Source organism: Acinetobacter sp. AYS6 (assembly GCF_025630795.1).
Classification (GTDB): Bacteria; Pseudomonadota; Gammaproteobacteria; order Pseudomonadales; family Moraxellaceae; genus Acinetobacter.
Map to the genome: position 1 here is coordinate 1 of NZ_JAOTNV010000007.1, position 56,323 is coordinate 56,323.

Sequence of the window (56,323 nt, forward strand, 5' to 3'; positions counted from 1 at the left end):
CGCCGATGGATGTGCATTATAGACCATCCCAATCCCTTTGCAACCCCTTTTTTAATATTACTGCAACAACAGTTCGTTTTTTAATCAAAAATGATAAAAATAGTCATTTTTTATATAAACATGGCTGTAAAAGCATCAATTTATCTAAAATTTTCTCGTCTTGATTCTTTTCCTGCCATCTAAGTGGGCGACAATCAATATATTCACAATATCCACCCTCACCTTGCAGACATTGTTCATTCCAACTTAATTGGTATTGGAAGCTTCCTACATATCCAGCAGCCAAACCAAACTTGTAGTCGCCACGGCTTTGTGCATAAAGTTCAAAAATAATTTTTCCATTTTTCTTACACTGCCAAGAAAATTCTCTAGGCAAATACATCTCTTTACCATTTGGTGTTCTAACTTTTGGATAAACGCGATGGATATGTAAATTTACATCTTCAGTAAAGCTTTCAACTGGCTTACCAAATTCTTGAATATCTAATCTTGAACATAAGATGATATTCCACTGATTTCTTATTTGTGAAAATGTAAGCTGAGTTGTTTCATTTAAATTAATAATTTGGCATGTATAGAAACATAAAGATAAAAACGGTAAATGTAGAGCTCTTGCATGTTTAAACCGTCCTAATCCTTCGACTTGATATTTTTGTCCTTTATAAAAAACTTCGCCTTCACAAAAACATAGCGTTGACCAATAGTCAGAGACGCCCCATTGCAATGCAGAGGTATTAGAAATATTTTCGGGAATCTGAATAGTAAGATTACAACCCATTTCTAAATCTAATCGCTGAAGGCGGATCTTTGGAATTTGCCACTCAATCAGATCTGTTTTATCAAATTGATATTGTTTTGAGTCGAACTGGCACTGTCGCCGAATAGAATAAGTTTTTAAATGGCCTACACTATGTTGGCTATTACTTACAAGTACAGTTGCAGTATCGATTGCTGAAGTCGTAATTGTGTGAGCGTTATAGCAAAGAGGAATACGCGGCTGTCCCACCAAACTAATGTAATTAAAATAGCGAAGTGGAGCCGGTAGATTTGGAAGGATTAAGCCTTGATAAACAATTTTAAAAAAGCCACGAGAAGGTTGATATACAACCCCCTCTTTAGCATTCAGGCCCAGCTGCTGTAATTGATTAATTTGACTCATCAACATAGGCATACTGAACCTCTTTCTATTTTATGTTTTTATTGTTTCGTTACTCTTGCGTGCAAATAATGTCGTAACAAAACCAGAGAGAGCATAAAGAATTGAAACAGTCAAAATGCCCATTGGAATATTATAAGTGATTGCTGCAAAAATCAGTACTACCGGCAACATAACTACAAAGGGAACGCGTTTACGGTCCATCTGTTTGAAAGAGTAATATTTAATATTGGAGATCATGAGTAATCCCACAACAACCATTAGTACAGCATTAATGGTTTTAATCGCAATATCACGTAAATCAAAAATGAAAGGATAATCGCGAGCAACCCACACGAGTGAAATAATGATAATGGCAGCGAGTGGACTTGCAATGCCGATAAAATAGCGCTTATCAACGACACCAATTTGAACATTAAAACGCGCTAAACGGAAAGCTGCACATGCTGTATAAACAAAACAACATGCTAAACCAATACGACCCAAATCATGCAGACTCCAGCTATACATTAACATGGCCGGAGCTACGCCAAAGGCTAATAAGTCAGAGAGAGAATCATATTGCTCACCAAAAGCACTTTGTGCGCCAATCGCTCGAGCAACCCGACCATCTAGACCATCAAGCAGCGCTGCAATAAAAATGGCATAAATAGCTTGGGTAAAATCCCCATTCATACTAGCAATGATGGAATAGAAACCAGACAACAAAGCGGCTGTCGTAATTAAGTTAGGCCAAAGATAAATTCCTCGGCGCTTTACTTTTTGTCCTTCCGGATTATCCTCTTCTTCAACCACTTCGAATGTAATCCCATCAAATGAATGTTCATTATGAGTTAAATCTTGCTCTGGTTTAGGCGCATTTGTCATTATTTTCTATTCCAAACATGTGCATTGATTTAAGTTAACTGTTACTCACCTACTAACCAGCGAACAGCAGCGTGACCACCAGTTTCTTGCATGCGTAGATGAGGGAATAACCACTGTAGAGCTTGGTCGGCTTGTTCAGAGAACTGCCATGGTGGGTTAATCACTAATAGACCACAACCATTCAAGCCTATAGGTGTATCGTCTGGCCATACACAAATTTCACAGACTAACTGACGACGAATTCCCGTTTTAAACATTTTCTTTTCAAAACGCTCAATCATCGCTCGGTCTTTAATTGGATACCAAACTGCAAAAACACCTGTTGGCCATTTCTTATGAGCTTGTTGTAACAGTTCAACTAATTGCGGAAAATCTTTACGTTCTAATTCGTAAGGTGGGTCAATCATGACCAAACCACGTTTTTCTTTTGGCGGGATAACACCAAGCAAGCCTTCGTAGGCATCACGTTCATGTAAACCTGCACGTTTATCATAAATATTGTGTCGCAATTGTTGAAAGACATCGCGTTGCATTTCAAAAATTGTTGCTTTATCAATTTCGCGCATGCCTTGCAAAGCAAACCATGGTGAACCTGGATAACTTCCTTTGCCTTCTTCAGAACGCAGTTGTTCTACCAACTTCAAATATTGCTGGATTGCTTCAGGTGCCTGACGCTTTTCCATTTCAGATATTTGAACTAGACGATGAATGCCTGTAAGAAACTCTCCAGACTTTTGTGCAGGCGCCAGAGATAAATCATATTTTCCTGCACCTCCATGCGTATCGATATAACGATAAGGTTTATCTTTAGCATTTAAACGATTCAGAAGCTGTAGCAAAAGCACATGCTTCATAACATCTGCAAAGTTGCCCGCATGGAAATGGTGACGGTAATTCATGTTGACTTTAATTCCTCAATTCAACAAATAGTTTAACATGAAAAAAATATTCTTTCGTAAGGTTGTGATCATCTAAAATAGGGCCGCTTGATATTTTTACGATCTACTCGAGGTTATATGCTCTCTCACCCGCTTCCAGACTCATGGGATCTGGATCAAATTCTAGATGATTTAAATACGCATGGCTTTGCGATTATTACTCACGCCTATTCAGATCAATATCGCGCTCAAGTCGCCAAAGAGTGCAGCCATCATATTGATGAATTTAGAGAAGCTGGTATTCAAAACGGCGTGGTGAGCAATATTCGAAGTGACCATATTCTCTGGATTAATGATCAACTTCCTATTGCTCAACAGCATATTGAAACATTAACTTCTTTTTCACAAAATCTAAATCAAGCATTCTATTTAGGAATTAAAGAGGTAGAGGCTCATTTTGCCCGTTATAACTTGGGTGAATTTTATGCTTTACACCGAGACAATCCTCAACAAAAAAATGATCGTATTATCTCAACCGTTTATTATTTACATCCAGAATGGCAAGAAGATTGGGGTGGTCAATTACGACTGCAAGATAAAAATGAGAAGTGGCATATCGTTAATCCAGAGCCAAATCGACTTGTAATATTTCAAAGCAATTTATTACATGAAGTATTAACTTCAAAACAACAAAGACTCTCTATCACAGCTTGGCTTCGTAGCGGAAATTCGATTTGGGTTTAATGTTTACTCTTTAAATTTGGTAAATGAACCCGATATAAAAGCTATTGATTAAAGAAGGTAATGGCGTATGTCTATTGAAAGTAAAACAATTGTGAGCCGAATTGGTGAAACAGACCAACTTTATTTGACTGAAAATACGCCTGAACTTGCTTTGGAGCGTGCTGAGTTACGCATGCAACTGGTCGTATTAAGTCGTGTTCGCCAAGAACAACTTCATTTTTTACAAGAAGCTATTGTTTTGCTTGAACAAGCTCGTATGGAATATGAAGAAATGCCATTGAGCTTATACCTTAATTTATCTTTACATTTGGCTAAAGCGTATATGCTTTATTTTGAATTAAATAAAGAAAAACGTTTTGCTTTAATTACACAACAAATTTTAAAGCCATTAGCACACCATGAACATGCAGATATATATTTCTTCTTAGCTTATGCGTCAGCCGCTCGAGCAGAGTCAGCATTAACACGACATTGGTTAACTAAATATTTATCAACAAGCACATGTGATCTTGAGTTACTTCATGCTCAACCTGTATTTGACCTTGTCCGTCATGAGCCTTGGTATAAAGATCAATTAAAAACAAAGACACATTAACTCTTAATGTAATAAGGCCTGTTTTATACATTGGATGTAAAACAGGCCTTAGATTTATTTCTTTACACTGTCTTCATGTAGTTGTTCATTCAGCTCATCAATAACTACAATCCATTCATCATCTTTTTCCCAATGACTTTTTAAAAAATCACTTTGTCCCTTTGACCAAAAAGAAGCTTCATGTAATTTTTGTTCGGCTGGCAATTGATGTGTCTTGATAAAGTTTTCAATACTTGCTTCATCAGAATCTAAACCCAGCTGATCAAATAAAAGCTCTAATGTAGGTTGCTGCTCAAACATTGTTATTCTCCTATAACTTCTTTTAAATCATCTATTAACTAATCTAACAATAAAATGTTTTTACTTGCATGATAGTGTCTATATTTTCTTGTTGCTTTTTGTGTTCCCTTTTTAAGGATTCAATAAAAAAGCACCCTAAAAGAGTGCTTTTTTTAACTTATCAGAAAGATAAATTATTTCAACATGTCAGCAATTGCTGCACGTTCTTCTTCAAGCTCATTTAACGTAAAGTTAATACGTTCACGGCTGAATTCATCAATTTCTAAACCTTGAACGATTTTGTATTCACCATTCTCAGTTGTTACAGGGAAACCGAACATAACGCCTTCTGGAATACCATAAGAACCATCAGATGGAATACCCATAGTTACCCATTTGCCGTTTGTGCCAAGTGCCCAATCGCGCATATGGTCAATTGCAGCGTTAGCAGCAGAAGCAGCAGAAGACAAACCACGTGCTTCGATAATCGCAGCACCACGTTTACCAACAGTTGGAAGGAACACATCTTTGTTCCATGCTGCATCATTGATTTTGTCTTTTAAGCTTTCGCCATTTGCAGTTGCAAAACGGTAGTCAGCATACATTGTTGGAGAGTGGTTACCCCACACTGTTAAGTGTTCGATATCAGCAACTGCAACACCAGCTTTTTGAGCAACTTGAGTCAACGCACGGTTGTGATCAAGACGCAACATAGCTGTGAAGTTTTTCGCAGGAAGATCTGGAGCAGAGTTCATAGCGATGTAAGCATTTGTATTTGCAGGGTTACCTACAACTAATACTTTAACATCACGACTAGCAACTTCGTTTAATGCTTGGCCTTGACCGATGAAAATTTCACCGTTAACTTTTAACAAGTCAGCACGTTCCATACCAGGACCACGTGGACGAGAACCTACCAATAAAGCGTAGTCAGCATCTTTAAATGCAACTTTCGGATCATCAGTCCCGATCATGCCAGCCAATAAAGGGAAAGCACAGTCATCAAGTTCCATCATTACGCCTTTAAGCGCTTGTTGAGCTTTTTCAACTGGAACTTCAAGCAATTGTAAAATAACAGGTTGATCTTTACCTAACATTTCACCGCTTGCGATACGGAATAATAAGCTGTAACCAATTTGACCTGCAGCGCCAGTCACGGCAACACGAACGGGTTGCTTCATGTAATTGTCTCCAATGAGTGTCCTTAATTGGGCTAAATAGGAATTCCATCTAACCAAATCATCATAAACGGCAAAGATTGTACTCTAAAGATGTAGCAGATGCATGTAAAAGCGACTCATCTTCACCAAAAGTCTGATAGAAAATACAAATTAATATTTACAAAAAGATTCAATGCATGATCAACATTTTTTTAAGAAATGATCGTCATCTTTAGTAACTACCTTTAATCGTGATCTCACCTGGGCAATTCGATACCACATGATTTGCACATTGTTTATATTGGCCTTTTACCGTGTAACACACCTTCACTTCTGTTAAGACCACATCTGAACGCGATAACTGACAAGTCAAACGAATACCATTTTGAGGCAAGCTCGGATTAAGACGAGTAAATTGCTGTTTTAAGGCTGACTGTTGAATTTCAACATTCGTCGAACTTGTAAGGCTAGCAGGAATTTTTAAACGTTCAGCAAAGTTAATGACAGTCCGGAAATATTGACTTGCATTCATAGGAACGCACCCCCCTACACTTTTCCAAAGCTGTACACGCGCGTTATTGTCAGGCATGACCCGAGCTACGACTTTAGATTGCAATGGAGACAGAGAGGCTGAACTTTCTGTTGAACAATCAGTTTGATTTGTTTCTGGCATAAGGCCGGTAATTGTCAATGAATATCCTTCAAGACATTTACGCTGTTTTTGTTTAGAGGGATCTAGTGCACATGCGGCCGGTGTCATTTGTACATGCATAACATACCCCTGTAAATTAACAGGTTCGGCATGTAAAACGGAACTCATCAACCCTACTCCTGCACAGATGAGCCACCATGCAAGTTGCAAAATTGAACGAAGTTCCAAATATCTATATTTCATTTAATTAAAACTTGAATATGCCAATTAAAAGAAGATCCATCATCAACTACCCTAAACTTAAGGCGATGTACGCATTGGAATGACTTTCATACGTTGTGATAATGATTGAGCCCCTTGGCCCAATATCACCCCATAATGTGTTGCATTAGTCATAACATGCTTGACATAGTCTCTAGTTTCTAACAATGGAATTGTTTCTGTATATTGGTCAGCCGAAATTGATTGATAGTCCGGTTGCCAACGTCTTGCCCGATTAGGCCCAGCATTATAACCTGCCGTTGCCAAAACTGGATTATTGCTTAATTGTCCCTGAATCATCGACAAATAAAATGTTCCATATCGAATATTGGTATTCATTTCATTTAATGCCGCTGGATTATAGGTTTCACCCATTTGACGCGCAATCAACTTCGCTGTATCAGGCATAATTTGCATAAGACCGCCTGCTCCAACATGAGACCGCGCGGAGGTAACAAACCGGCTTTCTTGTCGCATTAAACCATAAGCCCACGCTGGATCAATTCCAGCATTGTAACTATGACTTACGACATTAGTCTTATGTGGCGTTACATAGCGATACGTATCATTATGTTTATTTGTTGTTCGATCTGCTGCATAAATTGCTCGATCATACCACCCCATATCATGCGCCCGCTTTGCCGCGGCCAAAAGTAAACCGTCATCATGCTGAAGATAAGCTTGGCGGACTGCCCAATTCCACTCACGGTTGGTGTAAGTCGGATTTGCATTAATACGTCTTAAAGTAAAAGCACGATTAAAGTGAATATTCTGGTCTAGACGTCTTAAATCACTTGCTGTTGGCTGGTCATCATAAGGTTGGTGGTTATAACGTTCACCCAAACGATCTTTTGCTAAAAGGTTATGGTAGTCATCACCAGCCTGAGCCAGTTTTCTATAAATTTGTTGTGCTGTTGCTTTAGAGGCACTATCACCACGCTGCTCTGATGCACGAGCAAGCCAATATTGCCAGCGGTCTTCTTGTTTTTGTGTCACGGTCATACTATTAATAGCACGAATTAAACTTTCCCATGCACCAAATCGAATTGCCTGACGCGCATAAATTTCAGCCTCTTCTGGACTTAGAGGATAACCGTAACTTGCATCAAAATATTGTAGAACTTCACGATTGAAATTATTTTTCATGACCGTGGTGCCACCAATATAAGCCACCGTTCGATATAAATACTTTTGTATATTCTCTGGTGTACCTTGAGCAACACGTTGTACATTCGAAAAAGCATTACTTAAATCATTATTAGCCAAACGGCCTAATGCAAAAATCAAATAAGCATAGTCTGTATCATTCGTTTTAGGCGCGCTCCACAAATAATTAAGAGGATTCGCCTGAATCTGGTTAAGCTGAGCCAAAGATAAATTCATACCCAAAGTCTGTGCTGTTGCCAGAGCTTGCCCTGTTAAACCAGAACGTAATTGCACCCAAAGACGCTGTTGTTTATCCTGTGCGCTCATTAATGGGCTAGATAACATTAAGCGTCCTAAGCCAATACAAGATTCTGGTTGCGATTCGGTTGCTAACCATACATCTTTATATTCAGCAAAAACTAATGCATCACCGGTTTTCGCTCTCACCTGTGCCAATGCACAATTTTCGGCCTGATCCGGATTAGTTACATAAGATAGTAAAGGTTGTGCAGATGCGAAGTCAGCTTGTTTAACTTTTTCTTCAACATAGTCGGCTGCTAATTTCTCAGCCATTGCTGATTGAGGATAACGTTGAGCAAAACTTACAATCGAAGCTGAAGGTTGAAAGCCAAGATTCGTATTAAGTTTCCAATATTCCGGATAGTACCCCAATACATCATTTTGCATGGCAAGCTGATATTGGTCTAATAATGCTGTATTACCACTATTTGCAGCGTTTAATGCATCATTAAACTGCTCTTCGGCAGCATAGGTAAATGAACAACCAAGTAAACACATAGCTCCTAACCAGCTACGATGCATATATTTATTTTTCATTACACGACTATCGATTGATGAGCTCTTTCTACTTGGTCTCATAAATGTGTTAAACCCTGACTATTCACCTTCAAAGCATAGTTTAATTAGTCTTCATGCTTTCTTTTGTTGTGTTATGTAACTCTCTGATTCAACATCATTAAAATTCACATAATTTACTTCCAAAAAACCATCTCATGTTCTGAAGGTTTACTGTTATGGGTTCGGTCCAAATACTGCTATAATGAATGGTTTGACCCATTTTGGGCAAATTTATTCTTTTTTAGATCGATCTGTTAGGAGCCTGCATGACGGTTCAAACCTTCATTCCCAATGGTGCCAAAGCTGCCTCAGAAAACACTGTTACCCAGCCAACGCACACCACTGATGTTTCAATAAAAAAACTTTATATTGAAACTCAAGGGTGTCAGATGAATGAGTATGACAGTCACCGTATGGCAGACCTTTTAGGGGACTCTCACGGTTACATTTTAACAAGCAACCCTAATGAAGCAGATATCCTGCTCATGAATACGTGTTCTATTCGTGAAAAAGCACAGGAAAAAGTATTTAGTGAATTAGGACGCTGGCGTAAATTAAAAGACAAAAATCCAGATCTTGTGATTGGTGTGGGTGGTTGTGTTGCCTCTCAAGAAGGTGACAATATTCAAAAACGTGCGCCTTACGTGGACATGATTTTTGGCCCTCAAACATTACACCGCTTACCTCAAATGCTTGATCAACATAATGCTCAAGTAGAAAAACCCAAAAAAGATAAAATTAAACTGGTTGATATTTCTTTCCCAGATATTGAAAAGTTCGACTTTTTGCCAGAACCACGTGTAGAAGGCTTTAAAGCATTTGTTTCTATTATGGAAGGCTGTTCTAAATACTGTTCTTTCTGTGTAGTTCCATATACACGCGGTGAAGAAGTTTCTCGACCTTTAGATGATGTACTTGCAGAAATTGCAGGTCTTGCTGAAAAAGGTGTCCGTGAAATTTCACTTCTTGGTCAGAATGTAAATGGTTACCGTGGTGAAACCTTCGAAGGTGGCATCTGTACTTTCCCTGAATTGTTACGACTCGTTGCAGAAATTCCGGGTATTGGACGTTTACGTTATACGACTTCGCACCCACTTGAGTTCTCTGATGAGCTTATTCAGTGTTATGAAGATTTACCTCAAATGGTTTCACATCTACACTTGCCAGTTCAAAGTGGCTCGAATGATGTTTTAAAAGCCATGAAGCGAAATCACACGATTGATGTTTATATCGATAAAATTGCGAAGCTACGCAAAATTCGTCCAGATATGCATTTATCAAGTGACTTTATTATTGGCTTCCCTGGTGAAACTGATGAAAACTTCGCAGAAACATTGCAATTTATCAAAGATTTAGACTTCGACCACTCATATAGTTTTGTTTATTCAAAACGTCCCGGCACACCTGCATCAGACTTGCCAGACACCACACCTGAACAAGTTAAAAAAGAACGTTTAGCTCAAGTTCAAAAAGTAATTAAGCAGTCTAGTATTGAAAAAACTGATGCCATGTTAGGTAAAATTGAACGCGTACTTATTGAAAAAGTATCTGATCAAGACCCTAATATTTTAATTGGTACTGCTGACAATACACGTCTGGTCACTTTCGTTGGTGATGCGAGTTGGGTTGGCCGTTTTGCAGAAATCGAGATTACTGAAATTAAAACTTTAAATTTTGTTTACGGTGAGCTCTTGAATCTTGAACCTGACGTGGCGTAATGTAGAGGTATTCTAAAGTCTACTGAAAGGTTTTCTCTTGACTGCAGCGATTCGACGTACCGTAACATTTCCTGAAATTTCAATGGAACGTTTAAAGAGCATTCTAGGTGCCTATAATGGGCACCTGAAGCAAATTGAACAGCGTTTAGATGTCAAAATTACTCATCGTGGAGATGTTTTTCACATAGATGGTGAAATAGATGCTGTTGGGAGAGCCGAAGCATTATTGCAACGACTCTACGAAGAGTCCGAGGTATCCCAGCAAATCAGTGCTGATCTATTACACCTTCTCATTCAATCTTCACAAACTGAACGCAATTTCGAGTTGGTTGGTGAAGAAATGGATGAGCATGATGCGCCCTTAGATGTCTATTTCCAGACCCGAAAAGGCCGCATTAATCCTCGTGGTGCCAATCAAAAACGTTATGTACAACGTATTTTACAAAGCGATATTTCTTTTGGTGTAGGCCCTGCTGGTACAGGTAAAACCTATTTAGCAGTTGCTGCCGCCGTAGACATGCTAGAACGTAACGAAATCCAGCGGATTTTACTTGTACGTCCTGCTGTAGAAGCTGGAGAAAAGCTGGGCTTCTTACCTGGGGATTTAACCCAGAAAATTGACCCATATTTACGACCTCTTTACGATGCCCTTTACGAAATGCTTGGCTTTGAAAAAGTCGCCAAGTTAATCGAGCGTCAAGTGATTGAGGTTGCGCCTCTTGCATATATGCGTGGTCGTACACTTAACCATTCATTTGTCATTTTGGATGAAGCTCAAAACACCACACCAGAACAAATGAAAATGTTCCTGACCCGTTTAGGTTTTGGCTCTCGTGCAGTAATTACAGGTGACATTACTCAAGTAGATTTACCTCGAGGTCAACAATCTGGTTTGGCACACGCACTCCGCGTACTCGAAAATATTACAGAAATTCATATTACCCGTTTCCATTCCCGCGATGTTGTACGTCATCAATTGGTTCAAAAAATCGTTGAAGCGTATGAAGGTTGGGATGGTGAACAACAGCGTCTTAATGCTGAAGCACGTGCTGAACGCAAAGCACGTCAAGAAGCATTAATCGCTGAGAACGATACAGCAGCAGACTTGCAACATCAGGATGCTTAAGGATTCATTTTGAAAATCAGTTTAAGTTTACAACAAGACTTTCAATCATCTGAGTTAGAGCTCAAACGAGCTCAACTCAAAAAAATTATTGAGACAACTTTACGACACGTTGGTTATAAAGAAGATTGCGAAATTGGGGTTGCTTGTGTCGATTTAGCAGAAAGCCAACAACTTAATCTGCAATATCGAGAGAAAGATAAACCAACCAATGTTTTATCCTTTCCGAGTGATATCCCTGAAGAAGTTTTACCAATGCTAGATGCCTTACCTCTAGGTGATTTAGTTATTTGTATTCCAGTGGTATTACAAGAAGCATTAGAACAGAAAAAAACTGCCCAAAATCATTTTGCACATCTATTAGTACATGGTGTTTTACATTTGCTGGGTTATGACCATGAAACCAGTGATGAAGATGCAGAAGAAATGGAAGGGATTGAAGTCGAAATTCTAACAAAGCTGAATATCGACAATCCTTACCAAGAACAGATTTAATCATTATTGATTAGAAGAAAAACATAATCTGTCTTTAGATAGGATTTTTTCTAATTAATTATAATCAATGTGGATAAGCTCAAACTTATCCACATTTTTTTATTAATGTACTTCAAATTCGGCTTGAGCAGGATCGAAACGCCACGTACGTACAATGCGTAATTCAGAAATATCTTTCATATTGGCATCGAAATGCCCAAACGGTGCGCCGCGACGTACTGAAGACTTAGCTGCTTCATCTAATATTGAATGCCCTGAGCTTTCAAGTAATCGAATTGCACGAATTCCGCCTTGAGCATTCAAAATCACCATTAAACGGACTTCACCTCTTAGCTGTTGTTGTTTGGCCTCTTCCGGATAATAGCGATTACCATACAACTCTACTTTTTCACGGAACTTATCTAAATAAGCAGCCGAAGCATCTTTCTTCGCTTGAATTCCATCTACTGTTTTTATTTTTTGTTGCCGACTGAAATCTTGTCTACGTTGTAAATATTGTGCTTCAAGGCTCGCAACCATCGCAGCTTTAGCCTGAAATTGACTTTGTAATTGTTCTAGTTCTTTTTTCCTTTGACTCGCATCAGCTTGTTTTTGCCAACTCAAAACAGTCATTAAGACTTTTTCTTCAAATTTAAGCTCTCTTTGCTGCTGAACCTTTTGCAAACTTTCTAACTCTGCATTTCCAGTTGAAGCATCATTAAGCATCGGATTTGGAGTATCACTAGAGGTACGGTGAGCTTCACGAAATGCGCCCGAACCTTGCTGGTCTGCTTGTGCCAAAAAGTCTGCCTGCTGAACTGGCTCATTACTTGATCGAATTGAAATTGCAATTTCTTTAGTCGACTGCTCTGATGGGCTAGGCATCGCAAAATGAATGAGCAACACAAAAACATGCAGTAAGATTGCCAATACTGTTGCAGCAATAAAGACTCGGTCTTGCCACCAATGGTAAAAAGGCACTATGGATAGACTTCTATTGTTCAACATAATTTTAAAAGCATATAAATGCCTTTTCCCCACGGTTTAATACCGAATAAAATATAAACTGATATTCAAATCTGGATAAAAGTGTGATTCACTTCAAATATAGAGTTTTATCCATTTTCATTTCGTCAAAATGTATCAATTAAATTTGTTACACTGCAATATCAAAACTCGTTTTTTATCATAATAAAGATTGTGTTGGTTCTTAAGTAAATTATCTTCTGGAAGTTCTTTTATGCAAACGCTATTTTCCTCATTAGTCAGACGCCTTAAAAAGGTCTACCAAAAAGCAGAAGCATTCATTGAAGAAGAAAGAGATTTTACGTTATCCCAAACCTTTCTGAATGCGACTTTACAACGTTATGTCACCAATAATGTTGAATTTCTAGATGACCTGCATGCCGATCTTTATCATGATTGGTTAAGGTTATATGCAACCATGCATGTAAAAGGCCTAGAGACGACACTATCTGTTGATTTAAAACTGATTCAGATGGAATTTAATCAAGAACAACAGCTTTTAGTTTTTGAACAAATTAGTAATACACAAATTATAGAAGCGAAATATAAAAACTTTTGGCAAAAGATTGCCGTAAAAGCCGCAGTTTTTTATTACCATAAAATTTTGAAAAAAGATCCTTTGGGAATGATTCTGGAACGTTTTAATGTAGCAGAAGAACGGGATGAACTCATATTTCTTGACCTCAACCGCTGGTTTGGTAAAAAGGCCAGTATCATCGAGACATTAGGTAAGGTGCATGTAAATTACGCACGAGTTCGTGAGGCTGAGTTAGTCGTATTTGGAAATGTGAATTTAGCAGCGCTACTTTACCGTGATCAGGACGATGATTTTGAAGATGAATTAGAAGATTCTGAAATCACGCCAATCCAGCAAAAAGATGTATAGAGCTGTGATGAATAAAAATGAATTAACTTCCAAAAAACACAAATAGATTACACATTTAGCATAAATCCTGATTTTTTCTCCATGATCAACAGGCATAATATGTTTAAGTTATAGATGCATCAGCACTGACTTTTCAGTCTGTACAAGGATATTTACTTATGGCAACAAAATTTCTGAAATCGTTTGGCATCGCAACAGGTATTTCAACAACTTTGCTTTTTGCAGGTTTCTCAAGCCATGCACTTGCCATGAGCCCATTTCAGGCAAATTATCAGTTCACTTATAATAATAAAGGTATGGGTTCGGCTACACGTACCTTAAGCCAGCAAGGTAATAATTGGACTTATAATTTCACCGCAAAAGCAGGTGGAATTGCTTCAGCAAGTGAAACAAGTAAATTTAGTTTTGCTAACGGTAAAATTGGATCTCAAAGTTTTAGCCGTACCAGCAAAATTTTGATTCATAACAACACCATGAATATTAACTTTAATCCAAACAGCAAAACTATTTCTACCAAGAAAGACGATAAAGCTCGTTCATTTGCTTGGCAGGCTGGCGTACTTGATGAGTTAAATGCAGAATTACAAGTTCGTGAAGATTTAAAAAATGGTTCACTTAAAACTTCCTACCCTCTTGCCGATGCAAAAGAAGTTGAAAATCGTCGTTTTGTAAAACAAGGCAATGAGAAAATTAAAACTTCTTATGGCACATTTGATACCGTAAAAGTTGTTTTAGAACATGGCAAACCAGACCGTAATACTATTTTCTGGTTAGCACCTAAATTGGACTACTTACCAGTTAAAGTCAGCCATGTTGATGGTAAAACTTCTTATGGCCTGTTATTAACAAGTTATACAGGTAAAACGAATTAAAGCTTGCATTTTTTCGGATGCTTTTTAAAATACGCATTTGCTTTAAAAGCATCCGTCTAGAGGATTCTCCCGTGCACGCACTAGAACAGAAAATCTTAACAGAAGGTATCGTTCTATCTGATCAAGTCTTGAAAGTCGACGCTTTCTTAAACCACCAAATTGATCCTGTATTAATGCAGCAGATTGGTAAAGAATTTGCCGCTCGCTTTAAAGATGCAGGGATTACCAAGATTATTACCATTGAAGCATCAGGTATTGCACCTGCAATCATGGCAGGTTTAGAACTTGGTGTACCTGTAATTTTCGCTCGTAAATATCAGTCATTGACGTTAAAAGATGACTTATATCGCTCTAAAGTATTTAGTTTTACTAAACAAACTGAAAGCACGATTGCGATTTCAAACAAACACCTTCATTCAACTGATAAAGCATTAGTTATTGATGACTTCTTGGCAAATGGTCAAGCTGCATTAGGACTAATTGATTTAATTCACCAAGCAAATGCAGAAGTTGTGGGCGTCGGTATTGTGATTGAGAAATCATTCCAACCGGGCCGTGATTTATTGCTTGAAAAAGGCTACCGAGTTGAGTCATTAGCACGTGTTCACTCTCTTACAGATGGCAAAGTTACCTTTGTAAAAGAATAAGATGTGCAAATAAAAAAAGAGCGGATATCCGCTCTTTTTTTATTTATTTAAAGGAAAACCGCAAGCTTCTTAACAACCTCACCCAAACGTTTGCCTTGAGCTTCACACAAAATCTTTTCATCCTGGCTTAAGCTCTGGTCATGACGCGGCCCGCTTACGTGGCTTGCTCCATATGGAGTACCACCTGTTTTAGTGTTTGACAACGCTGGAATTGCATTTGGTAATCCTAAAATCATCATCCCGTGATGAAATAACGGCGGAAGCATCGTGAGTAAAGTACTCTCCTGCCCACCATGCATCGATCCAGAAGAAGTAAAAACACAAGCAGGTTTGTTATGTAATGCCCCATTGAGCCAAAGACTCGTCGTTTGGTCCCAAAAATATTTCATTTCACTTGCCATATTGCCGAAGCGAGTTGGGGAACCTAACGCTAGACCTGCACAATTCGCTAGATCATCTAACGTACAGTAGATATCACCTTCTGCAGGAATACTGGGTTCGGCTACCGTGACAACTGGAGCAATATTCGGTACGGTCCGAATTTTCACTGACATACCCGCAGACTCAACACCATTGGCAATTAAATGAGCCATTTCTTTAGTAGAACCATATTTGCTGTAATAGAGTACAAGAATGTAAGGTTGCATCGGTTTCATAAATTTTGTTAAAAAGAACACTATACGGTATTTTTTATTTTTTTGGCGAAACCAATCTTGTGAAATTCTAGAGGAGATTGATTGTGTAGCATGAAAGGTAACACGAGCAAATTTCTCAAATTCGTTGAATAAAAAGCTCCTCGACTTTTAATGAGCCTTTTACCCCGACAACAGAAAGCCAACTTTTTTGAAAAGACTAGGACTACAATTTTTTCTATTGCGCATAGTAAACTTACAGAATGACTTTAATTCTATAAGTTATTATTTTGCTTTAATCTACGATTTGAGTTCTTAAGCTCATACTTTGATAAGCTATTAATCGCCCAACATGATGATTAAAAAAATCGGGATAGACGACGCATGTTACAACGTTTTTTAAGTAAGCTTCCTTTTTATAATAAAACCTGGTTTCAGTTCGTTTTATATGTATTTAAACGTTTTGAAGCGGATCGGTGCCGTGAACAGGCGGGTTCTCTCACCTATACAACACTATTCGCAGTTGTACCGATGTTAACGGTTTTTTTAGTTATTATTTCTTCAATTAAAGCGTTAGAACCTGCAAGACAACAGCTCCAACATTTAATCTATAGTAATTTTTTGCCCAAGAGCACTATTGCATTTGATAAAGCTCTAAATGCTTTCACAGAAAAATCGAGCAACCTGACCGTTATTGGTGTGCTTTTTTTATTCGTCACTACAGTTTTAATGCTGACCTCAATTGAAACAGTCTTTAATCGTATTTGGCGCGTAAAAGAAACGCGTAGTGGCATTATGGGTTTTATGCGTTACTGGACGATTATCTCTTTAGGTCCGATTATTTTAGGAAGTGCATTTGTCATTTCCTCAACTGTTGCATCGATGAACTTATTAAGTAATAACTTCACAGGTTATCAACTTGATGGCGCATTTCTCCTCTGGCTCATTTCTTTTGCCCTCACTATTTTGGGGTTCTTCATTTTATATTGGACCATTCCCAACCGCACAGTCCCAATTTATGCAGCAGGAATTGCTGCTTGTTTAAGTGCAGTACTGTTTGAAATACTCAAAAATTTATTTAGCTTTGTGATGTCAAATTTCACCAGTTATGAAATTATTTATGGTGCATTTGCAGCAGTGCCAATTTTCCTGTTATGGATCTTCCTTTCATGGAACATTATTTTACTAGGCGTAGAAGTGAGTTTTGCTCTAACTGCTTTTCATTCGGGAAAAGAGCAGAAACGTCATCCTGTTTTAATGTTATTAGATATTCTTGAATTGTTCTATAAAAAACAGAAACTCGGTGAAAGTGTAAGTGATAAAGAAGCCTTAGAAATTTTAGGCCGTGGAGAAATTGGTCGCTGGCCTGCTTATGTGCTTTTACTAGAAGAACAAAATTTGGTTAAACGCACCGATAAAGATGAATATGTTCTCGCACGTAATTTATCCCAAGTTGACTTCTGGAGCTTTTTCACAGCTCTTCCATATCCGCTCCCTTTACGCCAAGATGTTCAAAATGTGCATGATGACGATGAATGGATGGAAAAAATTGGGCCAGCGCTCATTGAGTCTAATGATTATTTGGCTGCCAAGCTTTCCATTCCTCTCTCAACAATCTTTGAAGAGAAATAAAAAGTAGAGCAATTCAAATAATATAAAAAACCCTATTATTGAAAAATAATAGGGTTAAAAATAGGCAGCTCTAGAAAGGAATTATGCCTTTACAAAAGTTTCCCAGACAAAATCCTGTGTTGCACCTTTTAATGTCATTTTTAACTGATCACCTGAGTGTAATGGCCCAACACCAGCAGGTGAACCTGTCATAATCACATCACCTGGTTCTAGTGAAAAGACCTGATTAATATCAGTTAACAGATCGCCAATGGTAAACATTAACAGTGCAGTATTTCCATCTTGACGCAATTCATTATTAATATGGAAAGTAAATTTAGTTTCTTGCCAATCTGTAATTTCTTTTGTATCAACCCAGTCCGCCAAAACACAAGCACCATCAAAAGCTTTAGCACGCTCCCATGGATGACCTTTACTTTTCAAATCATTCTGTAAATCACGCATTGTTAAATCAAGACCTAAAGACACTGCCCCAATCGCTTTTAAAGCTTGTTTGGGATCTGTTTCACCTTTCAAAGGTTGGTCAATACGTAAAACTAATTCGCACTCAAAATGACAACTGCCCCAAGCTGGATTCCATGAAATACCGTCATTTAAACCTATCAAGCTACTCGGTGGTTTAATAAATAATATAGGCTTGTCAGGCATAGCATTATTTAATTCTTTGACATGATCAGCATAGCTTCTGCCTACGCAAACGATTTTTGAAGGACGTGTATTCATGAGGCTTCCTTTGTTGTTGCGGCTAATAATTCCAATAATTTATTTCTTAAATGTATTTTCAAATATCGTTTGATCTGAAACCTGTGCAAATGCTCGCTTTGGCACAATAATTACAGTTTTGTTTTTTAACTCAAGCATGTACGTCAGTTTACCTTTAGCAAAGGTTTGCACATCCGCATATTGCACTACTTGCTTACGTTCACTGGAATAAAGCTCAAAATAATCTTGGTAGAGGTCAATGCCCTGCTCGCTCTTTCCAAACTGGTAACGAACAAATTGACGCTTAAATAACATCGGTAAAAGCCAATAACGCATTAACCCTTGCATCACCAGAAAAAACAAACCTAATCCGACATAATATCGGCCAACCCCAGAGAAACCTAAATACAGTCCCCAAATAATAATTGCGATACTAATTGCTGGTGTTAGAAAACGGGTAAATTGTTTTTTCCCAAATGTCACTAATGAAAATCCGTCTTGTGATTCTTCTAAATTCAAATAGTAACGTAAAGATAAAGCTGTTTTTTTCTCGGTCATTGCATTGCATCAATACTCAATAAATCGGAACTATTAGAGCATATTCATTTCAGCTTTAAAATGAATCAAAGGCTATTTTTTGTTTTACTCAAAAGTATCCATAGCAGTTAGACTAAATGACATTGTTCGTTGCATTTATAGAACGTAGATTCGTATTTATCAAACTTGTTTCACTTTTTAAAATTCCTACAATAAGAGCATCATCTTCTTAGTGGAATGTCTCATGTCTTTTTTTGCAAAATTATTTGGTTTAAATCAAAAAGCAACAGTCTCAAAAGATGTGGTTACGCAAACCACTCAAGAGGCCAATCTTTCCAATCAAACAAACTTTTTAGAATTAATTAAAAACCGTCGTTCTATTTATTCAATAGGGAAAAACTTAAAAAACTCTCCTACTGAAATTGAAAAATTAATCCAAGAGGCGGTAAAACATAGCCCATCTGCTTTTAATTCACAATCTTCTCGCATTGTGATTTTATTTGATCAATCACACCAAAATTTTTGGAATATAGTCTTAGATGTATTAAAAACTATTGTACCCGCAGACGCCTTAACGGGAACGGAACAGAAAATCCAAAGTTTTGCAGCAGGTGCCGGTACAGTTCTGTTTTTTGAAGACCAAGAAGTGATTAAAGGTCTACAAGAGCAATTCGAACTATATGCCGATAACTTTCCAATCTGGTCTGAGCATTCAACAGCAATTGCACAATTTGCAGTATGGAACGTGCTCGCTGAACAAGGTATTGGTGCTTCCTTGCAGCACTATAATCCAATTATCGATGAGAAAATTAATGCTTCTTTTAATATTCCCGCTCATTGGAAATTAAGAGCTCAATTAGTATTTGGTTCAATCGAAGGCGAAGCAGGAGAAAAAGCTTTTATTGAAGATGAAAGCCGTTTTAAAACATTTGGCTAAATTTTTCATCTTTAATTCTTTTTAAAGCTGGTTGCCATGGCTACTAGCTTTAAATAGAGATAATAAAAAATAGGCACAAAAAAACCGCTATATATAGCGGTTAATTCTTCAAGTGGTGCGCTCAGAGAGATTCGAACTCCCGACCCCTTAGTTCGTAGCCAAGTGCTCTATCCAGCTGAGCTATGAGCGCGTACTTGATGTTGCGCATTATACGCATTTTTCAAAGCTTAGGAAGCCTTTTTTCATCTTTCTGTCATCAACCGTCTAGTTCTTAGCCAGCACTCTATTTTACATAAAACAGTCGCTAAAATTATTGATCTTTTTCTCACCTAAGATGTATTTGAAATATTTTTTTTCAAATAAGTTTTATAGGTTTTTTGAAGTATTTGGCCATATACCAACAAGTTAAAGGCGACTATTTTAGTCAACATTATAGAAATAAAATATTTCTATTTGAACTTTAACATTATAGAGGTAGGTAAAATTTATCTAATACAATGCTTCAAATAAGTGAAAATATAAGTAAAAATATAATCAATTAAAAAAATATTATATAAAAACTATTATTATTTTTATGTCTAAATTAAATAAATTATTATTTCTTTAAATATTATTTAATATCAAAAAATGTGACTAGAAATACACATTGACAGCTTTTGATATCTAACCAATACTAAATTCCAATTATTGAGATATACATCTCATTAATTATATAGCGCAATAAATAATACTTACTTAAAAATACATAATTATATAGGAAATAGACCAACATGTTTTTACTAAAAAATCTCGTATCTTCGATCTCAAAAGTTACTCAAGACTTGGGTAATGTTATATCGGTGAATACTAACGTAAGCGGTGGTTCTTCAGTTGATGGTCATATATCAACCTCTGGCCTACTTTCAGACACTCTATCTACAGCAACAAATACTCTTACAACAACTACAACTGGCCTTGTTTCTAATGCCGTTGGCACTGTTACGGGTAGTATCGGTTCTACAAGCCCTGTAGACACTGTTACCAATATTATTGGTGGTGTAACAGGTGGTATTAGTGGTGGCAATCCTCTTGAAACCGTAACCAATATTATCGGCGGTGTAACAGGTGGTGTGACCGGTGGAACTTCTCCAATTTCTCCAGTCATTGATGTAGTTCAAGGCGGTATCGATATTCTTCAAGGTGTCGAAAGCTTAAAAACAGACATTATCAACACTGGCATTGAAACTGTTGCTGGAACAATCATTGGAGTACTCCCACAAACCGAACATCCTGTTTCTGAAATTGCAGACCTTGGCACATTAACTTTCGAAACTTCCCGTGACACGGTAAATGGTGCACTTGAAGTTGTTTCTGATTTAGTGGGTGGAGATATCTCAGGCGCAACTGCTTCAGCAACTGGTATTGTTGAAACACTTATCAACAATGGTACAACTGCTACAGGCATTGTCACTGGCGTTGTAGGAAGTGTTACAGATGTGGTGGGTGGCGTAACTGGTGGTGTTGGTGGTAACCCTCTTGAAGTTGTGACTGACATTATTGGTGGTGTAACTGGCGGTGTTGGTGGCAATCCTCTTGAAGTCGTGACTGACATTATTGGCGGTGTAACTGGTGGTATCGGTGGTGGCACATCTCCAATTTCTCCAGTAGTTGATGTAGTTCAAGGCGGTATTGATATCCTTCAAGGTGTCGAAAGCCTAAAAACTGAAATTATTAATACAGGTATCGACACTGTTGCCGACACAATTATTAGCATCCTTCCACAAACTGAACATCCTGTTTCTGAAATTGCAGACCTCGGTACACTAACTTTCGAAACTTCCCGCGACACGGTAAACGGCGCACTTGAAGTTGTTTCTGATTTAGTGGGTGGAGACATCTCAGGCGCAACTGAATCAGCGACTGGCATTCTCGGTACACTTATTACAAATGGCTCTACTGCAACTGGTTTGGTAACAGAAATCCTTGGCGGTGTAACTGGCACTATTGGTGGCGTAACTGGTGGTGTTGGCGGCAATCCGCTTGAAGTCGTAACTGACATTATCGGCGGTGTAACTGGCGGTGTTGGTGGTAACCCGCTTGAAGTTGTGACTGACATCATCGGTGGTGTAACTGGCGGTGTGGGCGGCAACCCTCTTGAAGTCGTGACTGATATTATTGGCGGTGTAACTGGCGGTGTGGGCGGCAACCCACTTGAAGTCGTGACTGACATTATTGGAGGTGTAACTGGTGGTATTGGTGGCGGAACTTCTCCAATTTCTCCGGTAGTTGATGTAGTTCAAGGCGGTATTGACATTCTTCAGGGTGTAGAAAGCTTAAAAACTGACATTATCAATACAGGTATCGACACTGTTGCCGATACAATTATCGGTATTCTTCCACAAGCAGAGCATCCAGTTTCTGAAATTGCAGACCTTGGCACATTAACTTTCGAAACTTCTCGCGACACGGTAAATGGTGCACTTGAAGTTGTTTCTGATTTAGTAGGTGGAGACATCTCAGGCGCAACTGAATCAGCGTCTGGCATTCTCGGTACACTTATTTCAAATGGCTCTACTGCAACTGGTTTAGTAACAGAAATCCTTGGTGGTGTAACTGGCACTATTGGTGGAGTTACTGGTGGGGATAGTCCTCTTGGTGTAGTAACCGATCTTCTTGGCGGCTTAACTGGCAGTGTAGGTGGCGATAGCCCGCTCGGTGTAGTGACTGACCTTCTAGGTGGTTTAACTGGTGGTGTTACTGGCGGCACAGACAACCCTATCGGCATCGTAACAGATATCGTAGGTAGCTTAACTGGCGGTGTGACTGGTCAAGGTGGCTTAGATGTTATTTCTAATTTACTCGGTGGATTAACTGGTGGTAGCTTACTCGGCGGAGTAACTTCTACAGTATCTAGCGTAACAAATACAACGCATACTATCGTACCTCAGTCATTACTTACTGATAACTTCTTAGATAACTCTTTCCATACTGTTTAATATCATTAAAAGAAAGCCACTTTTATAAGTGGCTTTCTCACTTAATATCGTTTCAAATATTAATTAATACTAATCAATCTCTTTCCATCTATAATATTTTTTATGCGCTAGCTCTAACATTGCATAATCATTAGGCGTATCACCATAAGCATAAATTGTAGGATATCGGGTTAAATCATATTTATTTCTTATTCTATTTACTTTTTCTAAATAACCACAATCCCCATCAATAAAATGACCTGTTAAAATACCATTATGTATTTCAAGTTGATTGCATATAACCTCTAAACCTAAAGAATGACACCAGCTTTCTAAATAAACACCTAATGATGCTGATACAACAACAATCTGATCACCTTGTTCTTTATGCCAAAGAATACGCTTCAAGGCATTTTCACGAACACAGGTAGGAAGCACATCTTTAGCAAACTCTTGTCCCATATATTTTAGGGAATTCGCATCATAGCCAACATATCCTACTTGGCAGAGCTTAGTCCGAATGGTTTTATCCGTTACCCAACCCAGCTTATAGCCAGCTATATAGGGCGCAAGTCGAATACCACCGACGAGTTGTGTTTTTCTGTCTAAAGAATATTTAAGAAATAAGCTGAATGTGTCGGTATGAGTAATAGTGCCATCAAAATCAAATAAGGCTAGGTTCATTTATGATTATCTCTAATATAATTAAAAAGTTATAAATTTAGATTTTTTAAAAATTACTAAAAAACAAGCACAAAAAAACCGCTATAAAAGCGGTTAATTCTTCAAGTTGGTGCGCTCAGAGAGATTCGAACTCCCGACCCCTTAGTTCGTAGCCAAGTGCTCTATCCAGCTGAGCTATGAGCGCGTAACTTGTGTGCCTTTCAGCGATTCGTTCTATTTACTTGGTGCGCTCAGAGAGATTCGAACTCCCGACCCCTTAGTTCGTAGCCAAGTGCTCTATCCAGCTGAGCTATGAGCGCATTAAGTAATGGCGGTGAGAGAGGGATTCGAACCCTCGATACCAGTAATAGGTATGCTTCCTTAGCAGGGAAGTGATTTCAGCCACTCATCCACCTCACCGGAACGAGCCGCCATAATACAAACTAAAACCACATTGTTCAAGTCATCATACTGAAATTTTCTTGTTTTTTAGTTCAATGAATTATTTTTTAAGCGATTTACTCATTATTTTCGTCTTTTTCGATCAAACGCTTGTTAAGATAGATATTATTTCTTCATCAAAATACTGTAGTGCATAACACATTATTGCAAACCTAAACGTGCAGTTCGGGTCTGCATGGCTTATGCTAAACTTATCTGCCAAGCGTGAAACCAAACGACATGACAAAAAACTGGGCTGACCCTGAAGCGAAAGCTGAAGCTGAACGTTATGACAATCCTATTCCAAGCCGTACTCTTATTTTAGATACATTGGAGCAGGTGCAAACACCACAATCTCATGCAGAGCTTGTCGATCATTTTAATATTCATGACCAAAAAAGTATCGAAGCGTTAAGTCATCGTTTAAGCGCTATGGTTCGTGATGGTCAAATCATGAAAGACGGTTTTAAATTTCAGTTGGTGGCAGATCAACCAACCTATGAAGCAACTGTTTATATTAATAGTAAAGGTTTAGGTACAGCACATATTGATGGTCAAACTGACCTTTTACTTCCTGAACGTGAATTACGTTTAGTATTTAATGGTGACCGAGTTAGAGTGCGCCAGACTTCGGTAGACCGTAAAGGTAAACCGTGGGGTTTTATTACAGAGGTTCTGCAACATCGCGTCAAACAATTGATCGGTAAATTGTCAGTTCATGATGGCGAATATTTTATTCAACCCAACAATCCTAATCAGCATCAGCCTATTCCTTTGGAAAAAGAACTTGTAAAACATGCTGAAGCGAATGTTGGTGATATGCTACGTGTTGCAATTGATAGCTATCCGACCCGCGAAGAGTTTTCAACAGCGCATATTATTCAGTCTATGGCGGACAAAGCTGATACAGAAATTATCATTCCACAAACTATTCTTGAATTTGGTTTGCCATATGAATTTCCAGATCAGGTATTAAAAGAAGCTGAAAGTTTTAAAGAGCCATCTGCTCAAGACCGTGAAGGTCGCATTGATTTAAGAGATTTAGCATTAGTTACGATTGATGGTGAAGATGCTCGAGATTTTGACGATGCAGTTTATGCAGAAAAACGTCCAGGTGGCGGTTACCGTGTTGTAGTCGCGATTGCCGATGTAAGTCATTATGTACGTTTAGATTCAGCCCTTAATGAAGAAGCTGAGGAACGAGGTACTTCGGTATACTTCCCACACTTTGTATTACCAATGCTACCAGAGGCATTGTCAAATGGTTTGTGCTCTCTGAATCCGCATGTCGACCGCCTATGTATGGTCTGTGACCTAAAACTTTCTCGTACAGGCCGTGTAACTGGCTATGAGTTTTATCCTTCAGTCATGCATTCAAAAGCGCGTTTGACCTACACTCAAGTAGCACAATATTTTGAAGGCGCAACAGATGCGATTCCAAAAGATCGTGATGTTCATAAATCATTAAATACGCTTTTCCAACTTTATCAAATTTTGAAAAACTTGCGTGCTGACCGTCATGCAATGGAATTTGAAACCATTGAAACGTATATGACTTTTGACGAGCTGGGCGGGATTAAAGAAATTTTGCCACGTACGCGTAATGAAGCGCATAAACTCATTGAAGAGTGCATGCTGCTTGCCAACGTAGCGGCTGCTGAATATGCGTTAGAAAATGATATTCCAATGTTATATCGCGTGCATGAAGCTCCTGAGTTTTCACGTATTCAGAAAGTAAAAGACTTTGTGAAATTGTTGGGTCTACCCTTCCCTGACCAGCCAACTCAAGCAGACTATCAAAGAGTAATTGAAGCAACCAAAGATCGTATTGATGCACCAAGCATTCATGCCGTTTTATTACGCTCAATGATGCAAGCTTATTATGGCGCAAAAAATGCAGGCCACTATGGTTTGGCATATGAGGCATATACTCATTTCACTTCGCCAATCCGTCGTTATCCAGATTTACTCTTGCACCGGGCTATTAAAGCGCACTTAAAACAAAAACCTTATCCTCTTTCTGGTGCCGCACTAGATGATGCGGGTGAACATTTTTCCCAAACGGAACGCCGTGCCGATGAAGCTTCTCGTAGCGTAACGACTTGGTTGAAATGTCACTACATGCAACAGCATTTGGGTGATGAGTTTATTGGTATTGTAAGTGCAGTGACCGAATTCGGTTTATTCGTGACGCTTAAAGACTTATATGTCGATGGCATGATTCATATTAGTCAGCTTGGTGATGACTTCTTTATTTATGACCAAGCAAGTCAAACTCTTGTAGGTCAAAATAGAGGTCAAGTTTTTGGTTTAGGTGATGAAGTTAAAATTCAAGTTGCTGGGGTAAACCTTGAAGAACGTAAAATTGACTTCCAACTCCTTCAACAAGTTACCCATGCAGGACGAGTCGTTCGTAGCCGAGCTCCACGCACAACTAAGACTTCTTCACAGGCAACTGAAGAAGTCTTCAGTAAAACAACTGGTAGTGATGGTGAAAGACCTGTTCACAAAAAGAAAGAAAAAGCTAAGCCTAGCTCTTATACCAAAAAATCTGGTAAAAAAACCTCAGTAAAAACTGAAAGTAAACCAGAAAAGGTAAAGAAAAAGTCTAAGCCTAAAAAGAAAAAAGCGAATGCGAAGCCAAAGGCTGAATAATTAAATCCTAGATGTTGCCAATTCAGAAATAAGCCTCCAATGTGAGGCTTATTTCTTTTTAAAAAGGTTATTTTGCAAATTAAACTTGATTTCCTACCTGACAGGACCTACATCTAATACCATGTTTAAAAAATAATGTGGCTAACAGCAATGACTCTCCAACAAGCGACTTTACCAACTCCGCGCTTTGATCAAATTAAATTAGAAAATTTAAAACAAGATATCGAGCAAGCAATTCAAGCAGGTCAGGAATTTTTAAATACACTTACAGCTGTACCTACCGATACAGCTCAACAACTTGCCGTACTCGAACAAGTCGATACACTTGAAAACAACCTCAGTGAATCATGGGGCGTTTTATCACATTTGAATGCAGTGATGAACAATGCTGAGACCAGAGAAGTCTATCAATCATTATTACCAGCATTAAGCGAATATTATACTCAGCTTGGACAACACACGGCGCTCTATCAAACTTATCAGCATATCCATGATGGTCAAGGCTATACATCGCTTAGCCCAGCCCAACAAAGTGCTATTCGCCTCGCTTTACGTGACTTTAAACTTTCAGGTGTGGCTTTAGAAGGTGAAGAGAAAAAACGCTATGCAGACATTTCTGCGCGTCTTTCACAACTTTCTTCTGATTTTTCTAACCATGTACTTGATGCGACACAAGCTTACTTTAAACCCCTTACAGAAGCTGAGCTAAAAGGCCTGCCAGAAAGTAATGTTGAGTTATTAAAACAGTACGGCAAACAACGTGAACTCGACCAAGCTGTAGCAACGCTGGACTTTCCAGCTTATTTTGCAATCATGACCTATGCAGATGACCGTTCATTGCGTGAGGAGCTTTATAGAGCTTATGTCACTCGTGCATCTGATCAGTCTGAACAAACTGAGTTTGATAACAGCGAAATTATGGAAGAAATTTTAAGTCTTCGTCAGGAAATGGCGAAGTTACTTGGTTTCAATAACTATGCTGAATATTCTCTGGCAAGCAAAATGGCGCCAGATGTAAAAACAGTACATGAATTTTTGGTTGATTTAGCAAAACATGCGCGAGCTCCTGCTCTTCAAGAAGTAGCAGAACTTCAAGATATTGCCAAACAAGACGATGTTGATGAACTTAAACCTTGGGATAGCACTTACTATTCAGAGAAACTTAAACAGCAACAATTCAACTTATCTCAAGAAGCATTAAAACCTTATTTCCCTGCACCGAAAGTCATTCAGGGTTTATTCCAGATCGTGCAGCGCTTATATGGCATTAATATTATCGAACGACAAGCACCAGTCTGGCATCCAGATGCACGTTATTTTGAATTAGAAGACCAAGGCCAAGTTATTGGTGGCTTCTTCTTTGACATCTATGCACGTACGGGCAAACGTGGTGGTGCATGGATGAATGGTTTCCGTTCACGCATGCAAACTGTTCATGGTTTACAAAAGCCAATTTGCTATATGGTGTGTAACTTCACTCCGCCAGTAGGTGATCAGCCTGCTTTACTCACCCATGATGAAGTAATTACTTTATTTCATGAGTTTGGGCACGGTTTACATCACATGCTAACCGAAGTAGACAATATTTCGGTTGCGGGAACTCATGGTGTTGCTTGGGATGCGGTAGAACTACCAAGCCAGTTCATGGAGTTCTGGTCTTGGGATAAAGAAAGTCTAGACGTTTTAAGTGAGCATATTGAGAGTAAACAAACCTTACCACAAGAGTTACTTGATGCTTTATTAAATGCTCGTTTCTTCCAATCTGGTATGCAAACTTTACGTCAGCTTGAATTTGCATTGTTTGATTTGACTATTCACACTAAAACACCTGCACTAAACAGTGAGCAAATTCAGCAAACCTTAAATGATATTCGTAAACAATATGCAGTTGTTCCTACTGTTGACTACAACCGCTTCCAACATAGCTTCAGTCATATTTTTGCTGGTGGTTATGCAGCTGGCTATTACTCTTACAAATGGGCAGAAGTTTTAGCAAGTGATGCATTTGATCGTTTTGAACACGAAGGTATTTTCAACACCCAAACTGGTCAAGAATTCCGTCAGGCAATTTTAGCAGTGGGTGGTAAAGATACTGCACTTGAAGCATTTATTAATTTCCGTGGCCGCGAACCTAAAATTGACGCATTGTTACGTCATCAAGGTTGGACGAATGACAGCAAAACCGCTTAAACTATGGGCCTAAATTGATCGTGTGGTTAGGGTGATAAAGATGAAAAAACGTTTCATAGCTGGGGCTAAATGTCCAAAATGTGAAGCAACAGATCGGATTGTCATGCTAACCACCGCTGAAGACGAATGGATTGAATGTATCGAATGCGGTTATAGCGAAAATCGTCCGACTCATATTGATGAGCCTGAAGCACCTGCTGTACCTGATGAAGTTGGAGTAATACAGTTCAAGCCTCGTCGTCCTGACTAAAGGTCTTAGAGATGCCACTACAAAGAAAACAAAACTCAAAACTATTGTGGATTTTAATTGGGGGCTTAAGCATTCTTGTAGTGCTTTTTTTCGCAGCACAATGGTTTTTCAAAAAAACCGAGTCATCCTCACCAATGGTTGATCCTCAACCTGTTTCGACACCAGCTCCTGCCACATCTCCGGATCCATCATCAGGTTCTGAACCTGTCGCAGAGGATACGAGTTCACAACAACTTGTGAATGAAGAAGTGCTCAAACAGCCTGTACCTGCTCAAGAGTCATTAGCAAAAGAAGAAGTGTCTAAACTCGATGATATCCATCGCCAGCTAAAAGATCAGGAAGCGACCTTAAAAGCTCAGCATGCAGATGCAGATCAATTAACGAAACTCAAAGAAGAACAAGTTAAATTGCTTGAAGCCCAGCTCAAACAGCAATAGTTTTCAATGGGAAGTTAAAAAGCTAAAGTTATCTATCTTTAGCTTTTTTTATTTTAATTAAAATAATACCAGACCTATTTTTCCTCAAATTACGAAATTCCTTTACTAAAAAAGCCCTCCATTTAGGAAGGCTTTTTTGTATAACCGATACTTTAATTTAAGTTAATGATACCAACCGAATAACTTAAACACATACGGCACATACGTCACCAATACCAATGATGAGAACAATACAATAATTGGTAGTAGCCAGCGCTCATAACGGAAGTAGAAACTTGTATATTTCTCTTTCGCTTCCGCATCAGCAGCGTTCACCTCATCATCCCCGACGGATAACCGCGTGAGTAGATGGTTCAAGGCAACTGGTGGAGTTACATAACCAAATTCGAATGCAACCAACACAATCATCCAGAAGTGAATTGGATGAATACCATTTTCGTATGCTACAGGCGCAATGGTTGCAGCAACTAAAATTACAGCACCAAATGGATCTGTACACATACCAATAATAGCAAGTAGCAGTGCAATACATGCCAGTGATATATAGATACTGCCTAAATGAGTCGGCAATAATTCAACCACTTCGGAACGTTCAATTAAACCACCAACACTTGCAGATAATGCCATCAAGATGATTAGTGCGCCAATATGGCCTACAGTTTCTGAAGTTGCAAAACGAAGTGCTCCACCAAAACCAAGACGGAACTGAGAACTATGTGGATCATGCGCTCGAAGGAATGGTGATTTCTGTTCGTGTTCACGAACAATCGCCTCATGAATATTAATCGCAGGAGTTTCTTTTGTAGCGACCAATTTGTCATACAAGATCATTGCGATCAGGACTAATGGTAAAATTACTGGAGCAGTAAATTCATTCATTCCTGTGTCTAGCGCATATTTATAAATAGCAAGAACAACAGCAGTGATCAAAATATATGGAATTACAGGTACAAAGGCGCGCATCATGCCTGGAATCGCTACTTTTGGCGAATTCACACGGAATTTATCTTCAGCCAAGAGTAATGAAACACCCAAGAAAATAAATGCTGTTAACCAAAATACATAAACACCATGGCCAAACAGTTCATCGGACGTTACATGACGGCTGTCCAGCATTGCAATTAATACGACCAATAGACATGGGCGTACAACCACCCCTAAAGAACCTGACATTGCAGATACGGCCAATGCATATTGACGGCGAGCACCCGCATTCCAGACTTCTTTATAAATAATTGCACCTGCTGCAATAACGAAAATACCTGACGCACCGGTATAAGCCGTTGGTACTGCAGCTGCAATTAGAATTAACCATGTTAGGGTTTCTGGTGCCAAATTCCATGGACGAAGTACATTAAGGAACAAATCCATAACGCGTGTTTGAGTTAGAAGCATACCTGCCCAAATAAACAAGGCAAGATTTAAGAAGATACCTGAGAACTCAACCAATAAACCAAGGTAAATCCCTTGCCCCATTGGATAATCCATAAAGAATGTGAACACGATACCTGTAATCAGAGCCATATAAGCATATAAAGGCACGCATAGTAGCGCTAAGCCAATATTACCGCCTTCACGTTTTGCTGGAGGTGAAACAAAGAGTTGATAAAGACTAATTAAAGTCAGAACAACAAACAGAATCATCCATATCCAGTAAATAGTTACTGTTTCATAGGTAGGTGTCACACCAGAATTGATCACTGAACGATACTGGCTAATTACAGAGAAACTGAGTAGCGCATTAGCAACCACCATAAAGATGGAATAGACTTTGTAATCTATTTTGGTTGCTGGATTACGTAAGCCAATATGGTGAAATTTTAGCGATGCTGTAATCGCAGAAATTAGAACCATAAAAATCAGTAAAATTGCGCGATTTTCTGTACCAAACTTAAAAATGCCAAAGAAACCTGTCTCGATAGCACGGTAAGTACGCACTCCTGGGTTAGCTTCGATATATTTAATTGTCTTGTCATATGCCTGATATTTCTCGTCACATTGTTGCTGCGCAGCGAGTAGCGATGCACGGACATCACTTTCCGATGCTGCACCAAAGAAACTTGAAAAATCATCAGATGCATTGGCTTTCATTTGTTCTTTTACTTGAGCATCGATATTTGGATGTCGATCACAAGTCGGCTTTTCAGGTTCAGCACGCAAAAATGAATATTGCATGCCTATCGCAGGATCACCATAAAGACGCTCCCCGATACGTAATAATTGTCCGTGGATCATTTCCCCGGTACCAATGATTAGAGTCATTAATAGCAAAATGAGGATGACGAATGTTGAGATCCATTCGTTCCATATATAACCCAGCAGACCTAATCCAGATCTTTTTTCTTGATGTCCTTGCATAAATATTCCAATTTTGTTCTCTCAAAAACCTGAAAACAGGCGCTTGAGTCATGCAATTTTTTTGGTCAGGGGGTAAATCCATCCCCCTTCTACCAATCCCTTTATTCAACGATCAAATTTGCATCAAACTTTATCAATAAAGAATGACTAAAATCACTTTTTTAACAGTTTGTATTGTCAATATTTCTTTTTTAATCTTTGAAAGAGCCAATAACATCCCCCAAAGATTGCGCCACCAATTGCACCATATAAGTGAGCTTCAGTTAAAACCGGACTTCCTATTAATTGGGCCGTTCCTGTTTGTCCAAAGGTATTTTCCCATATCAGTTTTGCAATAATTAATCCTAAAACCAGAAAAGCAAAATTCCGTTCTTTACGATATTGCAAATAAACTAAAGCAACTGCTGTATATAACCCGTGTAAAACACCTGACAAACCAGCATATGCCTCGATATAAGGTAAATAAAAATAGAACACCAAACTAATGAACGGTGGCAACAGCAAAAGTAGACTTAAAAGATGCCACGCTTTGGTATGCGGGAAGATAAACGGTAAACAGGCGAATGCCATCATGTTTAAAAGAAAATGAATCCACCCAACGTGTACCCAATGTGCAGTCCATAAACGCCAGAATTCACCGAGTAAACTTTCACGCCAATAAATAAAAGTATCAGGAAACACCTGTAGACAGGTAGATACAGAAATGCACACTGCGACCAAAAGCACTTTATTATTCAGTACATGATCCTTCATAGCACACTCCTTGAAATTAAACTTCTTGCTACCATTGTAAAACTTAACAATAGTCTCGCAAGAAGTTAGTCTTTCAAATATGTTTACTGTGCTGCTGGTGACGCAGATGAATCTGCTGGAGCTTCAGATGCGGCCCCTCCATCAAACAATTCATCTAGCTCTGCTGCACCTTCATTTTTATCATCCCAGAAATGTGACATGCCATCATCTCCAGTACGCACACCGGTATGCTCAGTCCAATAACGGTCAGAAATACCACGTACAATCAGACCAGCCATACTATCGATTAACTTAAAGTTCGGATTAACAGGCTTATCATCAGCTTGAGATGCGGCATAGGATCTTAATGCATCACGGATTTTTGCGTCATCACCACTTGCTTGAGCAGCTACTGCATATAACGCATGAGATAAGCGAACACCCTTTTGCTCACCAATTTGCACGGATTGCTTTAACGTTTGATATGGATCAGGTTTCCCTTCATCGGCGCCTGGCAATAAAGTCCAGATAACAGCACGTGTTGCGTTAGGTGCACCCCAGAACTTTTCATTATCTAGACATACCATTCCACGCTCTACAATAGCAGCAATATCTTTTGGAACATTGACTGCGCCACCCGAGTTAATATCATTGGTTACAGCCTGAAGACCACTAATCATTCCAAGTAAATAAACTGTTTGATCAGTATCACTACGCATCGTTGGACAAGAATCACCTAAATGATATTTATATTTAGATTCCCAACGATCAGCAAACAACTTATAGCCTGTATATTGACGCTCAGCAGCAATTGCTGCCCAACGCTTCTGTGCAATACGTGCATCTTGAGCTTCAGTGACCTGCCCTGCTTTTGATGCGCGTAAATAACGTAACTCCTGTTCTAATGCTTGGTTTTCCGCACATACACCTGATGCGGCATACATTAAGACAGCAACACGAGTTGGATCTGCACCCATACCTTTAGTAGACATGATCGCAGGTGTTAGAGCACTACCAGTATTACAAACCATTTCAGCGTCTTGCATTGCCAAAATAGGCGGAACGACGTGCTTTTCCGTAAAACCTAAAGCAACATTTGCTCCGGTTTTCACGACGTATGAACAACCTGATAAAACTGAAGCTGCAAGAAAACTTACCGCCAAACCTTGGCTTATTTTTTGGACTTTAGACATCTTCCTGTCCTCTATGTAATTTGTTTTTTCCTTTTCAGATGTACATTAGCAGATGCATATCTTGAATAAAAGAGTAATTACTCTAATTGTAGCGCTTATACTTTGACACACTTCACAGCAGATAAAATTGACAGTTTTTCAGGGAAACAGAAATTTTAGGCAAAAAAAAGTAGCATTGCGACGGTTCAGCACATGCTACTTATTAACTGAGATAAGCTTTTAACGGCTTATATTATTTTTGTTCTATATAATCCTTAAGTAAAGTTCCTGCTCTTCCTACTACCACAGCCATAACTACTGCAATTAACAGAAACATCCACATTGAAATCTCCATGAGAGACCTCCTTACTACAATCGCACCCAGTTATAAACTGGACACTTGATGAAATTAATCGACTAACCAATTTAATAATTGACTGATCGACGACCTTGCATCCTCTGTCTCTTAACTTTGCTAAAATTAGCTTTGCTAAGATGTTCCCTGAGTAAAGTTCCTGCTCTTCCTATCACCACTGCCAAAATTATGGCAATGACCAAGAACGACCATGTTGGCATCTCCATTTTGAGACCTCCGACACACTTTACGTTGGTGTTTGTACTTTAACCGATCAAATAGATACCCATAGGTGAAATTGTCAGACAATTGTATTTCCTTAGGTTTTTTCTATATTTTAATTAGACAATCCTGAGCTCAAGTAAAAAAATAAAGATTAAATTATTGTTTTTTATGAAATTTAAATAAATATACAAATGTAAAATTGTCTAACAATTAATGAAGTTTTTGTAAGACTTTTAATTTTTTCCAATACTGTAAAGGAAGTTGATCAAACCAAATAATAGCTACTTTTATGGGTGCCTCTTCAAAATAAATAATTATAAATAACTGATAATCAATTATTTTAGAAATTTCCACACGAGAAATTATTTTTTGCGACGAGTATGCAACTGTCCAAGATTTTTGATCTAGATAGGCAATTTGAAAAATTCGTGATTGTTTTAAAAAAAAGTAAAAACTAATAGATAAAAGGATCAGGCTAACTAGCCACCACATAGGTGATAACAATTGATAAAGTAGGATTGCTAAACTCAAGCCAATAAAAAGCTGAAATATTATCGAGAAACGACTATATTTCAGCTCAAAATTCAATTCTTTTATCAAAACAGTTTAGCCATGTACGTACTGTTTTAATTTATAAATAAATTCACGTAACTCTGTACGTGGAGGTTCAGAAACTTCCATGAACCAATCTAGTAAATCTGGATCTTCTTGTTCAACTAATTCTGCAAATAAGGCCTTCTCTGCCGGATCCGCATTTAGATAATAGTTTTTTACATACGGGTCAAAATAGACGTCAATTTCTTTTAAGCCGCGGCGTGCTCGATAAATTACTTTACGTTCTTCCAAGGTCATTTCGTCAGACATTTATTTCCCCATCTGCGTTGATAGTGCGCATAGTTTACCTGATCACATTCCAAAGATCGCTAAAAATATCAAATTGACCAAATTTATCATCTTGTTCTCATAATTGAGCATTCATCACATTGTTAGGCATGAAATGCTTCCGTATGTTTAAGGAAATAACATCACACCTGAACCAAGGAAGAAATACAAATGCAATCTGGTGCTATCCGTCCTATTCCAAATATGTTACCGAGACAACTATTTAACGAAGAGCATGAAGCTTTCCGCGAAACAGTGCGTAAATTTTATGAAAAGGAAGTTGTTCCCAATATTGAAAAATATGAAAAACAACAACATGTTGATCGAGACCTTTGGAATAAGGCTGGAGAATTAGGCCTCTTGTGTACCACAATGCCAGAGCAATACGGTGGGTCTGGGGTAGACCGCTTATACAGCATGATCTTAATTGAAGAACAAGCTTATGCTATGGACTCTAGTACTGGCTTTTCTTTGCATTCAGATATTGTTGCTAATTATGTGAACAACTTTGGTAATGACCAACAAAAACAAAAGTGGTTACCAAAAATGGCAACTGGAGAAGTGGTCACGGCTATTGCCATGACTGAGCCTGGTACTGGTTCTGATTTACAAGCAGTGAGAACCACAGCTGTACTTGATGGTGATGATTACGTCATTAATGGTTCTAAAATTTTCATTACTAACGGCTATTTATGTGACATGGTCGTAGTGGTTTGTAAAACCGGCAATAACGACAAAGGTTCAGCAAATTTATCACTCATTATTGTTGAAGCAGACCGCGCTGGCTTTAGCAAAGGTAAGCCTCTTAATAAAATTGGAATGAAAGGCCAAGATACCTGCGAATTATTTTTTGATAATGTTCGGGTTCCTAAAGAAAATCTTTTAGGTATGGAAGGCATGGGCTTTATTATGCTCATGAAAGAATTAGCATGGGAACGAATGCTAGTTGCTATTATTTGTCAGGCAGGAGCTGAAGCAGCATTTGCACATACCGTTCAATACACGAAAGACCGTAAAGCATTTGGTAAACCTATTAGCGCATTCCAAAATACGCGTTTTAAACTTGCTGAGCTGAGAACAGAGATAGATTTCTGTCGTACCTATTTAGATCGCTGTATGGAATTACAACTTGAAGAAAAATTAAGTGTGGAAGCTGCCGCAGCTGCAAAATATAAAATTTCAGACATGTTCTCAAAAATTGTAGATGAATGTCTTCAACTGCATGGTGGTTATGGTTACATGCTTGAGTATCCAATTGCACGAGCCTACATCGATCATCGAGCAAATCGAATTTATGCAGGTACAAATGAAATTATGAAAGAATTAATCTCAAGAACACTTTAATACCTTCATAAGAAAAGGGGCATTACGCCCCTTTTCTTTATTCAATATAATTTAAGATACTAATTTTGGCTTACGCTCATTCGCTTCAGAACGTTTATGGAAATGAAGAATACCATCCTCAAATTTTGCATTTTTCAGGGACTTTCTATCTTCTAAATAATTATTGGTCACCTGCCATGGAGCACGTTTACCTTGTTTTGGAAGTTCATGTGCTGCACGGTTAATATAGCCTGAAGATAGTTTACCCATTACGGTATCTTCTTCCATCACAGTTTTATCACCCGATGGAATCACTTCATCATAACTATTTTTGTCCATATAATTTAATAAGCGACAAATATATTCAGCAGCAATATCAACTTTAAGCGTCCATGATGCATTTACATAGCCAATAATCATAGCCATATTGGGTACATCGCTTAGCATTATGCCGTTATAAAGCATATGTTCAGATGAGTTGATTGGTTTTCCATCAAGAGTAGCCTGAACACCACCCATAATCTGTACTTGTAAACCTGTTGCAGAAATCACGATATCCGCGTCAAGGTGTTTACCAGATTTAAGTAAAATACCTTTTTCAGTAAATTTCTCAACTTGATCTGTTTCTACACTTGCTTTCCCTTCACGCAAAATCTTAAATAAATCACCATCAGGTACTACACATAGACGTTGATCCCAAGGATTATATGAAGGTGTAAAGTGCTTCATATCAACTTTACCCTTTAATTGCACTTCAATTGCTTTTAAGAGTAAGCGACGTACAGTCTTTGGATGTTTCTGAGATAACGCATAAATAGCGCGTTGCATACCAATATTACGTGCACGAGTAAATTTATAAGCTGTCTCTTCAGACATAAATTTACGAGTTTTTTCATAGATGAAGTCGATAGACGGTACACTAGCAATATATGTTGGTGAACGCTGCAACATAGTGACGTGACCAGCTCCACCTTTAGCCATTGCCGGTACTAAAGTAATTGCTGTTGCGCCACTACCAATAATAACGACCTTTTTACCTGTATAATCTAAATTCTCAGGCCAATGCTGTGGGTGAATGAGTTGCCCTTTAAACGCTTCTTGATTTGGGAAAGAAGGAGCATATCCCTGATCATAATTATAATAACCAGTACACCCTACAACAAAATTAGCAATCCAAGTCTGTTGTTTCTTCTTACTATCCTCAATTACAACCTGCCATTTTTTTGATTCAGAATCATAATTAGCAGAAAGTACACGATGACCAAAGTGAATTTTTTCTTTTAATTTATATTCATCAATTACTTCGCCTAAATACCCTTTAATAGAAGCACCATCAGCTAATACATTCGCTTTACACCATGGTTTAAAATTAAAACCGAATGTAGACATATCTGAGTCTGAGCGAATGCCAGGATAACGGAAAAGATCCCATGTTCCACCAAAAGATTCACGACGCTCTAAAATTTCAAATTGGCGTTGTGGAGAATTTTTTGATAAATGAGCAGCGATTCCAATTCCTGAGATACCTGCGCCAATGATTAAAATATCAACTTGCTTTTCCATTTTATTTTTATACCCATTGTTGAGAATATAAGTTTATTAAAGCACAATTTTGACAATACACAATGTCAAGTTTGACCGTTTATCCGTTTTTTTATGTCACTTGGGGACATTTTTATAATTTTATTAATTATTAAAAATAAAAAAGACCGGTATAAAACCGGTCTTTTTTTGAATAAAATCAATTATTCAGCTGAAGTGTTCACTTCACGATCTACAAGCTCAACGTAAGCCATCGGTGCTGCATCACCAGCACGGAAGCCCGCTTTAAGAACACGTAGATAACCGCCGTTACGTTCTTTGTAACGAGGGCCGAGTACGGTAAATAATTTACCTACAGTTGCAGCATTACGAGTACGAGCAAATGCTAAACGACGATTTGCTACAGTATCGTTTTTTGCTAGAGTGATTAAAGGCTCAGCAACACGACGTAATTCTTTAGCTTTAGGCACAGTTGTTTTGATCAACTCGTGTTCAAATAAAGAATTAGCCAAGTTTTGGAACATCGCTTTACGATGGCTGCTTGTACGGCCTAATTTCACACCACTATTACGATGACGCATGGTGATAGTCCTACTTAATTAACGGCTACGATAGGCAAAACGGTCGTCCATACGAAGACTAGCTGGTGGCCAGTTTTCAAGACGCATACCGAGTTGTAAGCCTTTCGATGCCAAAACATCTTTGATCTCTGTTAACGATTTCTTACCAAGGTTAGGAGTTTTTAACAACTCAACCTCAGTACGTTGAACAAGATCACCAATGTAGTAAATATTTTCTGCTTTCAAACAGTTAGCAGAACGAACAGTAAGCTCTAGATCATCTACTGGGCGAAGCAAGATTGGGTCAACTTCTTCACGAGGCTCTTGAGCAACTGGAGTTTGGTCTTTCTGAAGATCAACAAAAATTGCAATTTGTTGTTGCAAGATTGTTGCCGCTTTACGGATTGCTTCTTCAGGATCAACCGTTCCATTTGTCTCGAGGTCGATTACCAGTTTATCTAAATCGGTACGTTGTTCTACACGCGCGTTTTCAACGGTGTAAGACACACGTTTAATCGGGCTATAAGAAGCATCTAATTGCAAACGACCAACAGGACGTGTTTCGCCTTCAGGGAAACGAGAATCAGATGTTTCATAACCACGACCTTGAGCAACTTTCAAGCGCATTTTTAATGAGCCTGAAGCACTCAAAGTACCAATCAAATGTTCTGGATTAACCACTTCAACATTATGAGGTAAACGAAGGTCAGCAGCAGTAATTTCGCCAGGACCTTGTTTCTCTAATGTTAAATATGCTTCATTTTGATCGAACAGCTTAATAGACAATCCTTTTAGGTTCAGCAAGAGCTCGACGATGTCCTGCTGCAAGCCTTCTAAAGTACTGTACTCGTGCTCGACACCTTCTATTTCTACTTCAACCACAGCAGCGCCAGGTAAAGAAGACAATAGAATGCGACGTAAAGCATTACCTAGAGTGTGGCCAAAACCACGCTCTAAAGGTTCTAGAATCACTTTTGCCGAGGTCCCGCTAACCGCTTCGACCTTGATCGCTTGCGGAGTTAGAAACTCGTTTGCAGTACGCGTCATTATTGCTACCTCAAGGATTATTTAGAATACAATTCTACAATCAAGCTTTCATTGATTTCAGCAGGTAAATCAGCACGATCTGGTGCAGCTTTAAACGTACCTTCAAGCTTAGAATGATCAACATCCATCCAAGCTGGAATACCACGTTGTGCAGCTAACTCAATCGCGTTTTTAATACGCAACTGTTGTTTAGCACCTTCGTGTACCGCAATTACATCACCAGCTTTAACTTGAATAGATGCGATGTTTACACGACGACCATTCAAAGTAATGCTACGGTGACTTACTAACTGACGAGCTTCTGCACGTGTAGAACCAAAACCCATGCGATAAACAACGTTATCAAGACGGCTTTCAAGCAATTTCAACAAGTTCTCACCTGTTGCGCCTTTAACACGAGCTGCTTCTTTATAGTAGTTACTAAATTGACGTTCTAACACACCGTAAATACGACGGACTTTTTGTTTTTCACGTAATTGTAGTGAATACTCAGATTGCTTACCACCGCGTGCCTGACCATGTTGACCAGGTGCTTTGTTAGCTTTTTTAGTTTTGACGTCAAATGGTTTAACGCCAGATTTAAGTTGCAGGTCTGTCCCTTCGCGGCGAGAGAGTTTGCATTTTGGACCAATATAACGAGCCATGAATGTTTCTCCTTACACGCGACGTTTTTTAGGTGGACGGCAACCGTTGTGAGGAATTGGCGTCACATCGGTAATGCTGTTAATTTTATAACCCACTGCGCCTAATGCACGAACCGCAGACTCACGACCTGGACCAGGACCTTTTACAAGGACATCCAGATTTTTCAAACCGTAATCTAAAGCTGCTTTACCAGCAACTTCAGCAGCTACCTGAGCAGCAAACGGAGTTGATTTACGTGAACCACGGAAGCCTTGTCCACCAGAGGTGGCCCAAGCCAATGCATTACCTTGACGATCAGTAATCGTAACAATGGTGTTATTAAAAGACGCGTGAATGTGTGCAACACCTTCAGAGACGGTACGAGTGACCTTCTTGCGTGTGCGAGTATCTTTAGCCATCTTTTAGCTTCCAGAAATCTTACTTTTTAATCGGTTTGCGCGGACCTTTACGGGTACGTGCGTTAGTTTTGGTGCGTTGACCACGGACAGGCAAGCTGCGACGATGGCGAAGGCCGCGATAGCAACCCAAATCCATTAAACGTTTAATGTTCATGGAAATTTCGCGACGTAAGTCACCTTCGGTAGGAACCTTAGCAACTTCTGCACGAATCGCATCAAGCTGAGCATCGTCCAACTCACGGATCTTAGTAGTTTCAGTAATACCAACTGTAGCTAAGATATTCTTAGCAGTATGGCGACCGACACCAAAGATGTAAGTGAGGGAGATAACAGCATGCTTGTTATCCGGAATGTTTACACCGGCAATACGAGCCATTCACTTTCTCCAAAAAGGCAGTAGAGATAATCAACCGCCCCACAAAATCTTGAGGGGCGGATATTAACCCAATTCGCCTACTGAAATCAACAGGTCTTGATTAGATTAACCTTGACGCTGCTTATGACGAGGTTCTGCGCTACAAATTACGCGAATAACCCCATTACGACGGATAACTTTACAGCTACCACAAATTTTCTTTACAGAAGCTTGTACTTTCATGATGAAACCTCTAAGTGCGCTTATCCCTTAGGATGAGCAGTCGTTTTTCTCATTAATGTTTGATTATCATATTGATGAGATGTTAAGTGCGCTTGTAGCTGAGCCATAAAGTCCATAACAACGACAACTACGATTAGTAATGATGTACCACCCAAAGAGAATGGGATCCCAAAAGAACTTTGTAGAATCATTGGCATTAAACAAATGACCGTAATATAAATCGCACCAATAAACGTCAAACGATTAAGAATATGATCTAAGTAACGAGCAGTTTGCTCACCTGGGCGAATACCAGGCACATAAGCTCCGCTGCGTTTTAGATTTTCTGATACTTCCTTAGGACTAAATACTAGAGCCGTATAAAAGTAACAGAAAAAGATAATTAACGCACCAAAGAGCACCAAATACAAAGGCTGTCCAGGCGACAATACTAAAGCTAAATCTTGTAAGCTACGCTTAATGAATCCAGCATTTGCATCTGCACTTCCCACCCATTGACCAAGACTCGCTGGGAACAATAGTAAAGAACTTGCAAAAATCGCAGGAATTACACCAGCCATATTAATTTTCAATGGCAAATGTGTCTGCTGTGCCGTAAATATACGACGACCTTGCTGCTTTTGTGCATAGTTTACTGGAATACGACGTTGTGCTTTTTCAATAAACACAATGGCAGCCAATACACCTACAGACAAAAGACCAAAGATCACCAGACCAATTAAGCTTGTCTGACCATTATCTACTGATGAAACTGATTGCATAATTAATTTAGGCAAACCAGAAACAATACCAGCAAAAATAATCATTGAGATACCGTTACCAATACCTCTTTCAGTGATTTGTTCACCTAGCCACATTAAGAACATAGTTCCAGCGACAAGTGATGTAACTGCTGGTATATAAAACTCAAGACCAACTGACAGAGTAATACCCTGACCAATCAAACCTGCGCACATACCAACTGCCTGAACCACTGCAAGCAATAATGTACCCTGACGCGTATATTGATTAATTTTACGCTTACCTTGCTCACCTTCCTTTTTCAAGGATTCTAGTGAAGGAATTACCGTTGACATTAACTGCACAATAATTGATGCAGAAATGTAAGGCATAATCCCTAAAGCAAGAATAGACATTCGCTCTAAAGCACCGCCAGAAAACATATTGAATAGCCCAAGAATAGTTCCTTGGTTCGCATGAAATAAATTTTCTAACGCAGCATTATTAATGCCTGGTACTGGAATATGCGCTCCTAGTCGAAAGACCAGCAATGCACCGATTAGAAAACTCATCCGGCGAATAATTTCACGATATTTCACATGAAATGGCTGACCTTTCATCATGTTGACATGACCTGAAGAACTAGGAGACATAGACACTCGAGATTACTCCTCGACTTTGCCGCCAGCTGCTTCAATCGCAGCTTTAGCGCCTTTAGTCAATGCAACACCTTGAACAGTGAATGCACGAGTGATTTCACCAGAAAGTACGATACGAGCACGAATTTGGTCACGACGAACAACATTCGCAGCTTTCAAAGTTTCTAGGCTAACGATGTCGCCTTCAACTTTGCTTAACTCAGATAAACGTACTTCAGCAGTTTTTAAAGCGATTTGGCTAGTGAAACCGAATTTAGGTAAACGACGATAAATCGCTGTTTGACCGCCTTCAAAGCCTGGACGAACGCCACCACTTTTACGTGATTTTTGACCTTTGACACCACGGCCACCGGTCTTACCAACGCCAGAACCGATACCACGGCCTAAACGACGGTTTTCACGTTTTGCACCTTCTGCAGGCGCAAGCTCATTTAAACGCAGAGTCATGGCTTATTCCTCTACACTAACCATATAGTAGACTTTGTTGACCATACCGCGGTTAGAAGGCGTATCTTGCACTTCTACAGTATGACCAATACGACGCAGACCTAAACCTTGTAAGCAAAGCTTGTGATTTTTCAAGCGATGTGAAGAAGATTTAGTCTGGGTAACTTTAATCGTTTTCATGATTGATTACCCTTGAATTTCTGCTACTGATTTACCACGTTTCGCAGCGACTTTCTCAGGAGAAGTCATATCACGCAAACCTTTGAAAGTTGCGTTTACTACGTTTGCAGCATTAGTAGAACCATAACATTTAGCAAGTACGTTATGCACGCCTGCAGCTTCTAGAACGGCACGCATTGCGCCACCAGCGATTACGCCAGTACCTTCAGAAGCAGGTTGCATGTATACACGGCTTGCACCATGACGAGCATTCACAGGGTGTTGTAAAGTAGTACCAGCAAGGTCTACAGTAATCATGTTGCGACGCGCAGCTTCAAGTGCTTTAGAAATAGCAGCTGGAACTTCACGTGCTTTACCACGACCAAAACCAACACGACCATTACCATCACCCACAACAGTTAATGCTGTGAAAGAGAAGATACGACCGCCCTTAACAACTTTGGCTACACGATCAACGGCAACCAGCTTTTCAACAAGACCTTCGTTTTGTTCAACTTTAGCCATGATTAGAACTCCAAGCCGTTTTCACGAGCAGCATCAGCCAAGGCTTTGATACGACCATGATATTTAAAACCAGAACGGTCAAATGCAACTTTAGTTACACCAGCTGCTTTCGCGCGCTCTGCGATTAAAGCACCTACTTTAGTAGCAGCGTCTACATTACCTGTAGTACCGCTACGTAAAGATGCATCCAAAGTTGAAGCTTGTGCTAAAACTTTGCCACCATCTGCTGAAATAACTTGAGCATAGATGTGACGCGGAGTGCGGTTTACACACAAACGAGTCGCACCCAATGCACGGATGTGCAAGCGTGTGCTTTTCGCACGACGCAAACGGGTTTGTTTCTTTTCGTTCATAAGAACCTCGCGCCTTATTTCTTCTTAGCTTCTTTACGAAGAATGACTTCATCCGAATAACGAACACCTTTACCTTTATATGGTTCAGGAGAACGATACGCACGGATTTCTGCCGCTACTTGACCTAACAACTGCTTGTTTGCTGATTTCAAAATGATCTCAGTTGCAGTTGGAGTTTCCGCTGTTACACTTTCAGGTAAAGCGTAGTCAATTGGGTGTGAGTAACCAAGGTTAAGGTTTACAACAGTACCCTTAACCGCAGCTTTATAACCAACACCAACTAGCTGCAACTTACGTTCGAAGCCTTCACTAACCCCTTTTACAAGGTTATTCAATACAGCGCGAGCAGTACCAGCTTGCATCCAAGCATCTTTCGATTCTTTAACTGGAGCAAGTTGAAGTTTACCTTCTTCCTGTTTTAGCTCGACCAGCGCATGCAGGTTGAAAGACAACGTACCTTTGCTGCCTTTCACTTCGACCTGCCGGCCGTTCTGAGTAACTGTTACACCATTCGGTACAGTTACTGGGGCTTTAGCCACACGAGACATGAGGAATCACCTATTAAGAAACAAAAGCAATAACTTCACCACCGACGCCCGCAGCACGTGCAGCGCGATCAGTCATGATGCCTTTGCTTGTAGAAACAATTGCAATACCTAAACCTTGCTTAACGCTTGGAAGTTTATCTTTACCACGGTATTGGCGAAGACCTGGACGGCTTACGCGCTTAACCATTTCGATAACTGGTTTGCCTTCGAAATATTTTAAAGTAATTGTCAAAGTAGATTTTGTCTCTTCTTGAGCAACTTCTACGTTTGAAACATAACCTTCTTGTTGAAGTACGTTTGCAATAGCAACTTTCAACTTAGAAGAAGGCATAGAAACAGTTTGTTTCTTAGCCATTTGTGCGTTACGAACACGTGTTAGCATGTCGGCAACGGTATCTTGCATACTCATTTAGTCGCTCCTTACCAGCTTGCCTTAACAACGCCTGGCACATCACCCTGCATTACTGTGTCACGTAATTTGTTACGGCTTAAACCGAACTTACGGAAGTAACCATGAGGACGACCAGTTAAACCACAACGGTTACGAAGACGTACCGGAGATGCATTACGTGGCAATGCTTGTAACTTTAACGTCGCTTCGAAACGCTCTTCTTCACTTGCGTTTACGTTTGCAATTGTAGCTTTTAATTCAGCACGTTTTGCAGCGTATTTAGCAACTGTTTTTTCGCGTTTCAATTCGCGATTAATCATACCTTTCTTAGCCATATCGACCTCTTATTTGAACGGGAAGCCGAATGCACGCATAAGCGCACGGCCTTCGTCATCGGTGCGAGCAGTCGTAGTAATAGTAATATCCATACCACGAATACGATCAATCTTATCGAAATCGATTTCAGGGAAAACGATTTGCTCTTTCAAACCCATCGAGTAGTTACCACGACCATCAAATGATTTCGAAGAGAAACCACGGAAGTCACGGATACGAGGGATTGCGATTGAGATCAAACGATCCAAGAATTCGTACATTTGGTCGCCACGTAAAGTAACTTTACAACCAATCGGCCAACCATCACGGATTTTAAAACCTGCGATAGATTTACGAGCAAGTGTAATTACTGGTTTTTGACCAGCAATTAATTGCATGTCGACTACAGCGCCATCTAATAATTTCTTATCAGTTGCAGCTGCGCCTACACCCATGTTTAGGGTAATTTTTGTGATGCGTGGAATTTCCATCACGTTCTTAATGCTAAGTTCTTCTTTTAACTTTGCTTTAAGTTCATCATTGTAACGTGCTTTAAGTCTGGCCATTGCCTTTTCAACCTATTACTTCGCTACCGCCACTGATTCACCATTTGATTTATAAACGCGAGTTTTCACGCCATCAATCACTTGGTAACCAACACGGTCAGCCTTCTGGGTTGTAGCATTTAAAATTGCCACGTTTGAAATATGAAGCGAAGCTTCTTGAGTAACGATACCGCCTTCAGCGCCAGTTACACGATTCGGCTTTTGATGCTTCTTCACTAAGTTAAGGCCTTCAACCTTAACGCGGTCTTCAGAAACAGACAATACAGTACCCTGTTTGCCTTTTTCTTTACCTGCGATCACAATAACTTGATCGCCTTTTTTAATCTTAGCCATGATTGCCTCTTATAGAACTTCAGGAGCCAATGAAATGATTTTCATGAACTGTTCAGTACGAAGTTCACGAGTCACTGGTCCGAAGATACGAGTAGCAATCGGAGCTTTGTTGTTGTTCAGGATAACTGCAGCATTATCATCAAAACGGATCACAGAACCATCTGGACGACGAATGCCGAATTTAGTACGAACTACAACCGCATTCATCACGTCACCTTTTTTAACACGTGCGCGTGGGATTGCTTCTTTTACAGTAACTTTAATAATGTCGCCAACAGAAGCATAACGACGATGTGAACCACCAAGTACTTTAATACATTGTACGCGGCGAGCACCACTGTTGTCTGCTACGTCGAGCATAGTTTCGGTTTGAATCATTGCCCTACTCCAAAACCGAGCATCACCGGTCACAATTTCGAAAGGCTCAAAGAGTACTCGAAATTGACCGATGATGCAACAAGAACGTCGAATTACTCAGCAGCTGCTTCAACTACTTCCACTAAAGTCCAAGCTTTAGTTTTAGAAATTGGGCGGCTTTCTTTGATTGTCACAACATCACCAATTTTAGCGACGTTATTCTCATCATGAGCGTGTAACTTAGTTGAACGGCGAATTGACTTGCCATACAACGGGTGTTGAACGCGGCGTTCAATAAGAACAACAATAGATTTATCCATTTTGTCACTTACGACTTTGCCGGTTAACGTGCGGACTGTTTTTTCACTCATTGTCCGTTCCCCTGTTTTTCGGTAAGGAGTGTCTTAATACGAGCAATTGTCTTACGAGCAACTTGCACTTCGTGCGATTTACCCAACTGACCAGTTGCTTTCGCCATACGAAGACGGAATTGGTTAAGCTGTTGCTCATCAAGCAAAGCTTTCAACTCTTCTACCGACTTTTCACGTAAATCTTTAGTTTTCATTACATTACCGTCCGAGTCACGATAGTGGTTTTAAACGGAAGTTTAGCAGCAGCTAAAGCAAATGCTTCACGCGCTAATTCTTCGTTCACACCTTCAATTTCGTACAGGATCTTACCTGGTTGGATCTGGCAAACCCAGTACTCCACGCTACCCTTACCTTTACCCATACGCACTTCAAGAGGCTTTTGAGTAATTGGTTTATCCGGGAATACGCGAATAAAGATTTTACCACCACGCTTAATACGGCGGCTAATAGTACGACGTGCAGCTTCAATCTGACGCGCAGTCATACGACCACGTTCAGTTGCTTTAATTGCAATCGAACCAAATGATACTGTACTACCACGATGCGCTAGACCAGTATTACGGCCTTTGTGCACCTTACGGAATTTGGTACGTTTAGGTTGCAACATGGATTATTCTCCCTTGTCAGCAGCACGGTCACCGCGACGACCACGACGCTCTTGACCTTCACCACGACCACGACCACGTTTAGCTGGACGATCTTCAGCAGGAGCAGGGTTCATGACTTGTTTCATGCCACCTAAAATCTCACCACGGAAAATCCAAACTTTAACACCAATCGTACCGTAAGTTGTTTCTGCACGCACAGTCGCATAGTCAATGTCTGCACGTAATGTATGTAAAGGTACACGACCTTCACGATACCATTCTGTACGAGCAATCTCTGCACCACCTAAACGGCCAGACACTTCAACTTTGATACCTTTAGCACCAGCACGCATAGTGTTTTGAACCGCACGCTTCATAGCACGACGGAACATTACACGCTTTTCTAATTGAGAAGCGATTGCTTCAGCAACTAAACGCGCATCTAAGTCTGGGCGATCAATTTCATTGATACTTACTTGCGCAGGAACACCCATAATGCTGGTAAGTTCACGCTGTAATTTCTCAATATCTTCGCCTTTTTTACCGATTACGATACCAGGACGAGCTGTGCTAATTGTTACTTTAGCAGCGCCTGATGGACGTTCGATAAGAATGTTGCTGATCATCGCATTCTTAAGTTTTTTAGTTAAAAACTCACGAACTTGAAGATCTTTAAGCAAGTATTCAGCGTATTGTTTCGGACTCGCATACCAGTTAGCGTTATGACGTTTCACAACACCTAGGCGGATACCGATTGGATGAACCTTCTGACCCATATCAAACCCCTACCTTAACGGTGATGTGACAAGTACGCTTCGTAATACGATCTGCACGGCCTTTAGCACGTGGCATAATACGTTTAAGGCTAACACCTTCATCAACGTAAATCGTAGAAACTTTAAGATCGTCAACATCTAAACTGTTATTGTGTTCAGCGTTTGCAATCGCAGATTCCAATGCTTTTTTTACTAAAACAGCAGCTTTTTTATTGCTGAAGTTTAAAATATTTAAAGCATGCGCAACAGATTTGCCGCGAATAAGATCTGCAACCAAACGTGCCTTTTGTGCCGAGATAGCGGCACCGCGTAATTTAGCAGTTACTTCCATCATGACACCTATTAACGTTTAGACTTCTTGTCAACACCGTGACCACGATAGGTACGAGTTGGCGCGAATTCACCGAGTTTATGACCAACCATATGCTCAGTAACAATTACTGGAACGTGATTACGACCATTATGAACAGAAATTGTTAAACCAACAAAATCTGGAAGGATCATCGAACGACGAGACCAAGTTTTAATCGGCTTGCGAGAGTTACTAGCAACAGCCGCTTCAACCTTAGCGAACAAGTGCGCATCGACGAATGGGCCTTTTTTCAGAGAACGAGGCATTAGTCAGATTCCTTTACTTGACGCGACGGTCGCGAATAATCATCTTAGTCGTACGCTTATTGGTACGTGTCTTGTACCCTTTAGCTTTTTGACCCCATGGGCTTACAGGTTGAATACCTTTATTACGCCCTTCACCACCACCGTGCGGGTGATCAACTGGGTTCATCGCCATACCACGTACGGTAGGACGAACACCACGCCAGCGCGCAGCACCAGCTTTACCCAATGAACGAAGGTTGTTTTCTTGGTTAGAAACTTCACCAATTACAGCGCGGCATTCAACATGAATTTTACGCATTTCGCCTGAACGAAGACGAACAATCGCGTAAGAACCATCACGACCCAACAACTGAACAGAAGCACCAGCAGAACGCGCTAATTGCGCACCCTTACCAATTTTAAGTTCAACGTTATGAAGTGTAGAACCAATCGGCATGTTACGAAGTGGCAAGCAGTTACCTGGACGAATTGGAGCATCGTTACCAGATTGTACTTTATCGCCAGCACGTAAGCCTTTAGGTGCAATGATATAACGACGCTCACCATCAGCATATTTCAACAAAGCAATATGTGCTGTACGGTTAGGATCGTATTCAATGCGCTCTACAACAGCTGGAATGCTGTCTTTGTTACGCTTAAAGTCAACGATACGATAGTGTTGCTTATGACCACCACCAACGTGACGAGTTGTAATGTGACCGTTATTATTACGACCACCAGTACGTTTTTTTGCTTCAACCAACGGTGAGTAAGGCGCGCCTTTGTGAAGGTGATCATGAACCACTTTCTCTACAAAGCGACGTCCTGGAGACGTTGGCTTACATTTTTGAATCGGCATAATTTTCGTCCTTATTCCGCTGCGCTTTCAGCGGTATCGCCCAAGTCAGCCATTTCAACATCTTGGCCGGCTTTCAGGGTGACGTATGCTTTTTTAACATCAGAACGACGTCCTAATGTTTTACCAAAGCGCTTAGTTTTACCTTTAGTAATAGTAGTGTTAACTTTAACAACTTCTACACCAAAAAGTTTTTCAACTGCTTTTTTGACTTCAAGTTTAGTAGCATTGATATCTACTTTAAATACTTGAACGCCAACAGTATCACCTAAAACTTGTGCCTTTTCTGAGAAGACTGGTCCTTTAAGGACTTGATAGATACGTTCGTTGTTCATCCGAGTTCTACCTCAATTTTCTTAGCAGCAGCTACAGACATCACAACTTTATCAAACGCGATCAAGCTTACAGGATCGATTGCAGTTGCATCCACCACATCTACATGCGGAAGGTTGCGTGCTGCAAGATATAAGTTCTCATCTACAGCTTCAGTAACGATCAATGCACGAGCGGCATTTAAATCGCCAAGCTTAGCAAGCAATTCTTTAGTTTTTGGAGCTGCAATAGCAAACTCTTCAACTAATACAAGACGATCTTGGCGAACAAGTTCAGCTAAGATACATTGCATTGCACCGCGGTACATTTTGCGGTTTACTTTTTGAGACCAATCTTGTGGACGAGCAGCAAAAGTTTTACCGCCACCAACCCAGATAGGGCTACGAGTAGAACCCGCACGAGCACGACCAGTACCTTTTTGACGGAATGGTTTTTTACCACCGCCAGAAACGTCTGCACGTGACTTCTGAGCACGAGTACCTTGACGACCACCTGCTAAGTAAGCAGTAACAACTTGGTGTACAAGAGCTTCGTTAAATTCACGTCCGAAAGCAACTTCAGACAATTCAACAGCAGAGCCGGAAACAGTTTTCAAATTCACGGTATTTCCCCTCAGGCCTTGATGGTAGGACGTACAATCACGTCACCGCCAGTTGAACCAGGAATTGCACCTTTAACAACTAAAACAGAACGTTCAGCGTCAATAGATACGATTTCAAGACCTTGTACTGTTACGCGTTCATCACCTAAGTGACCAGCCATTTTTTTGCCTTTGAACACGCGACCAGGAGTTTGGTTTTGACCTGTAGAACCTAATACACGGTGAGAAACTGAGTTACCGTGAGTAGCGTCTTGGGTACGGAAGTTCCAACGTTTAACACCACCTTGGAAACCTTTACCTTTTGATTGACCAGTTACGTCAACTACTTGACCAACTGTGAACAAATCAACACCAATAGTACCGCCAACTTCACGACCTTCAAGCTCAGCTTCAGTAACACGGAACTCTTTAACTAAACGACCAGCAGCAACACCAGCTTTCGCAAAGTGGCCTTTCTGAGCGTTAGTTACGCGAGATTCGCGACGTTCACCAGTAGTTACTTGAACTGCTTGATAACCATCAGTTTCAAGTGTTTTGATTTGCGTAATGCGGTTTGGATCGACTTCGATGACTGTAACAGGTACAGAAACACCTGCATCTGTAAAGATGCGAGTCATACCACATTTGCGACCGACTAAACCAATAGCCATGTGCATAAACCTCTAAAAAAGCGGCCTAATTAACTTGAAAGTTAATCAACCGAAAGCCTTAACCCAAAGCGATCTGAACATCAACACCAGCCGCAAGATCTAATTTCATCAATGCATCAACAGTTTTATCTGTAGGTTGAACGATATCGATCAAACGTTTATAGGTGCGGATTTCGTACTGGTCACGCGCATCTTTGTTAACGTGCGGTGAAGTAAGAACGTTGAAGCGTTCGATGCGAGTAGGCATCGGAATTGGACCACAAACTTGTGCGCCAGTACGCTTAGCGGTTTCTACGATCTCTTGAGCTGATTGATCAATCAGACGATGATCAAAAGACTTCAAACGGATACGAATTCTCTGGTTAGACATACCAGTAAACTCCAAGCCAAACATATAAAGAATCACCCTTGACGCATCTCACCTATCGGTAAGTGTCAAAGGCAGTGAAAATCACTAAGGTCATGATCGATGCCACGACTGTAATGCACATTTACCACTTTCTTCGCAGCAAATGCCCCTCCTTTTGAGGGTCGCCCATTATAACGATTGTTTAAGTCTTATGCAATTCTCTTTTTCTATTTTCTCTATAAAACCTGCTTTAACCGAGCATTGAGAGTTCATCTAGGCATTTATTACAAATTCAATCGCTTTATTGAGGAGTTGATTACCTTGCTCAAATTTTTGTGCTTCTGAATACTGTAGTTCATTGGTAGATTGAACATATTCTCCTTCTCCATCAAAAACAGACAACTCTTCTTCATCTTCAAGGAGTAGTGCTAAAGTTGCTGGTGTCATCTCCGGATGGAACTGAAAACCCAACACATTTTTTCCAATCTGATACATTTGATTGCGACAAGCTTGACTTTCAGCTAAGTGTATAGCGCCTTTAGGTATTTCAAATGTCTCACTATGCCACTGCATAACCTTTATCTTTTCAGGTAACGGAAAACTTTCTTGAGGTAAATTTGCCACCCTCTGAACCGTTGACCATCCAAGTTCCTGATAGCGATTACGGCTCACCGCGGCCCCTAACGCATTAGCAATTAACTGCCCGCCCAAACAAAGACCAATAGCCGGCTTTCCTGCTGCTAAATAACGGCGTAACCACCTTTTCTCTATCTTTAGCCATGGAAAATTTGCCTCATCATTTACACTCATGGTTCCACCCATGACCAATAATAAATCAACCTCTTCGATTCTGGGCAAGGCTTCTATTTCAAGTGATCGATCAACTGGAAGTGCAAAAAACTCCGTAGAGCTAATGGTCGCGTGGTGGGCTTTTAAAAATGAGTAACAACTTCCAAATCCCTCACCCGCGATATGTTGAAAATAGTGAACACGTAAATGCGACTTCATGCGCTTAAACCTATTGTTGTTAGAATGTTGTAGTGGTCTTTGCAAAAATAAAGCCAAGTTTTTATTTTATGGGTCTACTGTAACGAAACGTCTTATAAAACTTCGTAAATCTAGCGAAGAATATAAATTTCTCTTAATCTAACTTTATTATCTAAAATGCAACGCACTATGAAAAAGCATAATGACTTCCAGACTCGCCTCATTCACGCACAAAGAAAGGCTCCGCAATTTATCGAAACAGTGCAACCACCCTTATTTCGTGCATCAACTATTATTTTTAAATCAACTTCGCACCTTTTTGATCGCCATTGGACTGACCCTTATGACTATAGCTATGGGACGCATGGCACCCCCACCACCTTCACCTTAGGCGACAATATTGCGCAAATTGAAGGTGGATTGCATTGTTTGCTTGCACCGAGTGGCTTATCAGCAATTAATGTTGTGAACTCAGCATTTTTAAGCACAAATGATGAAGTATGGGTACCAGACAACATTTATGGACCGAACCTAGAACATTTAAATCATCTACAAGATCAATATGGCGTTATTGTTAAAGTATATAACCCCATCGATGCTTCAAGTTTTCAACCGACCCAAAGAAGCAAACTGTTATGGTTAGAGGCTGCGGGTTCAGTTACTCTAGAATTCCCTGATCTTAAAAACCTAGTCAAAAAAGCTAAAAAACATGGTGTATTAACAGCCCTAGACAACACTTGGGGAGCTGGGCTAGCATTTAATGCTTTTGATTTTTCTGATGAACATTTATCAGTCGACTTAACCGTCCATGCACTCACCAAATATCCGAGCGGTGGCGGTGACATATTAATGGGCAGCATTGTAACTCGTGATGAGAAACTTCATCATCGCCTGTTCCGTACACATGCCATTTTAGGTATTGCAGTCTCTGGAGATGATGCAGCTCAGATTCAGCGCAGTCTGGCGCATATGTCTTTACGTTATAAACAACAGTCAACCAATGCCCAGACTTTACTTAAATGGCTAAAAGACCAACCTCAATTTTCACAAGTTCTACACCCAAGTGATGAGAGCGCCCCAGGCCACCAATATTGGCAAGAGATCTGCGCAAGCGGTCAAAGTGCTGGCTTAGTCAGTGTTATTTTTAAACCGGATTATGACATTACAGCAGTACGTCGTTTCTGCGATGCATTAGAGTTATTTAAACTTGGTTTTAGCTGGGGAGGACCAGTTAGTCTAATCATGCTATATGATTTAAAAATGATGCGAAAACTTGAGAATACACATTTACAACAAGGATTATTGGTTCGCTTCTGTATAGGACTAGAAGATCCGCAAGATTTAATTCAAGATATCGAAAATGCACTGAAACAGCTGTAAAACGACAACATTATAGTGGCTCGAACCAAAGGATAAAAATATATGGGTACACCGATTGTTATTGCTAAAAATATTAATGACACATCAAAAGAAATTGTTTTGCTTTCCCAGTTTGCCAATCGTCATGGACTAATTGCAGGTGCCACAGGTACAGGTAAAACAGTTACATTGAAAGTTTTAGCAGAAAGTTTTTCTCGAATTGGCGTTCCTGTATTTCTTGCCGATGCAAAAGGTGATGTTTCGAGCCTTGCAAAAGCAGGCGAAGCTTCTGATAAGTTTAATGAACGACTCAAGCTTTTGCAGATTGATAGCGTTCCTTTCGCAGCAAATCCTGTCGTTTTTTGGGATTTGTTCGGCCAACAAGGCCATCCTATTCGTACCACCATTTCTGAGATTGGGCCAATTTTATTGGCTCGTATGCTCAATTTAAATGATACACAAGAGGGTGTGCTCTCTGCTGTATTCCGTATTGCAGATGACCAAGGTTTACTTTTAGTCGACTTTAAAGATTTAAAAGCAATGATCACTTTTGTGAGTGAACATGCAGCCGAGTTCAAAGCCGAATATGGCAATTTATCTCCAGCAAGCCTAGGTGCTATTCAGCGCAATTTGCTGGCTCTTGCCGATCAAGGCGGAGAGCAGTTTTTTGGCGAACCTGCTTTAAATATTTTAGATTTTATTCAAACCGATGCAAATGGACATGGCTACATTAATATTCTTGCGGCTGACAAGCTCATGAATACACCTAAGCTATATGCCACTTTCCTTTTATGGATGCTTTCAGAACTATTTGAACAGCTTCCAGAAGTGGGTGATTTAGACAAACCCAAACTCGTGTTTTTCTTTGATGAAGCTCACTTATTATTTGACAATGCCAGCCAAGCACTTCAAGACAAAATTGAACAAGTTGTTCGTTTAATTCGTTCTAAAGGTGTTGGTATCTATTTTATTACTCAAAACCCACTTGATTTACCTGAAAGTGTTCTGGGTCAACTTGGTAATCGCGTTCAACATGCATTACGTGCATTTACCCCTAAAGATCAGAAAGCGGTAAAAACCGCAGCAGATACTTTCCGAGCCAATCCAAACTTTAAAGTTGATGAAGCGATTACTGAACTTGGTGTTGGTGAAGCACTCATTAGCTGCCTAGATGAGCAAGGTACTCCCCAAATTGTAGAACGTGGCTGGGTGATGCCGCCTTACTCTTCATTTACCCCAATTACACCAGAAGAGCGAAAGAACATTATTGCTCAAAGTATTGTTGCTGGCATTTACGAACAGGCTGTAGATCGTGATAGCGCCTATGAAATGCTACAAAATAAAGTCGCTGAACGAGAACAGCAACAACAAAGTGCTGAACTTGCTAAACAGCAGGAAAAAGAGCAAGAAACTTTAGCAAAACAGCAAGCAAAGGAACAAGAGCGCTTGGCACGCGAACAATTAAAAGAAGAAGAACGAGCTGCACGTGAACGAGCTAAGCTTACGCAAGATATTGTTGGTACTTTTGCAAAAAGTGCGGCACGAAGTTTGGGCGGGAGTACAGGTCAAAAATTAGTGAGAGGTCTGCTTGGTTCACTATTTGGCAAATAACTTTCTTAACTATATATCACTTTTAAATTAGGGAATTTTATATTCCCTAATTTTTTTATGGTTTTTCTCGAAAAGCTATTGCCATTACTTTTTTAAAGATGTATTTTAAATACATCTTATATAGCCAGATAAATAAGGTCTAGCCATGACTCCACAACAAATTGAACTTGTTAAATCTACTGTACCGGTTTTACGTGAACACGGTGTTACGCTGACTACATACTTTTATAAGCGTATGCTTAATAACAATCCCGAATTAAAAAATGTTTTTAACTTAGATGACCAAACGAGCTTACGTCAGCCGCGTGCGCTTGCAGCTGCAGTTCTTACGTATGCAGAAAATATTGAGAACCCTACTGTTCTAGCCAAAGCTGTTGAACGTATCACTACTAAACATGTGAGCTTGGATATTCAACCTGATCAATATGCAATTGTTGGTGACAACCTACTTCATTCAATTAGTGAAGTACTCAATGTTCCATTTGAATCAGAGCTTATCGAAGCATGGAAGCAAGCTTATCTACAATTAGCAGATATCTTGATTGGCGTTGAAAAACAAAAATATGAGCAACTTGAGAGCTTAAAAGGTGGATGGGCAGGCTGGCGCTCATTTGAAATTACACAAATCGACCCTCTTGAATCTGGTAAACGTTTCACCTTAAAA

The 56,323-nt window shown here is 39.7% G+C and carries 64 protein-coding genes, 4 tRNA genes and 3 pseudogenes (1 of these 71 cut by a window edge); 20 read left to right on the top strand and 51 right to left on the bottom strand.

Going from position 1 to position 56,323, the window contains the following annotated elements; all coding sequences use genetic code 11:
* Positions 1-84: 84 nt before the first annotated feature.
* The 3 genes and pseudogenes from OD757_RS10510 to OD757_RS10520 all read right to left on the bottom strand — a co-directional run bounded on the left by OD757_RS10510 (position 85) and on the right by OD757_RS10520 (position 2,922).
* Positions 85-1,171, bottom strand: a pseudogene (locus tag OD757_RS10510) (DUF6670 family protein).
* A gap of 18 nt (positions 1,172-1,189) precedes the next feature.
* Complete coding sequence (gene pssA, locus OD757_RS10515) at positions 1,190-2,023, bottom strand: CDP-diacylglycerol--serine O-phosphatidyltransferase (RefSeq protein ID WP_009390567.1); 834 nt, start codon at positions 2,021-2,023, stop codon at positions 1,190-1,192.
* A gap of 41 nt (positions 2,024-2,064) precedes the next feature.
* Entirely contained in the window at positions 2,065-2,922 is an 858-nt protein-coding gene (locus OD757_RS10520; RefSeq protein WP_009390573.1) for a 23S rRNA (adenine(2030)-N(6))-methyltransferase RlmJ, read from the bottom strand.
* A 117-nt stretch (positions 2,923-3,039) separates the two neighbouring features.
* Here OD757_RS10520 and OD757_RS10525 point away from each other — a divergent pair, with 117 nt between their 5' ends.
* The gene (locus OD757_RS10525) at positions 3,040-3,645 is read left to right on the top strand and encodes a 2OG-Fe(II) oxygenase (RefSeq protein WP_263031852.1); all 606 of its coding nucleotides are present in this window, start codon (positions 3,040-3,042) and stop codon (positions 3,643-3,645) included.
* A gap of 67 nt (positions 3,646-3,712) precedes the next feature.
* The gene (locus tag OD757_RS10530) at positions 3,713-4,240 is read left to right on the top strand and encodes a hypothetical protein (RefSeq protein WP_009390588.1); all 528 of its coding nucleotides are present in this window, start codon (positions 3,713-3,715) and stop codon (positions 4,238-4,240) included.
* 54 nt (positions 4,241-4,294) lie between these two features.
* Here OD757_RS10530 and OD757_RS10535 read toward each other — a convergent pair whose 3' ends face one another.
* The 4 genes from OD757_RS10535 to OD757_RS10550 all read right to left on the bottom strand — a co-directional run bounded on the left by OD757_RS10535 (position 4,295) and on the right by OD757_RS10550 (position 8,575).
* On the bottom strand, positions 4,295-4,540 hold the full coding sequence (locus tag OD757_RS10535; RefSeq protein ID WP_002119522.1) for a DUF2789 family protein: 246 nt from the start codon (positions 4,538-4,540) through the stop codon (positions 4,295-4,297).
* Positions 4,541-4,713: 173 nt separating this feature from the next.
* Positions 4,714-5,700 (bottom strand): malate dehydrogenase, encoded by a 987-nt coding sequence (locus tag OD757_RS10540; RefSeq protein WP_003653591.1) that lies wholly within the window; start codon positions 5,698-5,700, stop codon positions 4,714-4,716.
* Positions 5,701-5,911: 211 nt separating this feature from the next.
* Complete coding sequence (locus OD757_RS10545) at positions 5,912-6,574, bottom strand: ribonuclease T2 family protein (RefSeq protein WP_034678123.1); 663 nt, start codon at positions 6,572-6,574, stop codon at positions 5,912-5,914.
* Positions 6,575-6,631: 57 nt separating this feature from the next.
* On the bottom strand, positions 6,632-8,575 hold the full coding sequence (locus OD757_RS10550) for a lytic transglycosylase domain-containing protein (RefSeq protein WP_263031853.1): 1,944 nt from the start codon (positions 8,573-8,575) through the stop codon (positions 6,632-6,634).
* A 287-nt stretch (positions 8,576-8,862) separates the two neighbouring features.
* Here OD757_RS10550 and miaB point away from each other — a divergent pair, with 287 nt between their 5' ends.
* The 3 genes from miaB to ybeY are packed head-to-tail and all read left to right on the top strand — an operon-like array spanning position 8,863 to position 11,932.
* Positions 8,863-10,314, top strand: a complete 1,452-nt coding sequence (miaB, locus tag OD757_RS10555) for a tRNA (N6-isopentenyl adenosine(37)-C2)-methylthiotransferase MiaB (protein WP_263031854.1) — start codon at positions 8,863-8,865, stop codon at positions 10,312-10,314.
* 37 nt (positions 10,315-10,351) lie between these two features.
* The gene (locus tag OD757_RS10560) at positions 10,352-11,440 is read left to right on the top strand and encodes a PhoH family protein (RefSeq protein ID WP_263031855.1); all 1,089 of its coding nucleotides are present in this window, start codon (positions 10,352-10,354) and stop codon (positions 11,438-11,440) included.
* Positions 11,441-11,449: 9 nt separating this feature from the next.
* Positions 11,450-11,932, top strand: a complete 483-nt coding sequence (gene ybeY / locus OD757_RS10565; RefSeq protein ID WP_263031856.1) for an rRNA maturation RNase YbeY — start codon at positions 11,450-11,452, stop codon at positions 11,930-11,932.
* A gap of 102 nt (positions 11,933-12,034) precedes the next feature.
* On the opposite strand, the gene OD757_RS10570 is transcribed toward ybeY, so the two are convergent.
* Positions 12,035-12,919 (bottom strand): energy transducer TonB, encoded by an 885-nt coding sequence (locus OD757_RS10570; protein WP_263031857.1) that lies wholly within the window; start codon positions 12,917-12,919, stop codon positions 12,035-12,037.
* Positions 12,920-13,151: 232 nt separating this feature from the next.
* Here OD757_RS10570 and OD757_RS10575 point away from each other — a divergent pair, with 232 nt between their 5' ends.
* The 3 genes from OD757_RS10575 (at position 13,152) to OD757_RS10585 (ending at position 15,342) form a co-directional block, all read left to right on the top strand.
* Positions 13,152-13,823, top strand: coding sequence for a hypothetical protein (locus OD757_RS10575; protein ID WP_009390590.1), 672 nt, complete (start codon positions 13,152-13,154; stop codon positions 13,821-13,823).
* 158 nt (positions 13,824-13,981) lie between these two features.
* Entirely contained in the window at positions 13,982-14,695 is a 714-nt protein-coding gene (locus OD757_RS10580; protein ID WP_004789577.1) for a DUF3108 domain-containing protein, read from the top strand.
* Positions 14,696-14,766: 71 nt separating this feature from the next.
* Positions 14,767-15,342 (top strand): xanthine phosphoribosyltransferase, encoded by a 576-nt coding sequence (locus OD757_RS10585; protein ID WP_002119547.1) that lies wholly within the window; start codon positions 14,767-14,769, stop codon positions 15,340-15,342.
* A gap of 47 nt (positions 15,343-15,389) precedes the next feature.
* Here the strand turns inward: OD757_RS10585 and wrbA are convergent, their stop codons facing one another.
* Positions 15,390-15,998, bottom strand: coding sequence for an NAD(P)H:quinone oxidoreductase (wrbA, locus tag OD757_RS10590; protein ID WP_263031858.1), 609 nt, complete (start codon positions 15,996-15,998; stop codon positions 15,390-15,392).
* A gap of 360 nt (positions 15,999-16,358) precedes the next feature.
* Between wrbA and OD757_RS10595 the strand changes: the two genes are divergently transcribed.
* Entirely contained in the window at positions 16,359-17,606 is a 1,248-nt protein-coding gene (locus tag OD757_RS10595; protein ID WP_009390575.1) for a YihY family inner membrane protein, read from the top strand.
* 81 nt (positions 17,607-17,687) lie between these two features.
* On the opposite strand, the gene OD757_RS10600 is transcribed toward OD757_RS10595, so the two are convergent.
* Both OD757_RS10600 and OD757_RS10605 read right to left on the bottom strand, forming a co-directional pair.
* Entirely contained in the window at positions 17,688-18,329 is a 642-nt protein-coding gene (locus tag OD757_RS10600; RefSeq protein WP_009390553.1) for a fumarylacetoacetate hydrolase family protein, read from the bottom strand.
* A 39-nt stretch (positions 18,330-18,368) separates the two neighbouring features.
* The gene (locus OD757_RS10605) at positions 18,369-18,866 is read right to left on the bottom strand and encodes a YcxB family protein (protein WP_009390580.1); all 498 of its coding nucleotides are present in this window, start codon (positions 18,864-18,866) and stop codon (positions 18,369-18,371) included.
* A 223-nt stretch (positions 18,867-19,089) separates the two neighbouring features.
* Between OD757_RS10605 and OD757_RS10610 the strand changes: the two genes are divergently transcribed.
* Positions 19,090-19,782 carry a nitroreductase family protein gene (locus OD757_RS10610; protein ID WP_263031859.1) on the top strand — a complete coding sequence of 231 codons (693 nt, stop codon included), beginning with the start codon at positions 19,090-19,092 and terminating at the stop codon, positions 19,780-19,782.
* Between the two features lie 113 nt (positions 19,783-19,895).
* On the opposite strand, the gene OD757_RS10615 is transcribed toward OD757_RS10610, so the two are convergent.
* A tRNA-Arg gene (locus tag OD757_RS10615) sits at positions 19,896-19,972 on the bottom strand.
* Positions 19,973-20,552: 580 nt separating this feature from the next.
* Between OD757_RS10615 and OD757_RS10620 the strand changes: the two genes are divergently transcribed.
* Positions 20,553-22,757, top strand: a complete 2,205-nt coding sequence (locus OD757_RS10620) for a hypothetical protein (RefSeq protein WP_263031860.1) — start codon at positions 20,553-20,555, stop codon at positions 22,755-22,757.
* A 69-nt stretch (positions 22,758-22,826) separates the two neighbouring features.
* Here the strand turns inward: OD757_RS10620 and OD757_RS10625 are convergent, their stop codons facing one another.
* From OD757_RS10625 to OD757_RS10640, 4 genes are all read right to left on the bottom strand, one after another.
* On the bottom strand, positions 22,827-23,420 hold the full coding sequence (locus tag OD757_RS10625) for an HAD-IB family hydrolase (protein ID WP_263031861.1): 594 nt from the start codon (positions 23,418-23,420) through the stop codon (positions 22,827-22,829).
* 107 nt (positions 23,421-23,527) lie between these two features.
* A tRNA-Arg gene (locus OD757_RS10630) sits at positions 23,528-23,604 on the bottom strand.
* 38 nt (positions 23,605-23,642) lie between these two features.
* Positions 23,643-23,719 (bottom strand) — tRNA-Arg (locus OD757_RS10635).
* Positions 23,720-23,728: 9 nt separating this feature from the next.
* Positions 23,729-23,819, bottom strand: a tRNA-Ser gene (locus OD757_RS10640).
* 261 nt (positions 23,820-24,080) lie between these two features.
* Between OD757_RS10640 and rnr the strand changes: the two genes are divergently transcribed.
* From rnr to OD757_RS10660, 4 genes are all read left to right on the top strand, one after another.
* Positions 24,081-26,495 (top strand): ribonuclease R, encoded by a 2,415-nt coding sequence (gene rnr, locus OD757_RS10645; protein WP_263031862.1) that lies wholly within the window; start codon positions 24,081-24,083, stop codon positions 26,493-26,495.
* Between the two features lie 135 nt (positions 26,496-26,630).
* Positions 26,631-28,685, top strand: coding sequence for a M3 family metallopeptidase (locus OD757_RS10650; protein WP_263031863.1), 2,055 nt, complete (start codon positions 26,631-26,633; stop codon positions 28,683-28,685).
* 40 nt (positions 28,686-28,725) lie between these two features.
* A complete protein-coding gene (locus OD757_RS10655; protein WP_004639498.1) occupies positions 28,726-28,935 on the top strand; it encodes a YheV family putative zinc ribbon protein in 210 nt (69 codons plus the stop codon).
* 11 nt (positions 28,936-28,946) lie between these two features.
* Positions 28,947-29,372: a hypothetical protein gene (locus tag OD757_RS10660; RefSeq protein WP_263031864.1), complete on the top strand. Its 426-nt coding sequence runs from the start codon at positions 28,947-28,949 to the stop codon at positions 29,370-29,372.
* Positions 29,373-29,534: 162 nt separating this feature from the next.
* Here the strand turns inward: OD757_RS10660 and OD757_RS10665 are convergent, their stop codons facing one another.
* The 5 genes from OD757_RS10665 to OD757_RS10685 all read right to left on the bottom strand — a co-directional run bounded on the left by OD757_RS10665 (position 29,535) and on the right by OD757_RS10685 (position 35,078).
* Positions 29,535-31,730 carry a TRAP transporter large permease subunit gene (locus tag OD757_RS10665; protein WP_009388052.1) on the bottom strand — a complete coding sequence of 732 codons (2,196 nt, stop codon included), beginning with the start codon at positions 31,728-31,730 and terminating at the stop codon, positions 29,535-29,537.
* A gap of 177 nt (positions 31,731-31,907) precedes the next feature.
* Positions 31,908-32,483, bottom strand: coding sequence for a rhombosortase (gene rrtA / locus OD757_RS10670; RefSeq protein WP_263031865.1), 576 nt, complete (start codon positions 32,481-32,483; stop codon positions 31,908-31,910).
* Between the two features lie 83 nt (positions 32,484-32,566).
* On the bottom strand, positions 32,567-33,655 hold the full coding sequence (locus OD757_RS10675) for a hypothetical protein (RefSeq protein WP_263031866.1): 1,089 nt from the start codon (positions 33,653-33,655) through the stop codon (positions 32,567-32,569).
* Between the two features lie 769 nt (positions 33,656-34,424).
* Positions 34,425-34,814: a hypothetical protein gene (locus OD757_RS10680; RefSeq protein ID WP_263031867.1), complete on the bottom strand. Its 390-nt coding sequence runs from the start codon at positions 34,812-34,814 to the stop codon at positions 34,425-34,427.
* Positions 34,815-34,820: 6 nt separating this feature from the next.
* On the bottom strand, positions 34,821-35,078 hold the full coding sequence (locus OD757_RS10685) for a succinate dehydrogenase assembly factor 2 (protein WP_004789602.1): 258 nt from the start codon (positions 35,076-35,078) through the stop codon (positions 34,821-34,823).
* A 189-nt stretch (positions 35,079-35,267) separates the two neighbouring features.
* Here OD757_RS10685 and OD757_RS10690 point away from each other — a divergent pair, with 189 nt between their 5' ends.
* Positions 35,268-36,440, top strand: a complete 1,173-nt coding sequence (locus OD757_RS10690) for an acyl-CoA dehydrogenase family protein (RefSeq protein ID WP_009388047.1) — start codon at positions 35,268-35,270, stop codon at positions 36,438-36,440.
* 51 nt (positions 36,441-36,491) lie between these two features.
* Here the strand turns inward: OD757_RS10690 and OD757_RS10695 are convergent, their stop codons facing one another.
* The 30 genes and pseudogenes from OD757_RS10695 to OD757_RS10840 form a co-directional block, all read right to left on the bottom strand.
* Positions 36,492-37,982, bottom strand: coding sequence for a flavin-containing monooxygenase (locus tag OD757_RS10695; protein WP_263031868.1), 1,491 nt, complete (start codon positions 37,980-37,982; stop codon positions 36,492-36,494).
* Between the two features lie 182 nt (positions 37,983-38,164).
* Entirely contained in the window at positions 38,165-38,542 is a 378-nt protein-coding gene (gene rplQ / locus OD757_RS10700; protein WP_002049717.1) for a 50S ribosomal protein L17, read from the bottom strand.
* An 18-nt stretch (positions 38,543-38,560) separates the two neighbouring features.
* Positions 38,561-39,568: a DNA-directed RNA polymerase subunit alpha gene (locus tag OD757_RS10705; RefSeq protein WP_003653641.1), complete on the bottom strand. Its 1,008-nt coding sequence runs from the start codon at positions 39,566-39,568 to the stop codon at positions 38,561-38,563.
* Positions 39,569-39,585: 17 nt separating this feature from the next.
* On the bottom strand, positions 39,586-40,212 hold the full coding sequence (gene rpsD, locus OD757_RS10710) for a 30S ribosomal protein S4 (RefSeq protein ID WP_003653643.1): 627 nt from the start codon (positions 40,210-40,212) through the stop codon (positions 39,586-39,588).
* Between the two features lie 12 nt (positions 40,213-40,224).
* Entirely contained in the window at positions 40,225-40,611 is a 387-nt protein-coding gene (gene rpsK, locus OD757_RS10715; RefSeq protein ID WP_001040166.1) for a 30S ribosomal protein S11, read from the bottom strand.
* 19 nt (positions 40,612-40,630) lie between these two features.
* Positions 40,631-40,987 carry a 30S ribosomal protein S13 gene (gene rpsM, locus OD757_RS10720; RefSeq protein WP_004789609.1) on the bottom strand — a complete coding sequence of 119 codons (357 nt, stop codon included), beginning with the start codon at positions 40,985-40,987 and terminating at the stop codon, positions 40,631-40,633.
* A 105-nt stretch (positions 40,988-41,092) separates the two neighbouring features.
* Positions 41,093-41,209 carry a 50S ribosomal protein L36 gene (rpmJ, locus tag OD757_RS10725; protein WP_000867907.1) on the bottom strand — a complete coding sequence of 39 codons (117 nt, stop codon included), beginning with the start codon at positions 41,207-41,209 and terminating at the stop codon, positions 41,093-41,095.
* A gap of 20 nt (positions 41,210-41,229) precedes the next feature.
* Entirely contained in the window at positions 41,230-42,549 is a 1,320-nt protein-coding gene (gene secY, locus OD757_RS10730) for a preprotein translocase subunit SecY (protein ID WP_171061958.1), read from the bottom strand.
* A 45-nt stretch (positions 42,550-42,594) separates the two neighbouring features.
* On the bottom strand, positions 42,595-43,035 hold the full coding sequence (gene rplO / locus OD757_RS10735) for a 50S ribosomal protein L15 (protein WP_003653650.1): 441 nt from the start codon (positions 43,033-43,035) through the stop codon (positions 42,595-42,597).
* A 3-nt stretch (positions 43,036-43,038) separates the two neighbouring features.
* Positions 43,039-43,215, bottom strand: coding sequence for a 50S ribosomal protein L30 (rpmD, locus tag OD757_RS10740; protein WP_003653652.1), 177 nt, complete (start codon positions 43,213-43,215; stop codon positions 43,039-43,041).
* Positions 43,216-43,221: 6 nt separating this feature from the next.
* A complete protein-coding gene (rpsE, locus tag OD757_RS10745; RefSeq protein WP_003653653.1) occupies positions 43,222-43,719 on the bottom strand; it encodes a 30S ribosomal protein S5 in 498 nt (165 codons plus the stop codon).
* Positions 43,720-43,721: 2 nt separating this feature from the next.
* Positions 43,722-44,072, bottom strand: a complete 351-nt coding sequence (gene rplR, locus OD757_RS10750; RefSeq protein WP_003653654.1) for a 50S ribosomal protein L18 — start codon at positions 44,070-44,072, stop codon at positions 43,722-43,724.
* A 14-nt stretch (positions 44,073-44,086) separates the two neighbouring features.
* Positions 44,087-44,620 carry a 50S ribosomal protein L6 gene (gene rplF, locus OD757_RS10755; protein ID WP_009388018.1) on the bottom strand — a complete coding sequence of 178 codons (534 nt, stop codon included), beginning with the start codon at positions 44,618-44,620 and terminating at the stop codon, positions 44,087-44,089.
* A gap of 13 nt (positions 44,621-44,633) precedes the next feature.
* On the bottom strand, positions 44,634-45,029 hold the full coding sequence (gene rpsH, locus OD757_RS10760; RefSeq protein WP_004789617.1) for a 30S ribosomal protein S8: 396 nt from the start codon (positions 45,027-45,029) through the stop codon (positions 44,634-44,636).
* Positions 45,030-45,040: 11 nt separating this feature from the next.
* Positions 45,041-45,346: a 30S ribosomal protein S14 gene (gene rpsN, locus OD757_RS10765; RefSeq protein WP_009388045.1), complete on the bottom strand. Its 306-nt coding sequence runs from the start codon at positions 45,344-45,346 to the stop codon at positions 45,041-45,043.
* A gap of 9 nt (positions 45,347-45,355) precedes the next feature.
* Positions 45,356-45,892, bottom strand: a complete 537-nt coding sequence (gene rplE / locus OD757_RS10770) for a 50S ribosomal protein L5 (protein WP_004789621.1) — start codon at positions 45,890-45,892, stop codon at positions 45,356-45,358.
* Positions 45,893-45,907: 15 nt separating this feature from the next.
* A complete protein-coding gene (gene rplX / locus OD757_RS10775) occupies positions 45,908-46,225 on the bottom strand; it encodes a 50S ribosomal protein L24 (protein ID WP_002116820.1) in 318 nt (105 codons plus the stop codon).
* A gap of 9 nt (positions 46,226-46,234) precedes the next feature.
* The gene (gene rplN, locus OD757_RS10780) at positions 46,235-46,603 is read right to left on the bottom strand and encodes a 50S ribosomal protein L14 (protein ID WP_001982634.1); all 369 of its coding nucleotides are present in this window, start codon (positions 46,601-46,603) and stop codon (positions 46,235-46,237) included.
* Positions 46,604-46,695: 92 nt separating this feature from the next.
* Entirely contained in the window at positions 46,696-46,953 is a 258-nt protein-coding gene (gene rpsQ / locus OD757_RS10785; RefSeq protein ID WP_001291845.1) for a 30S ribosomal protein S17, read from the bottom strand.
* The gene (gene rpmC, locus OD757_RS10790; RefSeq protein ID WP_000849928.1) at positions 46,950-47,147 is read right to left on the bottom strand and encodes a 50S ribosomal protein L29; all 198 of its coding nucleotides are present in this window, start codon (positions 47,145-47,147) and stop codon (positions 46,950-46,952) included. The genes rpsQ and rpmC overlap by 4 nt, the downstream gene beginning before the upstream one ends.
* Positions 47,147-47,560, bottom strand: a complete 414-nt coding sequence (gene rplP / locus OD757_RS10795) for a 50S ribosomal protein L16 (RefSeq protein WP_002049688.1) — start codon at positions 47,558-47,560, stop codon at positions 47,147-47,149. Before rplP ends, rpmC begins: the two co-directional genes overlap by 1 nt.
* Positions 47,500-48,316 (bottom strand): annotated as a pseudogene (gene rpsC, locus OD757_RS10800) (30S ribosomal protein S3). Before rpsC ends, rplP begins: the two are co-directional and overlap by 61 nt.
* A 1-nt stretch (position 48,317) precedes the next feature.
* On the bottom strand, positions 48,318-48,647 hold the full coding sequence (gene rplV / locus OD757_RS10805) for a 50S ribosomal protein L22 (RefSeq protein WP_004639524.1): 330 nt from the start codon (positions 48,645-48,647) through the stop codon (positions 48,318-48,320).
* An 11-nt stretch (positions 48,648-48,658) separates the two neighbouring features.
* A complete protein-coding gene (gene rpsS, locus OD757_RS10810) occupies positions 48,659-48,934 on the bottom strand; it encodes a 30S ribosomal protein S19 (protein ID WP_001138119.1) in 276 nt (91 codons plus the stop codon).
* A 13-nt stretch (positions 48,935-48,947) separates the two neighbouring features.
* Entirely contained in the window at positions 48,948-49,772 is an 825-nt protein-coding gene (gene rplB, locus OD757_RS10815) for a 50S ribosomal protein L2 (protein WP_004789629.1), read from the bottom strand.
* Between the two features lie 11 nt (positions 49,773-49,783).
* Positions 49,784-50,104 (bottom strand): 50S ribosomal protein L23, encoded by a 321-nt coding sequence (gene rplW / locus OD757_RS10820; protein ID WP_003653662.1) that lies wholly within the window; start codon positions 50,102-50,104, stop codon positions 49,784-49,786.
* Positions 50,101-50,703 (bottom strand): 50S ribosomal protein L4, encoded by a 603-nt coding sequence (rplD, locus tag OD757_RS10825; protein WP_003653663.1) that lies wholly within the window; start codon positions 50,701-50,703, stop codon positions 50,101-50,103. Before rplD ends, rplW begins: the two co-directional genes overlap by 4 nt.
* Before the next feature lie 11 nt (positions 50,704-50,714).
* Positions 50,715-51,353 carry a 50S ribosomal protein L3 gene (gene rplC / locus OD757_RS10830; protein WP_004639526.1) on the bottom strand — a complete coding sequence of 213 codons (639 nt, stop codon included), beginning with the start codon at positions 51,351-51,353 and terminating at the stop codon, positions 50,715-50,717.
* Positions 51,354-51,411: 58 nt separating this feature from the next.
* Positions 51,412-51,723, bottom strand: coding sequence for a 30S ribosomal protein S10 (gene rpsJ / locus OD757_RS10835; protein WP_000070912.1), 312 nt, complete (start codon positions 51,721-51,723; stop codon positions 51,412-51,414).
* 252 nt (positions 51,724-51,975) lie between these two features.
* Positions 51,976-52,710, bottom strand: coding sequence for a type 1 glutamine amidotransferase (locus tag OD757_RS10840; RefSeq protein WP_263031869.1), 735 nt, complete (start codon positions 52,708-52,710; stop codon positions 51,976-51,978).
* A 168-nt stretch (positions 52,711-52,878) separates the two neighbouring features.
* Here OD757_RS10840 and OD757_RS10845 point away from each other — a divergent pair, with 168 nt between their 5' ends.
* The 4 genes and pseudogenes from OD757_RS10845 to OD757_RS10860 form a co-directional block, all read left to right on the top strand.
* The gene (locus tag OD757_RS10845; protein WP_263031870.1) at positions 52,879-54,069 is read left to right on the top strand and encodes a PLP-dependent transferase; all 1,191 of its coding nucleotides are present in this window, start codon (positions 52,879-52,881) and stop codon (positions 54,067-54,069) included.
* Positions 54,070-54,111: 42 nt separating this feature from the next.
* Entirely contained in the window at positions 54,112-55,659 is a 1,548-nt protein-coding gene (locus tag OD757_RS10850; protein ID WP_009388030.1) for a helicase HerA-like domain-containing protein, read from the top strand.
* Between the two features lie 15 nt (positions 55,660-55,674).
* A pseudogene (locus tag OD757_RS10855) lies at positions 55,675-55,802 on the top strand (hypothetical protein).
* Positions 55,803-55,804: 2 nt separating this feature from the next.
* Positions 55,805-56,323, top strand: partial view of a globin domain-containing protein gene (locus OD757_RS10860; protein WP_263031871.1) — the 5' portion only. The gene runs 246 nt beyond the window's last position; the window shows 519 of its 765 coding nt (coding positions 1-519); its start codon is at positions 55,805-55,807; its stop codon lies off the right edge, out of view.

What these genes read in the sequence shown, in the direction of transcription:
- rpmD (WP_003653652.1), bottom strand. Translation starts at nt 43,215, where the DNA reads ATGAAAACGATTAAAGTTACCCAGACTAAATCTTCTTCACATCGCTTG.
- rplR (WP_003653654.1), bottom strand. Translation starts at nt 44,072, where the DNA reads ATGAACGAAAAGAAACAAACCCGTTTGCGTCGTGCGAAAAGCACACGC.
- miaB (WP_263031854.1), top strand. Translation starts at nt 8,863, where the DNA reads ATGACGGTTCAAACCTTCATTCCCAATGGTGCCAAAGCTGCCTCAGAA.
- OD757_RS10575 (WP_009390590.1), top strand. Translation starts at nt 13,152, where the DNA reads ATGCAAACGCTATTTTCCTCATTAGTCAGACGCCTTAAAAAGGTCTAC.
- rpsE (WP_003653653.1), bottom strand. Translation starts at nt 43,719, where the DNA reads ATGGCTAAAGTTGAACAAAACGAAGGTCTTGTTGAAAAGCTGGTTGCC.
- rplV (WP_004639524.1), bottom strand. Translation starts at nt 48,647, where the DNA reads ATGGAAGTAACTGCTAAATTACGCGGTGCCGCTATCTCGGCACAAAAG.
- rpsQ (WP_001291845.1), bottom strand. Translation starts at nt 46,953, where the DNA reads ATGAGTGAAAAAACAGTCCGCACGTTAACCGGCAAAGTCGTAAGTGAC.
- OD757_RS10545 (WP_034678123.1), bottom strand. Translation starts at nt 6,574, where the DNA reads ATGAAATATAGATATTTGGAACTTCGTTCAATTTTGCAACTTGCATGG.
- OD757_RS10665 (WP_009388052.1), bottom strand. Translation starts at nt 31,730, where the DNA reads ATGCAAGGACATCAAGAAAAAAGATCTGGATTAGGTCTGCTGGGTTAT.
- rpsH (WP_004789617.1), bottom strand. Translation starts at nt 45,029, where the DNA reads ATGAGTATGCAAGATACCGTTGCCGACATGCTAACACGTGTTCGTAAC.
- OD757_RS10520 (WP_009390573.1), bottom strand. Translation starts at nt 2,922, where the DNA reads ATGAATTACCGTCACCATTTCCATGCGGGCAACTTTGCAGATGTTATG.
- OD757_RS10550 (WP_263031853.1), bottom strand. Translation starts at nt 8,575, where the DNA reads ATGAAAAATAAATATATGCATCGTAGCTGGTTAGGAGCTATGTGTTTA.
- rpsJ (WP_000070912.1), bottom strand. Translation starts at nt 51,723, where the DNA reads ATGTCTAACCAGAGAATTCGTATCCGTTTGAAGTCTTTTGATCATCGT.
- OD757_RS10850 (WP_009388030.1), top strand. Translation starts at nt 54,112, where the DNA reads ATGGGTACACCGATTGTTATTGCTAAAAATATTAATGACACATCAAAA.
- rplB (WP_004789629.1), bottom strand. Translation starts at nt 49,772, where the DNA reads ATGCCGATTCAAAAATGTAAGCCAACGTCTCCAGGACGTCGCTTTGTA.
- OD757_RS10675 (WP_263031866.1), bottom strand. Translation starts at nt 33,655, where the DNA reads ATGTCTAAAGTCCAAAAAATAAGCCAAGGTTTGGCGGTAAGTTTTCTT.
- rplQ (WP_002049717.1), bottom strand. Translation starts at nt 38,542, where the DNA reads ATGCGTCATCGTAATAGTGGTGTGAAATTAGGCCGTACAAGCAGCCAT.
- OD757_RS10570 (WP_263031857.1), bottom strand. Translation starts at nt 12,919, where the DNA reads ATGTTGAACAATAGAAGTCTATCCATAGTGCCTTTTTACCATTGGTGG.
- OD757_RS10600 (WP_009390553.1), bottom strand. Translation starts at nt 18,329, where the DNA reads ATGAATACACGTCCTTCAAAAATCGTTTGCGTAGGCAGAAGCTATGCT.
- OD757_RS10840 (WP_263031869.1), bottom strand. Translation starts at nt 52,710, where the DNA reads ATGAAGTCGCATTTACGTGTTCACTATTTTCAACATATCGCGGGTGAG.
- OD757_RS10690 (WP_009388047.1), top strand. Translation starts at nt 35,268, where the DNA reads ATGCAATCTGGTGCTATCCGTCCTATTCCAAATATGTTACCGAGACAA.
- OD757_RS10660 (WP_263031864.1), top strand. Translation starts at nt 28,947, where the DNA reads ATGCCACTACAAAGAAAACAAAACTCAAAACTATTGTGGATTTTAATT.
- OD757_RS10535 (WP_002119522.1), bottom strand. Translation starts at nt 4,540, where the DNA reads ATGTTTGAGCAGCAACCTACATTAGAGCTTTTATTTGATCAGCTGGGT.
- rpmJ (WP_000867907.1), bottom strand. Translation starts at nt 41,209, where the DNA reads ATGAAAGTACAAGCTTCTGTAAAGAAAATTTGTGGTAGCTGTAAAGTT.
- rpmC (WP_000849928.1), bottom strand. Translation starts at nt 47,147, where the DNA reads ATGAAAACTAAAGATTTACGTGAAAAGTCGGTAGAAGAGTTGAAAGCT.
- rpsN (WP_009388045.1), bottom strand. Translation starts at nt 45,346, where the DNA reads ATGGCTAAGAAAGGTATGATTAATCGCGAATTGAAACGCGAAAAAACA.
- OD757_RS10580 (WP_004789577.1), top strand. Translation starts at nt 13,982, where the DNA reads ATGGCAACAAAATTTCTGAAATCGTTTGGCATCGCAACAGGTATTTCA.
- OD757_RS10625 (WP_263031861.1), bottom strand. Translation starts at nt 23,420, where the DNA reads ATGAACCTAGCCTTATTTGATTTTGATGGCACTATTACTCATACCGAC.
- OD757_RS10595 (WP_009390575.1), top strand. Translation starts at nt 16,359, where the DNA reads ATGTTACAACGTTTTTTAAGTAAGCTTCCTTTTTATAATAAAACCTGG.
- rplP (WP_002049688.1), bottom strand. Translation starts at nt 47,560, where the DNA reads ATGTTGCAACCTAAACGTACCAAATTCCGTAAGGTGCACAAAGGCCGT.
- OD757_RS10705 (WP_003653641.1), bottom strand. Translation starts at nt 39,568, where the DNA reads ATGACGCGTACTGCAAACGAGTTTCTAACTCCGCAAGCGATCAAGGTC.
- OD757_RS10610 (WP_263031859.1), top strand. Translation starts at nt 19,090, where the DNA reads ATGTCTTTTTTTGCAAAATTATTTGGTTTAAATCAAAAAGCAACAGTC.
- OD757_RS10530 (WP_009390588.1), top strand. Translation starts at nt 3,713, where the DNA reads ATGTCTATTGAAAGTAAAACAATTGTGAGCCGAATTGGTGAAACAGAC.
- OD757_RS10650 (WP_263031863.1), top strand. Translation starts at nt 26,631, where the DNA reads ATGTGGCTAACAGCAATGACTCTCCAACAAGCGACTTTACCAACTCCG.
- wrbA (WP_263031858.1), bottom strand. Translation starts at nt 15,998, where the DNA reads ATGAAACCGATGCAACCTTACATTCTTGTACTCTATTACAGCAAATAT.
- OD757_RS10845 (WP_263031870.1), top strand. Translation starts at nt 52,879, where the DNA reads ATGAAAAAGCATAATGACTTCCAGACTCGCCTCATTCACGCACAAAGA.
- secY (WP_171061958.1), bottom strand. Translation starts at nt 42,549, where the DNA reads ATGAAAGGTCAGCCATTTCATGTGAAATATCGTGAAATTATTCGCCGG.
- OD757_RS10655 (WP_004639498.1), top strand. Translation starts at nt 28,726, where the DNA reads ATGAAAAAACGTTTCATAGCTGGGGCTAAATGTCCAAAATGTGAAGCA.
- pssA (WP_009390567.1), bottom strand. Translation starts at nt 2,023, where the DNA reads ATGACAAATGCGCCTAAACCAGAGCAAGATTTAACTCATAATGAACAT.
- rrtA (WP_263031865.1), bottom strand. Translation starts at nt 32,483, where the DNA reads ATGAAGGATCATGTACTGAATAATAAAGTGCTTTTGGTCGCAGTGTGC.
- rplF (WP_009388018.1), bottom strand. Translation starts at nt 44,620, where the DNA reads ATGTCTCGTGTGGCTAAAGCCCCAGTAACTGTACCGAATGGTGTAACA.
- rnr (WP_263031862.1), top strand. Translation starts at nt 24,081, where the DNA reads ATGACAAAAAACTGGGCTGACCCTGAAGCGAAAGCTGAAGCTGAACGT.
- rplN (WP_001982634.1), bottom strand. Translation starts at nt 46,603, where the DNA reads ATGATTCAAACCGAAACTATGCTCGACGTAGCAGACAACAGTGGTGCT.
- rpsM (WP_004789609.1), bottom strand. Translation starts at nt 40,987, where the DNA reads ATGGCTCGTATTGCCGGTGTAAACATTCCGGATAACAAGCATGCTGTT.
- rplX (WP_002116820.1), bottom strand. Translation starts at nt 46,225, where the DNA reads ATGGCTAAGATTAAAAAAGGCGATCAAGTTATTGTGATCGCAGGTAAA.
- rpsK (WP_001040166.1), bottom strand. Translation starts at nt 40,611, where the DNA reads ATGGCTAAAGATACTCGCACACGCAAGAAGGTCACTCGTACCGTCTCT.
- OD757_RS10695 (WP_263031868.1), bottom strand. Translation starts at nt 37,982, where the DNA reads ATGGAAAAGCAAGTTGATATTTTAATCATTGGCGCAGGTATCTCAGGA.
- rpsD (WP_003653643.1), bottom strand. Translation starts at nt 40,212, where the DNA reads ATGGCTCGTTATATTGGTCCAAAATGCAAACTCTCTCGCCGCGAAGGG.
- OD757_RS10620 (WP_263031860.1), top strand. Translation starts at nt 20,553, where the DNA reads ATGTTTTTACTAAAAAATCTCGTATCTTCGATCTCAAAAGTTACTCAA.
- OD757_RS10525 (WP_263031852.1), top strand. Translation starts at nt 3,040, where the DNA reads ATGCTCTCTCACCCGCTTCCAGACTCATGGGATCTGGATCAAATTCTA.
- OD757_RS10540 (WP_003653591.1), bottom strand. Translation starts at nt 5,700, where the DNA reads ATGAAGCAACCCGTTCGTGTTGCCGTGACTGGCGCTGCAGGTCAAATT.
- rplE (WP_004789621.1), bottom strand. Translation starts at nt 45,892, where the DNA reads ATGGCCAGACTTAAAGCACGTTACAATGATGAACTTAAAGCAAAGTTA.
- rpsS (WP_001138119.1), bottom strand. Translation starts at nt 48,934, where the DNA reads ATGCCTCGTTCTCTGAAAAAAGGCCCATTCGTCGATGCGCACTTGTTC.
- OD757_RS10685 (WP_004789602.1), bottom strand. Translation starts at nt 35,078, where the DNA reads ATGTCTGACGAAATGACCTTGGAAGAACGTAAAGTAATTTATCGAGCA.
- rplC (WP_004639526.1), bottom strand. Translation starts at nt 51,353, where the DNA reads ATGGCTATTGGTTTAGTCGGTCGCAAATGTGGTATGACTCGCATCTTT.
- rplW (WP_003653662.1), bottom strand. Translation starts at nt 50,104, where the DNA reads ATGAACAACGAACGTATCTATCAAGTCCTTAAAGGACCAGTCTTCTCA.
- OD757_RS10605 (WP_009390580.1), bottom strand. Translation starts at nt 18,866, where the DNA reads ATGACCGAGAAAAAAACAGCTTTATCTTTACGTTACTATTTGAATTTA.
- rplO (WP_003653650.1), bottom strand. Translation starts at nt 43,035, where the DNA reads ATGACTCTGCGTTTAAATGAGCTTGCGCCTGCAGAAGGTGCAAAACGT.